At 38.4% G+C, this 57,671-nt stretch carries 55 protein-coding genes and 1 riboswitch (1 of these 56 cut by a window edge); of the genes, 19 read left to right on the forward strand and 36 right to left on the reverse strand.

The features are described from left to right. Window positions 1-2,409, forward strand: partial view of a two-component sensor histidine kinase BarA gene (gene barA, locus BW142_RS00715; protein WP_076923563.1) — the 3' portion only. 366 nt of this gene lie to the left of the window's left edge; 2,409 of the gene's 2,775 nt are visible here — the last part of the coding sequence; its start codon lies beyond the left edge, outside the window; its stop codon occupies window positions 2,407-2,409. A gap of 79 nt (window positions 2,410-2,488) precedes the next feature. On the opposite strand, the gene pdxJ is transcribed toward barA, so the two are convergent. The 10 genes from pdxJ to rpoE all read right to left on the reverse strand — a co-directional run bounded on the left by pdxJ (window position 2,489) and on the right by rpoE (window position 11,197). Beyond that, window positions 2,489-3,220, reverse strand: coding sequence for a pyridoxine 5'-phosphate synthase (gene pdxJ / locus BW142_RS00720; RefSeq protein ID WP_076923564.1), 732 nt, complete (start codon window positions 3,218-3,220; stop codon window positions 2,489-2,491). A 22-nt stretch (window positions 3,221-3,242) separates the two neighbouring features. Continuing rightward, a complete protein-coding gene (recO, locus tag BW142_RS00725; protein ID WP_024598750.1) occupies window positions 3,243-3,935 on the reverse strand; it encodes a DNA repair protein RecO in 693 nt (230 codons plus the stop codon). 20 nt (window positions 3,936-3,955) lie between these two features. After that, a complete protein-coding gene (era, locus tag BW142_RS00730; RefSeq protein ID WP_024598751.1) occupies window positions 3,956-4,888 on the reverse strand; it encodes a GTPase Era in 933 nt (310 codons plus the stop codon). Next, window positions 4,878-5,555: a ribonuclease III gene (gene rnc, locus BW142_RS00735; RefSeq protein ID WP_024598752.1), complete on the reverse strand. Its 678-nt coding sequence runs from the start codon at window positions 5,553-5,555 to the stop codon at window positions 4,878-4,880. Before rnc ends, era begins: the two co-directional genes overlap by 11 nt. A gap of 2 nt (window positions 5,556-5,557) precedes the next feature. Next, on the reverse strand, window positions 5,558-6,493 hold the full coding sequence (lepB, locus tag BW142_RS00740) for a signal peptidase I (protein WP_007581726.1): 936 nt from the start codon (window positions 6,491-6,493) through the stop codon (window positions 5,558-5,560). Window positions 6,494-6,509: 16 nt separating this feature from the next. Beyond that, window positions 6,510-8,297, reverse strand: a complete 1,788-nt coding sequence (gene lepA, locus BW142_RS00745; RefSeq protein WP_076923565.1) for a translation elongation factor 4 — start codon at window positions 8,295-8,297, stop codon at window positions 6,510-6,512. 275 nt (window positions 8,298-8,572) lie between these two features. Continuing rightward, window positions 8,573-9,022: a SoxR reducing system RseC family protein gene (locus BW142_RS00750; protein WP_024598754.1), complete on the reverse strand. Its 450-nt coding sequence runs from the start codon at window positions 9,020-9,022 to the stop codon at window positions 8,573-8,575. 19 nt (window positions 9,023-9,041) lie between these two features. Next, window positions 9,042-9,992, reverse strand: a complete 951-nt coding sequence (locus BW142_RS00755; RefSeq protein ID WP_024598755.1) for a MucB/RseB C-terminal domain-containing protein — start codon at window positions 9,990-9,992, stop codon at window positions 9,042-9,044. A 4-nt stretch (window positions 9,993-9,996) separates the two neighbouring features. Next, window positions 9,997-10,614, reverse strand: coding sequence for an RseA family anti-sigma factor (locus tag BW142_RS00760; protein WP_007581717.1), 618 nt, complete (start codon window positions 10,612-10,614; stop codon window positions 9,997-9,999). Window position 10,615: 1 nt separating this feature from the next. Next, window positions 10,616-11,197 (reverse strand): RNA polymerase sigma factor RpoE, encoded by a 582-nt coding sequence (gene rpoE, locus BW142_RS00765; RefSeq protein ID WP_002958721.1) that lies wholly within the window; start codon window positions 11,195-11,197, stop codon window positions 10,616-10,618. 246 nt (window positions 11,198-11,443) lie between these two features. Here rpoE and nadB point away from each other — a divergent pair, with 246 nt between their 5' ends. Beyond that, the gene (gene nadB / locus BW142_RS00770; protein ID WP_076923566.1) at window positions 11,444-13,054 is read left to right on the forward strand and encodes an L-aspartate oxidase; all 1,611 of its coding nucleotides are present in this window, start codon (window positions 11,444-11,446) and stop codon (window positions 13,052-13,054) included. On the opposite strand, the gene BW142_RS00775 is transcribed toward nadB, so the two are convergent. Continuing rightward, a complete protein-coding gene (locus BW142_RS00775) occupies window positions 13,029-13,385 on the reverse strand; it encodes a hypothetical protein (protein WP_076923774.1) in 357 nt (118 codons plus the stop codon). The two genes, nadB and BW142_RS00775, sit on opposite strands and share 26 nt — an antisense overlap. A 55-nt stretch (window positions 13,386-13,440) precedes the next feature. Continuing rightward, entirely contained in the window at window positions 13,441-13,692 is a 252-nt protein-coding gene (locus tag BW142_RS00780; protein ID WP_024598759.1) for a succinate dehydrogenase assembly factor 2, read from the reverse strand. 164 nt (window positions 13,693-13,856) lie between these two features. Here BW142_RS00780 and BW142_RS00785 point away from each other — a divergent pair, with 164 nt between their 5' ends. Continuing rightward, window positions 13,857-14,768, forward strand: coding sequence for a folate-binding protein YgfZ (locus BW142_RS00785; RefSeq protein ID WP_024598760.1), 912 nt, complete (start codon window positions 13,857-13,859; stop codon window positions 14,766-14,768). A 12-nt stretch (window positions 14,769-14,780) separates the two neighbouring features. Continuing rightward, entirely contained in the window at window positions 14,781-15,266 is a 486-nt protein-coding gene (locus BW142_RS00790) for a peptidylprolyl isomerase (RefSeq protein ID WP_007581704.1), read from the forward strand. Between the two features lie 43 nt (window positions 15,267-15,309). Here BW142_RS00790 and BW142_RS00795 read toward each other — a convergent pair whose 3' ends face one another. Genes BW142_RS00795 through BW142_RS00805 form a run of 3 tightly spaced genes read right to left on the reverse strand, consistent with a single transcriptional unit; the run spans window position 15,310 to window position 16,993 of the window. After that, window positions 15,310-15,792, reverse strand: coding sequence for a hypothetical protein (locus tag BW142_RS00795; protein WP_076923567.1), 483 nt, complete (start codon window positions 15,790-15,792; stop codon window positions 15,310-15,312). Between the two features lie 25 nt (window positions 15,793-15,817). Continuing rightward, complete coding sequence (locus BW142_RS00800) at window positions 15,818-16,630, reverse strand: DUF481 domain-containing protein (protein WP_024598762.1); 813 nt, start codon at window positions 16,628-16,630, stop codon at window positions 15,818-15,820. A 42-nt stretch (window positions 16,631-16,672) separates the two neighbouring features. After that, window positions 16,673-16,993 carry an HI1450 family dsDNA-mimic protein gene (locus BW142_RS00805; RefSeq protein ID WP_007581697.1) on the reverse strand — a complete coding sequence of 107 codons (321 nt, stop codon included), beginning with the start codon at window positions 16,991-16,993 and terminating at the stop codon, window positions 16,673-16,675. A gap of 368 nt (window positions 16,994-17,361) precedes the next feature. Between BW142_RS00805 and BW142_RS00810 the strand changes: the two genes are divergently transcribed. From BW142_RS00810 to BW142_RS00840, 7 genes are all read left to right on the forward strand, one after another. After that, a complete protein-coding gene (locus BW142_RS00810; RefSeq protein WP_076923568.1) occupies window positions 17,362-18,153 on the forward strand; it encodes a crotonase/enoyl-CoA hydratase family protein in 792 nt (263 codons plus the stop codon). Window positions 18,154-18,216: 63 nt separating this feature from the next. Continuing rightward, window positions 18,217-18,570 (forward strand): CidA/LrgA family protein, encoded by a 354-nt coding sequence (locus tag BW142_RS00815; protein ID WP_076923569.1) that lies wholly within the window; start codon window positions 18,217-18,219, stop codon window positions 18,568-18,570. Then, on the forward strand, window positions 18,563-19,306 hold the full coding sequence (locus BW142_RS00820; RefSeq protein ID WP_076923570.1) for an LrgB family protein: 744 nt from the start codon (window positions 18,563-18,565) through the stop codon (window positions 19,304-19,306). The genes BW142_RS00815 and BW142_RS00820 overlap by 8 nt, the downstream gene beginning before the upstream one ends. Window positions 19,307-19,344: 38 nt before the next feature. Continuing rightward, entirely contained in the window at window positions 19,345-20,181 is an 837-nt protein-coding gene (locus BW142_RS00825) for a mechanosensitive ion channel family protein (RefSeq protein WP_024598766.1), read from the forward strand. 162 nt (window positions 20,182-20,343) lie between these two features. Then, window positions 20,344-23,598: a winged helix-turn-helix domain-containing protein gene (locus BW142_RS00830; RefSeq protein WP_076923571.1), complete on the forward strand. Its 3,255-nt coding sequence runs from the start codon at window positions 20,344-20,346 to the stop codon at window positions 23,596-23,598. A 16-nt stretch (window positions 23,599-23,614) separates the two neighbouring features. Beyond that, window positions 23,615-23,992, forward strand: a complete 378-nt coding sequence (locus tag BW142_RS00835; RefSeq protein ID WP_024590008.1) for a DP-EP family protein — start codon at window positions 23,615-23,617, stop codon at window positions 23,990-23,992. 205 nt (window positions 23,993-24,197) lie between these two features. Continuing rightward, window positions 24,198-25,187: a sensor domain-containing diguanylate cyclase gene (locus tag BW142_RS00840; protein ID WP_076923572.1), complete on the forward strand. Its 990-nt coding sequence runs from the start codon at window positions 24,198-24,200 to the stop codon at window positions 25,185-25,187. A gap of 78 nt (window positions 25,188-25,265) precedes the next feature. Here the strand turns inward: BW142_RS00840 and BW142_RS00845 are convergent, their stop codons facing one another. Further along, window positions 25,266-25,748: a winged helix-turn-helix transcriptional regulator gene (locus BW142_RS00845; protein WP_024598591.1), complete on the reverse strand. Its 483-nt coding sequence runs from the start codon at window positions 25,746-25,748 to the stop codon at window positions 25,266-25,268. A gap of 169 nt (window positions 25,749-25,917) precedes the next feature. On the opposite strand from BW142_RS00845, the gene putA reads away from it, so the two are divergent. Then, window positions 25,918-29,721 (forward strand): bifunctional proline dehydrogenase/L-glutamate gamma-semialdehyde dehydrogenase PutA, encoded by a 3,804-nt coding sequence (gene putA, locus BW142_RS00850; protein WP_024598592.1) that lies wholly within the window; start codon window positions 25,918-25,920, stop codon window positions 29,719-29,721. A gap of 118 nt (window positions 29,722-29,839) precedes the next feature. Further along, complete coding sequence (locus BW142_RS00855) at window positions 29,840-31,033, forward strand: HD-GYP domain-containing protein (RefSeq protein ID WP_076923573.1); 1,194 nt, start codon at window positions 29,840-29,842, stop codon at window positions 31,031-31,033. Window positions 31,034-31,086: 53 nt separating this feature from the next. Here the strand turns inward: BW142_RS00855 and BW142_RS00860 are convergent, their stop codons facing one another. The 6 genes from BW142_RS00860 to BW142_RS00885 all read right to left on the reverse strand — a co-directional run bounded on the left by BW142_RS00860 (window position 31,087) and on the right by BW142_RS00885 (window position 36,525). Beyond that, window positions 31,087-32,124 (reverse strand): general secretion pathway protein GspB, encoded by a 1,038-nt coding sequence (locus tag BW142_RS00860; RefSeq protein WP_076923574.1) that lies wholly within the window; start codon window positions 32,122-32,124, stop codon window positions 31,087-31,089. An 11-nt stretch (window positions 32,125-32,135) separates the two neighbouring features. After that, complete coding sequence (locus BW142_RS00865) at window positions 32,136-33,053, reverse strand: AAA family ATPase (RefSeq protein WP_024598595.1); 918 nt, start codon at window positions 33,051-33,053, stop codon at window positions 32,136-32,138. Between the two features lie 165 nt (window positions 33,054-33,218). Continuing rightward, window positions 33,219-33,737, reverse strand: a complete 519-nt coding sequence (locus BW142_RS00870) for a DUF1566 domain-containing protein (protein ID WP_076923575.1) — start codon at window positions 33,735-33,737, stop codon at window positions 33,219-33,221. Between the two features lie 9 nt (window positions 33,738-33,746). After that, the gene (locus BW142_RS00875) at window positions 33,747-35,396 is read right to left on the reverse strand and encodes a DUF1566 domain-containing protein (RefSeq protein WP_076923576.1); all 1,650 of its coding nucleotides are present in this window, start codon (window positions 35,394-35,396) and stop codon (window positions 33,747-33,749) included. A gap of 69 nt (window positions 35,397-35,465) precedes the next feature. Further along, window positions 35,466-35,798 (reverse strand): hypothetical protein, encoded by a 333-nt coding sequence (locus tag BW142_RS00880; protein ID WP_024598598.1) that lies wholly within the window; start codon window positions 35,796-35,798, stop codon window positions 35,466-35,468. A 22-nt stretch (window positions 35,799-35,820) separates the two neighbouring features. Next, complete coding sequence (locus tag BW142_RS00885; protein WP_076923577.1) at window positions 35,821-36,525, reverse strand: DUF2982 domain-containing protein; 705 nt, start codon at window positions 36,523-36,525, stop codon at window positions 35,821-35,823. Between the two features lie 246 nt (window positions 36,526-36,771). Between BW142_RS00885 and BW142_RS00890 the strand changes: the two genes are divergently transcribed. The 3 genes from BW142_RS00890 to msrA all read left to right on the forward strand — a co-directional run bounded on the left by BW142_RS00890 (window position 36,772) and on the right by msrA (window position 41,548). Beyond that, a complete protein-coding gene (locus BW142_RS00890) occupies window positions 36,772-37,824 on the forward strand; it encodes an efflux RND transporter periplasmic adaptor subunit (RefSeq protein WP_076923578.1) in 1,053 nt (350 codons plus the stop codon). A gap of 3 nt (window positions 37,825-37,827) precedes the next feature. Then, window positions 37,828-40,926: an efflux RND transporter permease subunit gene (locus BW142_RS00895; RefSeq protein ID WP_076923579.1), complete on the forward strand. Its 3,099-nt coding sequence runs from the start codon at window positions 37,828-37,830 to the stop codon at window positions 40,924-40,926. 85 nt (window positions 40,927-41,011) lie between these two features. Continuing rightward, the gene (gene msrA, locus BW142_RS00900; RefSeq protein ID WP_076923580.1) at window positions 41,012-41,548 is read left to right on the forward strand and encodes a peptide-methionine (S)-S-oxide reductase MsrA; all 537 of its coding nucleotides are present in this window, start codon (window positions 41,012-41,014) and stop codon (window positions 41,546-41,548) included. 77 nt (window positions 41,549-41,625) lie between these two features. Here the strand turns inward: msrA and BW142_RS00905 are convergent, their stop codons facing one another. From BW142_RS00905 to BW142_RS00915, 3 genes are all read right to left on the reverse strand, one after another. Beyond that, window positions 41,626-43,452: a TonB-dependent receptor gene (locus BW142_RS00905; RefSeq protein WP_076923581.1), complete on the reverse strand. Its 1,827-nt coding sequence runs from the start codon at window positions 43,450-43,452 to the stop codon at window positions 41,626-41,628. Window positions 43,453-43,488: 36 nt separating this feature from the next. Beyond that, window positions 43,489-43,653, reverse strand: a riboswitch (cobalamin riboswitch). A 98-nt stretch (window positions 43,654-43,751) separates the two neighbouring features. Further along, window positions 43,752-44,537, reverse strand: coding sequence for an ABC transporter substrate-binding protein (locus BW142_RS00910; RefSeq protein WP_076923582.1), 786 nt, complete (start codon window positions 44,535-44,537; stop codon window positions 43,752-43,754). A gap of 159 nt (window positions 44,538-44,696) precedes the next feature. Then, window positions 44,697-45,179, reverse strand: coding sequence for a YajQ family cyclic di-GMP-binding protein (locus BW142_RS00915; RefSeq protein ID WP_024598605.1), 483 nt, complete (start codon window positions 45,177-45,179; stop codon window positions 44,697-44,699). 152 nt (window positions 45,180-45,331) lie between these two features. On the opposite strand from BW142_RS00915, the gene BW142_RS00920 reads away from it, so the two are divergent. After that, window positions 45,332-45,685 (forward strand): VanZ family protein, encoded by a 354-nt coding sequence (locus BW142_RS00920; protein WP_076923583.1) that lies wholly within the window; start codon window positions 45,332-45,334, stop codon window positions 45,683-45,685. Beyond that, entirely contained in the window at window positions 45,678-46,580 is a 903-nt protein-coding gene (locus BW142_RS00925) for a 2-dehydropantoate 2-reductase (protein WP_076923584.1), read from the forward strand. The genes BW142_RS00920 and BW142_RS00925 overlap by 8 nt, the downstream gene beginning before the upstream one ends. 25 nt (window positions 46,581-46,605) lie before the next feature. Here the strand turns inward: BW142_RS00925 and thiI are convergent, their stop codons facing one another. Both thiI and BW142_RS00935 read right to left on the reverse strand, forming a co-directional pair. Beyond that, complete coding sequence (thiI, locus tag BW142_RS00930; RefSeq protein WP_024598607.1) at window positions 46,606-48,063, reverse strand: tRNA uracil 4-sulfurtransferase ThiI; 1,458 nt, start codon at window positions 48,061-48,063, stop codon at window positions 46,606-46,608. Window positions 48,064-48,159: 96 nt separating this feature from the next. Continuing rightward, entirely contained in the window at window positions 48,160-48,813 is a 654-nt protein-coding gene (locus tag BW142_RS00935; RefSeq protein ID WP_007581663.1) for a TetR/AcrR family transcriptional regulator, read from the reverse strand. A 198-nt stretch (window positions 48,814-49,011) separates the two neighbouring features. Here BW142_RS00935 and coaD point away from each other — a divergent pair, with 198 nt between their 5' ends. Then, entirely contained in the window at window positions 49,012-49,503 is a 492-nt protein-coding gene (coaD, locus tag BW142_RS00940) for a pantetheine-phosphate adenylyltransferase (RefSeq protein WP_076923585.1), read from the forward strand. Between the two features lie 542 nt (window positions 49,504-50,045). Here coaD and BW142_RS00950 read toward each other — a convergent pair. From BW142_RS00950 to BW142_RS00995, 9 genes are all read right to left on the reverse strand, one after another. Then, window positions 50,046-50,573, reverse strand: coding sequence for a hypothetical protein (locus BW142_RS00950; protein ID WP_076923586.1), 528 nt, complete (start codon window positions 50,571-50,573; stop codon window positions 50,046-50,048). After that, window positions 50,566-51,084: a hypothetical protein gene (locus BW142_RS00955; protein ID WP_076923587.1), complete on the reverse strand. Its 519-nt coding sequence runs from the start codon at window positions 51,082-51,084 to the stop codon at window positions 50,566-50,568. The genes BW142_RS00950 and BW142_RS00955 overlap by 8 nt, the downstream gene beginning before the upstream one ends. Then, window positions 51,077-51,601 (reverse strand): hypothetical protein, encoded by a 525-nt coding sequence (locus BW142_RS00960; protein WP_076923588.1) that lies wholly within the window; start codon window positions 51,599-51,601, stop codon window positions 51,077-51,079. The genes BW142_RS00955 and BW142_RS00960 overlap by 8 nt, the downstream gene beginning before the upstream one ends. A gap of 529 nt (window positions 51,602-52,130) precedes the next feature. Beyond that, entirely contained in the window at window positions 52,131-52,577 is a 447-nt protein-coding gene (locus tag BW142_RS00970; RefSeq protein WP_083707535.1) for a hypothetical protein, read from the reverse strand. 27 nt (window positions 52,578-52,604) lie between these two features. Beyond that, on the reverse strand, window positions 52,605-53,138 hold the full coding sequence (locus BW142_RS20675) for a hypothetical protein (protein WP_076923591.1): 534 nt from the start codon (window positions 53,136-53,138) through the stop codon (window positions 52,605-52,607). 16 nt (window positions 53,139-53,154) lie between these two features. Beyond that, a complete protein-coding gene (locus BW142_RS00980) occupies window positions 53,155-53,352 on the reverse strand; it encodes a hypothetical protein (protein WP_076923592.1) in 198 nt (65 codons plus the stop codon). Window positions 53,353-53,617: 265 nt separating this feature from the next. Then, complete coding sequence (gene argH / locus BW142_RS00985; protein WP_076923593.1) at window positions 53,618-55,483, reverse strand: argininosuccinate lyase; 1,866 nt, start codon at window positions 55,481-55,483, stop codon at window positions 53,618-53,620. 51 nt (window positions 55,484-55,534) lie between these two features. Continuing rightward, window positions 55,535-56,737, reverse strand: a complete 1,203-nt coding sequence (locus tag BW142_RS00990) for an argininosuccinate synthase (protein WP_076923594.1) — start codon at window positions 56,735-56,737, stop codon at window positions 55,535-55,537. Continuing rightward, window positions 56,734-57,666 (reverse strand): ornithine carbamoyltransferase, encoded by a 933-nt coding sequence (locus tag BW142_RS00995; RefSeq protein WP_024598615.1) that lies wholly within the window; start codon window positions 57,664-57,666, stop codon window positions 56,734-56,736. The genes BW142_RS00990 and BW142_RS00995 overlap by 4 nt, the downstream gene beginning before the upstream one ends. Between the last annotated feature and the right edge of the window lie 5 nt (window positions 57,667-57,671).

The raw sequence follows: 57,671 nt of genomic DNA on the forward strand, positions 1-57,671 counted from the left end.
CAAAAGTCAGATGAGCTTGTTACATTCTTCACGCCCATTATTAACCATACAAGTCACGACTCTAAATGGGATCCATCGGCTTTTCAGTCATCTCTGGGCACCGTTATTATACAGCTAAACAAAGACCAAGCAGTTATAGGGCAGCAACGTGCTTTATTAATTAGCGGTATTGTAATTATTTTATCATTGGTATTTGCAGCAATTTTAGCTTTAAGGTTAAGCCGCATGTTTATGACGCCGCTTAATAAGTTAGTACTTGCAACCGACAAGTTAGTCGAAGGTAAAAGAAGTACTGGCCTTAACGACAACATGATAGGTGAATTTGAGCTATTGCGAGAAGGCTTAAACACCATTGCTCACACTATGGTGATGCAAAAAGATGAAATGCAAAAAAATATTGATCAAGCAACTAGCGACTACCGCGAAACACTAGAGCAATACGAAACTTCAAATATAGAGCTCTCGTTTGCAAAAAAAGAAGCTCAAGATGCTAACCGCGTAAAATCAGACTTTTTAGCTAAAATGAGCCACGAACTTCGTACTCCGTTAAATGGTGTTATTGGATTTACACGCCAGCTTTATAAAACACCACTAAACAAGCATCAAAAAGATTATCTCGACACTATTATGCTATCAGCAAATAGTTTAATGACTATTATTAGCGACATTCTAGACTTCTCCAAACTAGAAGCGGGTGCAATGGAACTTGAGTCGATTCAGTTTCAACTTCGTGATGCAGTAAATGAAGTGATGACGCTACTAGCTCCTAGCGCACACGATAAGCAATTAGAGCTATCCATTTACATTAACCAACAAGTACCGGATGACTTAACGGGCGATCCCACTCGCTTTAAACAAGTGCTGATAAACCTATTAAGTAATGCGATTAAATTTACTGAAAAAGGCTCTATTAAGGTCGATATAAGCCATCGGTTACTCGACGACGAACGCACTTCTTTACTTGTGTCAGTAACAGATACTGGCGTGGGTATACCTATGGATAAGCAAGACTCTTTATTTACTCCATTTGGGCAAGCAGACTCAAGCATTACACGTAAGTTTGGTGGTACAGGTCTTGGTCTTATTATTACCAAACATATTGTTGAAGCGATGAGTGGCCGCATAACACTAAATTCTGCGCCAGGTAACGGTACCTGTTTTACATTTAATAGTGTGTTTAGTTTGCCAAATCATGTATTTACTAACGACTTACCGACTAAATCGCTCATTGGTAAACGTATTTTGTATTTAGAGCCACACGAGCATACACATCACGCTGTACTTTCGTTATTAACTCAGTGGGAATCAAGCGTGACGGCATGTTTTAACGAGACTAGCTTTTTAGACGCTATAAAAAATACTGAACATAAATATGATGTTTGCTTAATTGGCCACATGGCATCAGTTGATGATATGCAGCAACTAAAAAGCTATGTAAAAGCCGTGCGTGAATCTACTGATTACTTATATTTAATGCTTAATACTGTATCGCACAATATGCGAGAAGCCTTTATAGGTAGCGGTGCTGATGCGTGTTTAAGTAAACCACTTAATCACCGTAAGTTATGTGAAGTACTTGCCGCACCTTACAGGCTTGACCACCCTACTCATAATATTGAACAAAACGATCAAGCTTTGCTGCCGTTAAAGGTATTGGTTGTTGATGATAACGATGCCAACTTAAAACTTCTCCATACTTTATTAAGTGAACAAATTGAAGTAATAGAAACGGCTCATAATGGTTCACAAGCATACAGCTTAAGTAAAAGTCATAAATACGACATAATTTTTATGGATATACAAATGCCAATTATGGACGGTATAACCGCATGCAAGCTTATTCGCGAATCATCACTTAATGAAGATACACCAATTATAGCTGTAACGGCACATGCCCTTCAAAGCGAAAAAGAGCAACTACTAAAAGATGGCTTTAAAGGCTATTTAACTAAGCCGATTGATGAAGATATGCTTAAACAAATTATTAGCGACCATAGTCCACAGACCCCGGTTAATCGTGATAAAGCAAAAACAGATACACCGCAAAGCCCTGCACCATTTCAAAGTAGTCGAATTGATTGGGCACAAGCCCTGCAGCGTGCTGGCGGAAAGAACGAGTTAGCGCTAGAGATGCTTAATATGCTACTTCTAAGCGTCCCTGAAACTCTTACATTGCTTGCTAAAGCGATAGAGGGTAACGATTGTCAGCAAGTCTTAAGTATTGTCCACAAGTTTCATGGCGCATGTTGCTACACTGGTGTACCAAAACTTAAATCACTCGCAGAAACAATTGAAACATCACTTAAAAATAAATGCTTGTTAGAGAATATTGAACCTGAATTATTTGAGTTACAGGACGAGCTTGAAAACCTACTTGCAGATGCAAGTGTGACCGAACTACAAAGGTAAGGTTTTATTTTAGATACAAAAAAACGCGGTATTTACCGCGTTTTTAATTAAGCTATTTAAATACTTATCTAAGTTCGTATTACATTCTTGCTTCAATCATTAAGCGTTTCATGTCGCGTACGGCTTTATCGAGTCCATCTATTGCTGCACGAGCAATAATAGCGTGGCCAATATTTAGCTCGTAAATCTCAGACATTGCGGCAATGGGTTTAACGTTATGATAATGAAGGCCATGGCCAGCGTTAACAATCAAGCCTAAGCTTGCTGCGTATTTAACACCTTCACGAATATGCTCTAACTCTTTGTGTAAATCAGTATCATTTGTTGCATCAGCGTACGCGCCTGTGTGTATTTCTACATAAGGAGCACCACATTCTTTAGCTGCATCTAATTGGGCTTTATCTGCATCAATAAATAGCGATACTTTAATACCTGCATCGGTAAGCGTTTTTGTTGCGGCTTTAATTTTATCTATATTACCCGCTACATCTAAGCCGCCCTCGGTGGTTAACTCTTCGCGCTTTTCAGGTACTAAACACACGTACTCAGGTTTTACTTCAAGTGCTATTTTTATCATTTCATCGGTAACAGCGGTTTCAAGATTCATGCGAGTTTGGATAGTTTTAGCCATCACATAAACGTCGCGATCTTGAATATGGCGTCTGTCTTCACGTAAGTGAATCGTAATACCGTCTGCGCCTGCATGCTCTGCTACACTGGCTGCATGGGCTGGATCTGGGTAACTTGTTCCACGCGCTTGGCGAAGTGTTGCAATATGATCTACGTTTACACCCAAAAGAATATCTTTCATTTTCTTACCTGTAAAATTACGTTTATTGAGAGGCCATAAATAGCTCACGGCTTTTTAATGGTTTACTACCTAATAAGGGTTTTAATAAATAGCGGCTTAATTGCTTTGCCATATATAGCACATCACTTTGGCTAAAGTCATGATTTGCTATGGCGTTGAGTTGTTTGCCACTAAATCCAGAACGCGTATCTTCTTGTACTAAAAAACCAAGTTCGGGGAAATAACTATACGTCTGCTTTTCATCAATTGGTTCACCATTGGCATCAAAACTAAAATCCACACCATAACCGAGTAATTCCAATAATTGAAATTCGTACGAGCGAAGTACTTCTTGTAAATTAGCTCCGCTGTTTAGGTTTCCTAGGTGGGATTTATATAGCTCAAATACTTGTTCAATTGGCTCATTAACAGGAACGATGCGGTTAGTCAGCTCATTTAAATAAAAACCACAATAAAGCTCATCACCTTTTAAAAAGTGCGAATTACCATGCAGTTCAAACTTATTGATGTATTTTAAATCGTACTTGCCACTGTAATTAACAAGGAGTGCCTGAAACGGCTGAAGTTGTGCTTTATGCTTAGTGGCCTGGCGACCACTAATTCGGGCCAGCATTCTTAACTGACCAACGCCTTCTACAAGCATATCTAACATTACTTGGGAGTCACTATAAGGACGCCGATGTAATAAATACGCGGTGTAGAAGTCGCTATCCATTCACTAAGCTACTGCTTGGTTTAGTCTTCACTGTAACCTAAGCTTCTTAGTGCACGTTCATCATCAGCCCAACCCGACTTAACTTTAACCCAAAGTTCTAAAAACACTTTGTTATCAAGCATTTCTTCTATGTCTTTACGGGCTTCACGGCCAATGGTTTTTAGCTTTTCGCCTTTATTACCAATAACCATGCGTTTTTGTGTTTCGCGCTCAACAAGAATTAACCCATTTATGTGCCAAATACCGTTGTCTTGCCATTTAAACTGCTCAATTTCAACAGTCACAGAATACGGTAGTTCTTCACCCATAAAACGCATTAGCTTTTCACGGATGACTTCAGCTGCCATAAAGCGCATCGAACGGTCAGTTACGTAATCTTCAGGGAAGTAAAATTCGCAAGGAGGTAAGCGCTTAGTTACTTCTTCTTTAATTAAATCAACGTTTTTACCTTGCGTTGCCGATACTGGCATAATTCCAACAAAATCAAACTTGTCACTTAACCACTTCATATGAGGCAATACAAGATCACGGTCTTTAACTTGGTCAATTTTATTAATAACTAATAATACCGGCTTACCACTTTGCGATACTTTATTAAGTACCATATCGTCATCAGCATTCCAATGAGTGCCTTCAACAACAAAAATAATAAGCTCCACATCGCCAATAGAACTAGACGCTGCTCGGTTCATTAGACGGTTAATAGCACGCTTTTCTTCAACGTGTAGACCCGGTGTATCTATGTATACCGCTTGGTGTTTATCTACAGTATGAATACCCATAATACGGTGACGTGTAGTTTGTGGTTTACGTGAGGTAATACTCACTTTTTGCTCAATGATTTCATTAAGCAAAGTCGATTTACCTACGTTTGGTCGACCGACAATCGCAACCATTCCACAAAATGTATCTACATCACGTTCATGAGGTTGTATTAAGGTATCAAGGTTCATTTTTAAGTATCTTCAATGCTTTTTCGGCAGCTTTTTGTTCGGCCTTACGGCGCGAGCTACCAACAGAAATTATGCTATCCATTCCATCAACAATACATTCGACCGTGAATGTTTGATTGTGTGCTTGGCCTTTAGTATCAACAACCGTGTAGCCCGGTAACGATAATTTACGAGCTTGCAAATACTCTTGCAGCAGGGTTTTAGGATCTTTCTGGTTAAGCCCTGGTGAAATAGCATCCAAACGTGATTGGTACCACGCCAATATAAGATCGCCACAACTGTCGATACCTGAATCTAAAAATGCAGCGCCTATAATAGCTTCTACTGCATCAGCAAGCGTTGACTCGCGACGGAATCCGCCACTTTTAAGCTCACCCGGCCCTAGGCGTAAATAATCGCCTAGACCAAATTCAAGACCAAACTCGGCAAGTGTTTGACCACGCACAAGTGTTGAACGCATGCGGCTTAAATCGCCTTCACGCGCTTTAGGAAATTTGGCATAAAGTGCATTGGCAATCACAAAGCTTAAAATTGAGTCGCCTAAAAATTCTAGTCGCTCATTATGTTGGCCTTTGTGGCTGCGGTGCGTCATTGCTTGCTCAAGTAAACCTTGATCAGCGAATTCATAGCCAATTTTTTTATATAATTCTGTTACATTTTTTTTCATCGTTACTGAATATTACCTAGGCGTTCAAAGCGAACACCAGTTGGAACCCATCCTGGTAAAATATCATCAGGGCCATTCTCAAATTCAAAACTCATCCATATAAAGACAGCTTTACCCACCAAGTTTTCTTTTGGTACAAAGCCCCAAAAGCGACCATCTTGGCTGTTGTCGCGGTTATCACCCATCATAAAATAATGATCAGCAGGAACAGTCCATTCATCAGAAGGTGTGCCCGGTTGCTGATAGTAACGCCCTTTTCTCTCAGGCGCTTGTGGGTTGATTAATATATCATGCGTAACTGTTGTTAAATTTTCATTCACACGAGCTAGAGGCATTGGGCCTTGTTTAAATTCGTTATCATTAATTAGTTTAAAATCAATTTTATTGAATTCATTACATAAAAGCTCACCCTGTTGGGTTTCGCCTTCTTTACAGTTTGGTTGAATATATAAACGTTTATCACGATAAACAATTTTATCGCCAGGTAAACCAATCGTACGTTTAATATAGTCAACACTTTCATCTAAAGGGTATTTAAAAACAACAATATCACCACGTTCAGGTTCACCAATATCAACTAATTGAGTACGCCAAACTGGGTCTTTTATTCCATATGAATACTTTTGTACTAAAATAAAGTCACCTACTAACAGTGTAGGCATCATTGAACCAGATGGAATTTGAAACGGTTCAAAAATAAATGATCTAAAAATAGTAATTGCTGCAATCATCGGAAAAATCGACTTTGCTGTTTCTGTTAGTACTGGTTCTGGTGCAATTAATGCCGCAGTTTCTTCATCTAACGGAGCTCCAGCAGACGTTTGCGCTATCGCTAAACGCTCCTGTCTTTTAGGTGCATACATTAAGTGATCTATTAACCATATTAAGCCTGAGCCTAAGGTTAATAGCACCAATAAAACTGAAAAATAACCAGCCATTTATAATCCTTTGTTTTTATTTACCAACTTTTAAAATAGCTAAAAACGCTTCTTGAGGCACTTCAACATTACCTACTTGCTTCATACGTTTTTTACCATCTTTTTGCTTTTTAAGTAGCTTTTTCTTACGACTCACATCGCCACCATAACACTTAGCAATTACGTTTTTACGTAACTGTTTTACCGTAGTACGTGCAATAACGTGTTGTCCAATCGCTGCTTGAATCGCAATATCAAACATTTGACGTGGAATAAGCTCTTTTAATGCATCAGCTAACTGGCGACCACGAGACTGCGCACCATCTCTATGAACAATAATCGCAAGTGCATCAACACGCTCACTATTGATTAAAATATCAACACGCACCATATCTGATGTTTGAAAGTGTTTAAAGTTATAATCAAGCGATGCAAAACCACGGCTTGTTGATTTTAATTTATCAAAAAAGTCCATTACCACTTCAGCCATAGGTAGCTCGTACGTAACAGCTACTTGCTTTCCGTGATAGGTCATTTTTGTTTGGCTACCGCGTTTTTCAATACACAAAGTAATAACATTACCTAAGTATTCTTGTGGTACCAAAATATTAGCTTCAACAATCGGCTCACGAATTTCTACAATATCGTTTACTGCAGGTAAATCAGACGGGTTATCAATCTGGAATGTACCTTCTTTAGTAACTATCTCATAGATTACCGTAGGTGCGGTTGTAATTAAATCAATATCGTATTCACGCTCTAAACGCTCTTGGATGATTTCCATGTGTAGCATACCTAAAAAGCCACAGCGGAAACCAAAACCTAGTGCAGTTGAATTCTCTGGTTCAAAGAATAACGACGCATCGTTTAAGCTTAATTTATTAAGTGCATCACGGAACGATTCATACTCATCTGATGCAATTGGAAACATACCTGCATAAACCTGTGGCTTAATTTTTTGAAAACCAGGTAAACGAAGTGGAGCAGCATTTTTTTGATGAGTAATAGTATCGCCAACTGGCGCACCATGTATCTCTTTAATGCCAGCAATAACAAACCCTACTTCACCTGTTCTTAAAATACCGGTGTTGGTTTGTTTAGGCGTAAATACACCTACTTGGTCAGCAGTATGTATATGCTCGTTCGACATTATTTTTATTTTGTCGCCTGTGCGTAATTCACCGTGCTTAATACGCACAAGTGATACAACACCTTGGTATGGGTCAAACCAAGAATCGATAATAAGCGCTTGTAGAGGTGCGTCTTTGTCGCCTACTGGCGACGGAACATCTCTAACAATCATTTCGAGTACTTCGGCAATACCTACACCCGTTTTAGCGCTACATTGCACTGCATCAAGGGCATCAATACCAATAATTTCTTCAATTTCTTCTGCAACGCGCAAAGGATCTGCTTGCGGTAAATCGATTTTGTTAAGTACTGGAATTACTTCTAATTCCATTTCAATAGCGGTGTAACAGTTAGCTAATGTTTGTGCTTCAACGCCTTGGCCTGCATCAACAACGAGTAGCGCACCTTCACATGCGGCTAAAGAACGCGATACTTCATACGTAAAATCAACGTGCCCTGGAGTATCGATGAAATTAAGTTGATAAGTTTCGCCATCGTTCGCTTTGTAATTCAACGTTACACTTTGCGCTTTAATGGTAATACCACGTTCGCGCTCAATATCCATTGAATCCAAAACTTGTTTTTGCATTTCACGGTCGGTTAAACCGCCACAAACTTGGATCAAACGATCTGAAAGGGTCGATTTACCATGGTCAATATGGGCGATGATCGAAAAATTACGGATATGCTTCATAAACTGGATTCTATACTTCTATTTTAATGGACTAAATATGAATACCTAAGTGACTTGAAAATACTTACTTTAGGATGCCATAAGCTCAGTTTGTAAGTTACAGACTTCACTCACGCTTTTTAAGATCGGTTACAATTATTTTATTTATTAAATAACAATAAGTTATGCTTTCTTAACTTAAATAACCCAACTAGATAAAATAATTTTAAAAACCACTATTCCCTGTATTTCCAAGTTACTTTGGTATAAAACGGCAATTTTACATTTAATTGGCGTCAATCACCATCTATTTGAGTTAAAGGGATACTAATTGGGTGAATTTTTATAACTTTTATATCGTGCTTTAGCGATCTCACGCGAGTTTTAGCTATAAAAAAGCCAGTAACACCACCTAAAGCTGCAGCTAAAATTTGCCAAGCTTCGGAAGCCATAAACAATTGCGCTGCAATCAGTGCAAAAACTAAACTTAGAAGGAGCGGAAGCATGTATACCGCAAATGCATGCTTAACGACGTGACTATCGTCAAGTGACAAGGTTACCTTTTGTCCTACTTCAACAGAGGATTCAAATTTATAAGGGAAGGTTTTTTTTGCAGTGCCAAACAGCTTACCAAACACTTGTGAGCCGCAACGACCATTGCAGCCTTCACATGCTTGTTTTTGTTGTGCTTCTAAATGAGCAATGTGGCCATCGAGGGCCACAACAGTGAGGGTTTGTTCAATCATAACAATCCTTACGAATCGTTTATAATGCGCGGGTAACTGACTCAGCAATCGCTTTTGCGGTCATACTCGGTACATTACCAACAACCGATACATCAAAATTACCGCCATTATGCACATATACTGTCGTTGCACCAGAGGTTAGTGCACCACTTAATCGCTTACCCGGCAATGGACGCTGAATAAATACCGAAATTTCAACAAAACCATCAGAGAACAAGTAATAATCTGTTAATTCGTTATTTAAATCGAGCTTATGTCTGTCTGATTTTAGTAATTCAAAGCCATCTGGTAACCAACTGATTTGCCAATTAGTAGCAGTACTATCTTCATTTACAAGTGCATCGTTTGGTAACGGCGTTGGAAAGTTTCGATTGAGCACTTCAAGTAACATACCTGCTGGCTGCTCTGTCACACTAATATGAGTAAGCTGTAACTGCTCTAAAGCTTCACCTTCGTGGTTAACGTAAGCGGCTTTTAGTAACAACGACGATTCCATATCCAGCCAAATCCAATAATTATATTTATACTCGTCTTTAGATTCTATGCGAACTAGTTGTGCAGCACGCCCTGCAATACGACCTTTACCACCTAGTACAAAATCATAGTGCGCGCTTAAGCGATCTATATCTTTAAAAAGTACTTCAGGGATTGGACCAGCTATTGAATCTGTTTTTAGGGAATATGGTTCTGACTGAGGTTCAAAATAAGTAACTTGGTTGTCAATACGGACCATTTCAAGCCCAGCACCGTTAAGTAAACTTAAATGCTCAAGTTCTGTGTCACCTTGTAAAGCATGCACCCATCGGTAGGGTTCCATTGTTTTACCTTTGACAACCACAAACGAAGCGTCAAAATTACGAGTGTGAACGGCATTAGCCATTTTTAGTAATAAATCTTTGGCAGGATTTGTGTCGTTGGCAAATGCATTAAAGCTTACTACCAACGACAGAACAAAAGTGATTACTTTCATTTAATTAGTTTTTTTCCTCAGACGCTTTGGTATTAGTTTGCGCTGTTTCTAAAGAATTCGCAACTCGTGCTTGGCGTTGATGCTCAAGAACTAATGCACCAATACGTTGTTGCTGTAATTCACGTAAACCTTGCTCTGCATTTTCAAGCGCAGGCTCAGATGAGTAACTTACTGGCGATGCCATACCTGTCAGCGGTGTGGTTTGTAGTAATGGAATTTCGCTTTGTTGCTCGTTGTTACTTTGAGGTAACGTATTAACGCCTACAATAGCAAACATTGCCACACTGGCTGCAATTGCTAGTTGAGCAACTGGCTTGCGCCAATTAAAAGCCACTACTTTATTATCTTGTACTGTTTCAGTGATTGCTTGAGGCTGTGTTTTTGACTGACTAAAGTCAGCATAAACAGGCTCGCTTTCTAGTGCTAATGCAACGCGATCGCTAATATCAATATGTATGTCGTTATTATTTTTTTGAGCACGCATCGCATCACCAATTAACGCATAACGGCCAAACGTAGTTACATCTTGCTCTGCAATTTTTGCATCAGTCAGATGTTGCTCGCCATCAAGTAATGCCGATAACGCTTCGTTATCTAACTTGTTAAGGTGTGCTTTTGTCATACTAAGACTCGCCTATTAATGGGTTTAATTTGTTATCTATTGCTTCACGGGCACGAAATATACGCGAACGCACAGTCCCGACCGGGCAATCCATTACCACTGCTATTTCTTCATAGCTCATCCCTTCAATTTCTCTAAGGGTGATTGCGGTTTTAAGATCTTCAGGCAAACTATCAATCGTATTAAAAATAACAGCGCGTACTTCTTCGCTTAAAAGTAGGTTTTCAGGAGATGCATTAGATCGCATTGAATCTGCACAATCATAAAACTCGGCATCTTCGGCGTCTATATCATTTGCTGGCGGCTTACGCCCCTGGGCTACTAAGTAATTTTTAGCACAATTAACGGCAATACGGTATAACCACGTGTAAAAGGCGCTGTCACCTCTAAAGTTAGGAAGTGCACGGTAAGCTTTAATAAAAGCCTCTTGTGCTACATCAGCAATATCGCCTTGGTTTGATACATAACGTGAGATCAAACCTGCAATTTTGTTTTGATACTTCTTTACTAATAGGTTGAAGGCGTTTTTATCTCCTTGCTGGACCCTTTTTACTAGCACTAAATCTAATTCCTGCTCGCTCATTCGAGCCGGTACTCCTATGTCTGATTTTTGCTTGTTATTCATATTGTCGTCATTGTTCACAAATACTCTGACCTCTTTATGAATAAAAAGTTCTGCTTAATATTATTTTTTTATAAAATAGATGATAAATAACGGCGCTAAGCCTTTAAAATCACTACGTAGTAGTATGACAAATATGGTACAACTACAGATATTAAAAACAAATATTGCTCTATATGGGCATTGTAACCGCAAAGTACCTCTGACATGAACCAAAATAAACATCACATTGCAGATGTCGCTATTATAGGTAGCGGCGCAGCAGGCTTATCACTTGCATTATCTCTCGCTAATTATTGTAACGTTACCGTGATCAGTAAAGGAGCGCTTACAGAAGGTTCTACTTTATATGCTCAAGGTGGTATAGCTGCTGTATTTGATAAACAAAACGACAGCATAGAATCTCATGTTGAAGATACACTCGATGCGGGCGGCGGTTTATGCGACAGAGACGCTGTTCATTATACTGCCAGCAATGCTCACGATTGCCTACAGTGGTTAATCGATCAAGGTGTTCCCTTTGATATGGAGTTTGATAGCAAAGGAAAAGAGCGTTTTCATTTAACACGTGAAGGCGGTCACAGCCATCGTCGTATTTTGCATGCAGCCGATGCTACTGGTAAAGCGGTGCAAACCACACTTATTAGCCAAGTTAAAATTCATAAGAACATAACGCTCCTAGAGCAATACAATGCCATTGATTTAATTACAGATAAAAGCGCCGGAAAAACAGGCTCACACATTGAAGGTATGTATGTGTGGAACAAAAAAGCTAAAAAGGTAGAAACCATTTCAGCTAAATTTGTTGCCCTTGCCACTGGTGGCGCAAGCAAAGTGTATTTGTATACATCTAACCCGGATGTATCAAGTGGTGATGGCATTGCAATGGCATGGCGCGCGGGCTGTAAAGTTGCCAATATGGAGTTTAATCAATTTCATCCAACAAGCCTTTATCATCCAGAGCTACAAAACTTTTTAATTACAGAAGCTATGCGCGGTGAAGGGGCTTATTTAAAACGACCTGATGGTACTCGTTTTATGAAAGACTTTGACAGCCGTGAAGAACTCGCTCCACGCGATATAGTGGCACGCGCAATCGATTTTGAAATGAAGCGTTTAGGTGCTAATTGTGTTTATTTAGATATTAGCCACAAAGATAAAGACTTTATTATTGAGCACTTTCCTACTATTTACGCAAAATGCCTAAGTGTAGGGCTTGATATAACAAAAGAAGCAATCCCAGTTGTACCTGCTGCACATTACACTTGTGGTGGCGTAATGACCGACTTTAACGGTAAAACAGATCTCGATAACTTATATGCAGTTGGCGAAGTCGCTTACACAGGCCTACATGGTGCAAACCGTATGGCAAGTAATTCTCTATTAGAATGTATTGTGTTTGCCCATGCCGCAGCTAAAGATATTTTAAGTAAAATTGAACAAGCACCAGAGCCAATGACTCTACCTCATTGGGATGAAAGCCGTGTTAGTAACTCTGATGAAGAAATAGTTATTACCCATAACTGGCATGAACTACGTTTATTTATGTGGGATTATGTAGGTATTGTACGCTCTACTAAACGCTTAGAACGTGCACTGCATAGAGTTGAGTTGCTACAGCAAGAAATACACGATTATTATGCAAACTTTAGAGTAAGTAATAACTTGCTTGAGCTTCGTAACTTAGTACAAGTGTCAGAACTCATTATCAGAAGTGCAATGGAGCGAAAAGAAAGCAGAGGCCTACATTATACTATTGATTACCCAGAACAAAATGAAAACCCAACACCGACTATTTTGACTCCTCAGCGCAACTAATCGCGCTTAAAGTAGCACGTTTTAAACGCGCATAGCTTTGTTTGTTAACACCATTGGCTGAAATTATTAGCCAATGGTTGTTACTAAAACCCTTAATATGCAGCCAAATGCTATTGCCATAAAAGCGGCTTTTTTTACTAATCTCACCCTGGACTTTTAAGCTCCCGCCCTCAAACCTAAATAGCTTAGGCTCTAATATTATAACGCCATCGGTTGGATGAATCGCTAACACTTTTTGCCAAACTACAAAACCAGCGGTCACATTCATTACTAAGCAAAAAATAATGGCTAATACTGAACTTAAAAATAGGCATAATATTAAACCGAGTATACAAAAAAAGACCACAATAGGTTTGTGGTCAGCTTTATTATTTGTAACCGTAAACCTATACACGAACTCGGTCTAAGATAAGCTGAACCATGCTATTTAGTTGCTCATCTTTACATTCTTGATGGCCCATAAACCATGCAAATAAATCAGGATCTTCTTCTGTGAGCAAACGCTGAAAGATAGCTTGCTGCTCTGCGTTTAAAGAGTCGTATGCTTCTTCTACAAACGGCATAAACAAAACATCTAGCTCTAACATGCCACGACGACAGGCCCAACGAATACGTGCTTTACTATGAATTTCAACCATTTTAAACCTCATACTTAATTGACTTAAGTTTAACAAACACAAGCCTATTTAGCAGCTATTAATCTCTTATTAAACAATAAACCCGCACCAATAAGCGCTTGTCTGTACCATACGTAACAACTGCGTTATTATGTCACTTCATTTATATTGCAAAGAAGGTTTTTATGTCGAGCGTTTATGCATGTCCGTTATCTCATCAACTTATTAGCCTCTCAGGCGCTGATAAATTATCTTATTTACACGGGCAAATCACTCAAGATCTAAATAAATTAACCAGCAGTAATTATTTGTGGGCTGGCCATTGCAGCGCTAAAGGTAAACTTTGGGGCGTATTTAAATTATTTTCTTATCAAGACAGCTACTACCTTACAGGCAGCGAAAACGAAGTAGAAAAATCGTTAGCTGAGCTAAAAAAGTATGCCGTATTTGCAAAAGTTGACATTAGTGCATGCACAAAGCGATTAATTGGTCTCATTGGTGATGATTTATCGGATGTACTCGCACAACTTGATATTAACTTTGAAGGTGATGCGAGCGCGTGTGACTTTGAAAACGGGAAAGCACTAAAATTAGCTGATAACCGTGTTTTATTAATGGTTGATAGTCAGTTTAGTATGCCTGATGACGTATCTACACTTGATAACGAAGCTCCTTGGCAACAAGCATCTATGCTTGCAGGTGAACCTCAGTTAAGTGCAGATGCAATTGGCGAGTATGTTCCTCAAATGGTAAACCTACATGCTATTGGCGGTATAAGCTTTAAAAAAGGGTGTTATACCGGTCAAGAAACTGTGGCTCGCATGAAGTACCTAGGTAAAAATAAGCGTGCAATGTATATAGTCTCAGGTCAAAGCGAAGGGATACTTTCAGAGCCTGATTTGGAAACCCAATTAGGCGAAAACTGGCGCCGTGCGGGTAAACTTATTGCACAAAGCTTTAATGAACAAACAAAAAAATTAACCGGCCTTGTTGTGTTGCCAAACGATACTGATGTAACTCAGGTACTTCGTGCAAAACACACACCTCAGGTGGAGCTAAGCATTCTGCCTCTACCCTACTCTCTTGAAGATGAATAAATAGGAATGACTATGATCGTTGCGGCAAACAAAGTGGTAAAAATGCATTATTCGGTAATGGATAATGATGGCAATAGCATTGATAATTCGTTCGGTGGTGAGCCACTACACTTTATCATTGGCACAGGCTACTTAATTTCAGGCCTAGAAAATGCTTTGCAAGGCAAACAACCAGGCGACACACTTAGCGTAAAAGTTGAACCTGATGAAGGTTATGGCGAACGCCACGATAACCTAATGCAAGCTGTACCTAAGTCGATGTTTGAAGGTATGGAAATTGAAGTCGGCATGCAATTTCGTGCATCAACAGACGATGGTGACCAATCAGTAATGATCATCGATATCCAAGATGAAGAAGTTATTGTAGATGGTAATAACCCACTTGCAGGCATAACACTTAACTTTGATGTGGAAATACTAGAAGTACGTGATGCAACCGAAGAAGAACTTACTCATGGTCATGTACATGGTGAAGGTGGGTGTGGTCACGACCACTAATACACTGTTATACCAATTAAAAAAAGCGCCTAAGGCGCTTTTTTTATATCATATTGTTGCGCTTAACTGTTTCAGTTTTTGCCTTACTAGGCAGCGCGATTGATACATTCTTTTCTTTTAAAGCGGCTAGTAAACCTTTTTGATCGTTTGTGCCAACTCGATACAAAGTGCCATCTTTAAGCGTTAGCTGTATTGCACTAAAGCCAGATACTGTATACACCCAACCATCGTGAGTAATTCGCATACCAATACCGTGTCTGTAAGAGTTTTGAACTGCCTTAGCTTCTACTACTTCGCCAAGCTCAATGCTTTGCCCTGCAACGCCTGGACCAAACGCCCAGCTAATTTTTTTATCATCTACTTTTACTGTTAGACCATGGAACAAAAAGCCCACCAGCACTAAAATCCCAGTAAATATCATTAAAGGTCCATCAGCGCCTAACAAGTTCCATGCAAGCGCTACAAAACCGCCTATCCACGCTAATACAAAAAAGATAAACACCGCATACTGTTTATGCTGATACATAATATTCTCTAAATTAAATAAATACTTAAAAGCTGTACACCAATGTAGCACTCAGCTCTGAGTCAAACTTGAGTTTATCATCTTCGGGTTTTGAATTATAACGATACATATAGGTAAATTTGAGTGATACCGCGCCAATCACTTGGCTTATCAGTGCGGTTTCCGATTTTAAGCGAGAATTAAGACCTGAAAGCGACTGCTCTATACTCACATCTTGATTAAAACGAGTACGCTTAGAAACCAAACGTTCCCACTGCATTGCAACACGTACTAAATAACCGGTTTTATTGATTTCATCTTCGCTCACATCCGAATCTTCATCAGCTACTGAACGATATAAACCAGGTCCTATATCAATATCTACTTTGTTTTTAGAGCCTTGATATACACGCGCACCGTAGCCTGTCGCCACCGTACTTTTAAAATCAAGTCCACTAAACTCATCTTCTTCGTAATCGCCGTAAATAAAAAATGAAGAGTTTTTAACACCTACTTTATAGTTACCTTGCGCTGATACAAAAATACGATTAGCTGTCACATCAGTGCCACCGCTTTCGTCGTTCTCATCGCGCTTATAAAGAGAGTCTATTTTGAATTGGTTACGCCACTTTTCAAAGTCTTGATATAAATTACCTTTGAGCTTAAAACTGGTCGAATTGGTGTTACCTTTGCTTAGAATAAAGCCAAATTCGGTATCGCCGTAAAACATTTCACCTTTGTGTAACTCATGAATTTCTTCATCAGAGAGCTTGCCATATTCATGAAAATCTTCAAATGGATCAACGGCCCAACTTGGGCAGCTAATTATTAAAAAAATTAAAAATAAATACTTACGCACAACACTCTCTCTGCACACAATTATAAAAATAAGCAGTATTGCTTATTCAGTTTCTTTCCATAAAATATGACAAAACGGAGCATCTTTATCACGACTAATCAAAATTTTAGCAAACAAAACATCATCATTTTCAAATTCTAAACCAACCAACACCTGAATAAAGTGCTCTGGCTCTATTTCAAGGGCTACAAAGTCTTGCCACTGATCATCTGGCTCGTCTTCTTCAATGAAGCCTAGGTCTTCTCTAAACTCATTAAAGTCTTCAACATCTTTTTCACTCAAGTTATTTGGCGCTAACTCTAAAAAAATATCATAAGCTTGGTGAGTAGCTTCTTCTACCGTATATAAACGTGGACCCGACATATGTGCTTAACCTTAAGCTTTTAAGTTGGACTATATTATCAAATCTCATCATCATTTTGATAAAAAAAAGCCTAAAACACTGACTTTTTTGTAACCGAGTCATGCTTTATTTAGCATACAACTAAAACAACAAACAAAAATTCACCTAACCCATTGAATATAAAGGTTACTTTTTATAATTTAAGCTTAAAATAACAACGTGAAGAATTTTATTATCTCAAGTTCTAATTATTTAGCTTTTTCTCATCTAAAACCAATTTATTAAGACTACAGCTTTAGAAATAAATTCCATTTATTTAAGAAATACCGTCACTTTACTTAATTCCTATAACAACATAAGCTCAAGCAACAGGTCAGAGGAGTGTGTAATGATAAAACTAGAAAAACAAAATGGCATTGCAACTGTCACGCTTAGCAGAGCAAAAAAACAAAATGCATTAAGCTTTGAAATGTTTGTAGAGCTAAACAAAGCCATTAAAAATATAAAAAGAGATCGCAGTATTCGTGCTGTGGTAATAAAAGGCGATGGCGAGCATTTTTGTGCAGGCCTTGATATATCTGCAGTAATGGCTACACCAATGAACATAGTGAAATTATTGCTTAAATGGTTACCTGGCAATCAAAATTTAGCGCAAAAAGTAGTATTAGGCTGGCAGTCACTGAGTGTGCCCGTTATTGCACAAATTGATGGCAACTGTTTAGGAGGGGGCTTACAAATAGCACTAGGTGCCGATTACAGAATTGTTCATGTTGACGCCAAGCTTGCCATTATGGAAGCACGCTGGGGGCTGTGCCCCGATATGGGCGCAAATGTAATGATGAGCGGTTTAGTTAAACGCGACCAAGCACTTTGGCTTGCAAGCCACGCAAACCCAATCACAGCACAACAAGCAAATGAGCTAGGTTTGGTTACTCAGCTTACCGATGATACTCAACAAGCCACGCAAAACATGCTCAATACATTACTCGAGCGCTCACCCGATACGCTTGCTGCTATTAAACGTGTTACACAACTTAGCTATAAACCAAACCAACGAAAAATACTCGCTAAAGAAACCTTCAGCCAAATTCGCTTATTGCTAAACCCAAACACTAAAAAAGCAATTGCTAAAGCAAAAGGAAAAGCGGACATAACCTACGCAGATACAAAGCACTGGTAGACAATGCATAAAAGAGTTTGATTTGTTAAAGTTAAGCTCTTATCTTTTCTGTGAGCCACTTTGATGAAATATCTGCTCAGTAGCGCTATTATTTTACTATGTTTAGCCTGCGCTAAACTCATTATGCACTTTATTGGTGGAAGCTTTCCTGCACCGTTACTCGCTATGGTTATTTTATTAGTTTTACTCTTATCGGGTATTGTAAAAGAGCAACATGTAAAACCATGCGCTTCCCCTATTTTAAATATTATGCCTATATTTTTCATTCCTGCGGGTGTGGGATTTATTGAACATCTCGGCCTTATAAAATCGCACTGGGCATTTTTAGCATCAGTTGTGTTGCTAGTTCCTATAACTACCTTATTGCTTGTTAGCAGTGTAATTGCGTACTTTAAGGGGAGAGAAAATAATGACTGATTTTACTTTTTCCGCTATTTCAGAGCTACAGCCTACTTTATGGTGGCTAAGTATTCCTTTTATAATTGCATTGTTTTTAGCACTAAGGGCCGTAAACCAAAGTATAAAAAACAGCGTATTAAAATCGCTCACCAACCCCGTATTTTTAAGTATTAGTATTATCGCTTTATTCCTCGTTAATCTAAATTTGCCTTATACGCAATTTGCCACGCACAGCAAATTACTAAGCTGGTTATTAGAGCCCGCAATTGTGGCTTTAGCACTTCCGCTATATCAACAGTTTACACACGTACGAAAAAATCTATTACTTATAGTCGCAACATGTAGCTTAGGTATTGTTAACGCAACCATTGTGGCATTTTTGCTAAGCATATTATTTAATGCGCCAGCGCAGCTAAGTGCATCTGTTGCCGCACTCAGTGTCACTACACCTATATCTTTAATCGTCACTGATTCATTGGGTGGAATCAGTTCACTTGCTGCAGCTTTAGTTATTTTTATTGGTTTACTAGGGGCTTTATTTGGTTTTATGCTTTTTAAACTCGTTAATATTTTTAATCACGAATCTCAAGGCGTTGCCATGGGCACAGCTTGTCATGCAATTGGGACTGCCGCTGCTATTGCCGAGCATCCAAAAGTTGGCGCTTACTCATCGGTTGCAATGGCGCTAAGCGCTTTACTAACAGCGATTATAGTACCGCTGTTATATCCATTTTTAGTCAACATTTTGCTATAGTTGGAAAAATACAACATAGCCCTAACATAGAGCGCTTTATGATCAGTTCTGAAATCGAACAGTTTGAAAAATATTACACCATGCTTACTGAGTATATGGTTACCTACAGTATGCAAATTGTCGGTGCTATTTTTATCGTCCTCATTGGTTTGTGGATAGCGCAAAAGCTTGCCAAATTTGTAGCTGCGTTAATGACCCGCCATAATGTTGACATTACGCTCACTAACTTTGTCAGTAGCGTAGTAAAAGTACTGCTAATTGTAATGGTTATAATTATTGCACTTGGCAAAATAGGTATCAGCGTTACGCCATTTGTAGCAGCTATTGGTGCAGCATCTTTAGGTGCAGGTTTAGCACTGCAAGGCATGCTTTCTAACTATGGTGCGGGTCTAGCCATTATAGCCACTCGACCTTTTGTTGTTGGTGATACTATTGAAGTTAAAAATGTAAGCGGCCAAGTTAAAACAATTGAGCTTGGCTACACTATTTTAATCAATGAAGAAAAAGTAGAAATTACTATTCCTAATAAGCACATAGTGGGTGAAATACTTCATAACTCATTTAGTTACTCATTGGTCAAAGGTGAAATAGATATAGCTTATAGTGCATGCTCTGATAACGCGATTAGCCTTATTGAAGACGTACTTAAAGCCCATGAATTAGTCGCGCAAAATCCATTATCACAAGTAGGTATTGAGCGTTTTGCTGATAGCGGCGTAACTATTAGTTATAGGTATTGGGTACCTACAACTAAAATTATCGAAACTAAGCTGGCTATTAACGGTGGTGTTTATAAAGCAATTAATAATGCGGATATTGAAATCCCATTCCCTCAACGCGTAGTTACCATAAATAAAAGCGATATAGAGTCATAAAACTCGGTGGGTAACTCAATATTGAATTGCCCACATCAATAAACCACTTTTACTGCGTAAAAACTCCTTATCTGTTTGTTATTTTATCTGTAATATAAAGACTTAGTTAAAAAAGTCGGCAAATCACTCGCTTTAATTACATAATAACAATAATGAGCCATTATGAATCGCAGCCCTTTTTATTTAGGTGATTGGCAAGTCAATCCCCAGTCAAATACTCTTCAGCGTGCAGAAAAAACTAAACAGTTAGAACCAAAAGCCATGGATGTATTAGTCCATCTGTGCTTACAAAAAGGCGAAATTGTTACGAGTGACGAGCTATTAGATCAATGCTGGAAAAATGTTGAGGTGGGCGATAACCCGCTGCATAAAACAATTACGCAGTTACGAAAAGCCCTTGGTGATAAAGCAAGTGAGCCTACCTACATAGAAACTATTCGAAAGCGTGGTTACCGCGTTATTGCAAAACTTGAGTTTCCTCTAGCTGAAGACATAAAAACAACTGAAAACACATGGCAAGGTGGCTCTCCTTTTTTAGGATTAAGCGCCTACAACCCAAGCGATACACACCTATTTTTTGGCCGTAATCAATCTATAGAAACGTTACTCAATAGAATATCGAGCCAAGTTAAATTTGGTCGTGCATTTTGCTTAATACTTGGCCCTAGCGGTACGGGTAAATCTTCGCTTGTTAATGCTGGGATTTTACCAAAACTGCTAGATGAGCGAGGCTATAACGGCATTGGGGTTATTTCTTATAGCCAACTCGACTTTGCAGATGTTCATAAAAATAGACTTTTTTTAGATTTAGCTTCCGCACTGCTTGATTGGGATATAAACAACATACCTGTGTTTGAAGGATTAAGCGCGCAAACACTTGCAGAACAACTAGAATTGGCAATAGATGACGTAATTAACGCCATACAAGCTGCACTTGGCAAAACCTCTACACAACTTAAAACACCGCAGTTATTTTTATTTATTGACCGCTTAGAAGTACTACTCTCCTCGCCTTTATTTAGTAGCGAAACACGCAGCCATTTTTTATCGGTTATTGAGCGCTTAGCAACCTCTAAAACAGTGATTGTATTTAGTGCGTGTCGTAACGACTTTTATCCTTTAGTGGTTGAACAACCCAGCCTAATGGCAGGTAAAGCTCATGGCGCACACTACGATTTAACACCACCAAACAGGCACGACCTACAACAAATTATTCGCCTGCCAACGTTAACCGCTAATTTAACATTCTCGAATGACCCAGAAACCCAAACGCCACTGGATGAAATACTTTGCGCCGATACAGCCAATAATCCCGACGCACTACCCATGCTGCAATACACACTGCAAGAGCTGTATTTGCAACGCAGTGATAATAACGAGCTACTACACAGTGTTTATACAAAACTAGGTGGTATTGAGGGTGCAATCGGTAAAAAAGCAGAAGATGTATTTATCAGCCTAAACAGCGAGCAACAGCAACAACTTAATAGCGTGTTATCGCAATTAGTGACCCTAAATCCTGATGGTAAAACTATTACTAGCCGAGCAGCACGTTGGCAAACATTAAATAATAAAAGCCAAAAAGAATTTGTGCAGGCCATGGTAGAAAGCCGTTTATTTGTATCACACTTACAAAACGAAGAAGCCTGCTTTAGCCTTGCTCACGAGGCATTATTACGTCAATGGCCGCGCGCAAAACAATGGATTAATGACCATAAAGATGCCTTAGCAATAAAAAGCCGCTTACAACACCAAGCGCAAAATTGGATAGATGAAGGTAAAAGTAGTGCCTACCTCCTAGCGCCAGGTAAACCGCTACAAGAAGCGCAGCTATTACTTAACGACAAACTGTTTAGATTAGATGATAACGAGCACGCTCTTATCAAAAGCTCTATTAAAAAAACAAAAGCAAAAATAAGAGTAAAACGAGTGACCGTTGCTTTATTGTGCTTACTTACATTCACCGCGTTATTAATGAGCTTTACTAGTTTTAAGGCCCAGCAACATGCGCAAAAAAAACAGCTTGAGGCCGAAAGCTTACTAGGGTTTATGGTGGGTGACTTTGCCGACAAACTGCGTAGCGTAAAGCGTATGGACTTACTTGATGGTATTAGTAATAAAGCACTTGAATATTTTACAAATCAAACAGACGAATCAGGTTCACTCTTCGGCTTTAGCGATAATAAAGCACAATTTAACAACCGTTTCCAGTACGCACAAACCCTCGAAGCAATGGGTGAAGTAGCTTATTCACGGGGTAAAACCGATGAAGCCTTTACCGCCTTTGAAAACGCCCGCACCCGCCTTGAGGCATTATTAAAAATACAGCCTAACAATATAGAATTACTAACGCTTGCGGGTGCCAATGCCTTTTGGTTAGGCCAGCTTCATTATGATAAAAGTGATTACGCTGCCACTGAGCCATTATTTAAAAAGTACCATATGTATAGCGAAACCATGTATTCATTAGCAGCGAATGATTTTAATTCCATTATGGAGTTGTCGTATTCACATAATTCGCTGGGATCTTTGTATTTAAAACAATTTAATTATAAAGCGGCAAAACAGAGCTTTACCGAATCACTTACTCTTAAAAACGAAGCGCTTGTGCTAAAGCCCAACAATAAAAATTTATTGCGTGATAAAGCAGATACCCTTAGTTGGCTTGCAAAAACTGAAGGTATGCTTGGTAACTTCAACACTGCAGTGTATATATTGGACAATGCAGTTGCTGTGGTCAAAAAGGTGGCTAATCACTACCCTGATGACGCGAGTCTTTTTTATATGTCAGCAAATATATATATGCAACAAGGCTATTTACTAAGCTATTTACCTGATAAAAAAATGGCCTATTTAAAAGCTCGCTTTGCGAATGAAAATATAAATGAGGCTTTAAAGCAAGATCCAGAAAATAATGAATTTCAACATATGTATTATCGCTCTTTAGCGCAATTAATAATGTTGTCTTATGACAAAAAAGTAGATTCAAGAATAGGAAAAATTATTAGCTTCTTAAAATCACAAGGTTTTAATAGTATCAATTCTATTAATACACAAATTAGTCTGGCTCGCTATTTTATTGACAGAAACTTCCCTCTTAAAGCGAAAGAGTTATTAACAACCCTTGAGAATGATGGCGAATATAAACGTTACATAACCAATAAAATGAAGAATAGAGATAACTTAGCTCCCATAAATATAAACCTGCTCAAAGCTAAATTAGCTTCGACCAGCGAACAGCGAGAGCAATTTTGCGTAAATGCGCTTAAAGCTATTACTCAAACAGTAAAAATAAACCAAAGTATTCACGTAAAGTACCCGCAGGTACAAGCATATACCTGCTTAAACCGAGCAAACGAAATACCAGCAATAACAGCAAGCCTGATAAAACTAGGCATTACTGACTTTAAACTATAAATACAAAGGAAATAACATGAATACCACCTTAGAAAAAGTCGATTTTCAAGTACATATTGAGTTTAACGATAAAAAAGAGGCCGTTTTTAGCTATACAGAAAATGGTAAAGCCGTTGACGGCGGCGGTACAGTAAGAGCCGAAACTGCAGGTACTTACACTTTAACTCCTGTAACAGTTGGGCTAGGCTTTTTTTTCACGGGGGCTACAATTACTAATAAAATCGGAACATGTGCCCAAGATTTCAGTTATGAACTTAGTGATAACCGCCAAGCAATCACCGTCACCGATACAGCAAAAAACTCAGGCACTGCATGTTTAATATTTAACGTTGAGTGTAATGATAAACCTTATTCAAGCCCTGACCCACAAGTTATAAATAAAGACAAAAATTAATTATTGATTTTAAATTGCACAAGCATAATTTCCCCTGTGCAATTTATTTATAACCTAACTACCTTTTAGCTAAGCACTGACACACTTCAATAAAAATAAATAAAATCAACAAATTAAAAAAGAAGGTTACCGAAAGGTTTAAAACCCATAAATTAAATAAACTGCTAGACATAAAGTTTCATTAACAATAAAAATGAGCAACACCATGTCTAACAATAATGAAAATAGCAGAGCAAACAACACCGACAACGCTGTATCTGCATTAATCAGCAGCATTTCTAATACCGTTAACAATGAAAAAATAAGCGCAATTATTAATGTCACTAATGTCATGGCCGATGCTATTTTTATTGTTAATGCAGATGGAGTGTTTGAATCAGTAAATCCCGTTGCAGCTCGTTTTTTTAATGTTACGTCTGATTCATTAATAGGTAAAAAATGGCAAGATTGTTTACAAGAACAGTATCGCGATGACTATCAATACATGTTTGAAAGTTGGAAAAACAACTATCAAACACCACTCAATCATGGCCCCAAAGAAGTTAAAATAATAAAAAACAATGGTAACTGTTTAGATATAGAGCTCTCAATTTCTTGTATACCCGCATCAACCACAAACAATACTCCTCTATTTATTTGTATTATGCATGATATTTCTAGGCATGTTAAAAAGTATAAAGTACTCGAAAACATAGCCAAAATAGATCACCTTACAGGTATCGCTAATCGCTGCACTTTAGAGAAGGCGATTATTAAAAATTGGCAAGAATGCATAGTAGACAAACAGCCTTTGAGTTTTATCTTGATCGATATTGATTTTTTTAAACTGTTTAACGATAATTTTGGTCATGTAAAGGGTGATAAATGTTTGCAAAAAGTAGCGCAAACAATTGAAGACTGCCTCCCCTCAAAAGATAGTTTAGTAGCACGCTATGGTGGTGAGGAGTTTGCTGTTGTATTACCTCGCTCACATGTCTCAAATGCAGAAATGATCGCAAAACGTATTCAAGAAAAAATACTCAACATTAGTTTTAGAGATATTGGTTTGCCAGCGAATGTAAAGATAAGTGTAAGCCAGGGTTTAGCCTGCGAATACGATAATCAATACAGAACATCTGAGGCATTAATATGCGCGGCTGATACGGCTTTATATAGAGCGAAGTCGGAAGGTCGAAATAAATTATGTATAAGGTGATGTACTCACTATTTGGTATAGCCTTTATATACTGAAATAAAAACCGCACTTGGCGGTTTTTTATTACTTGAGAAAAGTTTAAACGTCGATTAGCAGCCCTTCGTCTTTTTTAATCTTTTCGATCACCATATATGTATGATGAGTGCCCACGCCTGGAATATCGACTAAGTCGCCAAGAACTTGTCTATATTCTTCCATATTAGAAACGCGGATTTTTAATAAATAATCATAACCGCCTGCCACCATGTCACATTCAACGACTTGTTGTATTCTTAGTATATGCTCTCTAAATACCTTAAATACTGCTGTATTTGAAGCAACAAGCGACACTTGAACGTGCGCTACTAAGCTCTGATTAAGTTTAGCTTCGCTAAGCTTAGCGTAATAGCCTTCGATATAGCCTTCTTGCTCTAATCGTTTTACACGATCAAGACACGGGCTTGCACTCAAATTAACCTGTTTTGCGAGGTTAACATTTGAAATTCTGCCGTTCTTTTGTAGAACGTCTAGTATGGCTAAATCAATACGATCTAGCATGCGTAATCTATTTGGAATTGTCATAACAGAATTTTATGCGGATAAGTTAAATTTATGCCCTGTAAATTATCGTAAAACGCGAAATTTAACCAGCATATTCTGCTGAAATTTAATTAGAATGCACTCACAATATCACTGGTAATTTATTGGTAATTAATTTTACTTTAATTCTTAACACTCCTGAGGGTTGCTTATGTTATTCAACGGCGATTTAACAACGATTTGTCCTATTAGACAAAGAATCCGTGACTTCTACCGCATAGATGAAAATGCGGTTATTGATCATATTTTACCGCTTGCAGAAGTAGGCGTAAAAGCACGAAGTCGTGCCTGGGAAAGAGCCCGCCAGATTGTTTTAAACATTCGTAAAGAGCAAGATGGGCAAGGCGGTGTTGATGCGCTTTTAAATGAATTTTCACTTTCAAGTGAAGAAGGCGTTGTATTAATGTGTTTGGCCGAAGCACTGCTTCGTGTACCAGACAAAGCAACTCAAGATGTACTGATTCGCGACAAGTTAGCGAAAGGTGATTGGAGCTCTCATTTAGGAAGTAGCGATTCTTTATTTGTAAACGCGTCTTCTTGGGGATTATTAGTTACCGGTAAAATGGTTAACTACACTGACAAAACGAAAGAACAACAGTTCGGTATGCTTAAAAAGACCATTGGTCGTTTAGGTGAGCCAGTTATTCGTAAGTCTGTAAATTTTGCTATGAAAATTATGGGTAAGCAATTCGTTATGGGTCGTACCATTGACGAAGCAATTGAACGTGCTGCCGATACAGAGCAAAAAGGTTATGTATATTCTTACGATATGCTAGGTGAAGGCGCGCGCACAATGAAAGATGCGAAGCGTTACTTTGACAGCTACATGAACGCTATACACTCTATTGGTAAAGCGGCCAATGGTCGTGGTCCAATTAAGAGCCCTGGCATTTCAGTTAAGCTTTCTGCTATTCATCCACGTTATGAGTTCACTCATAAAGACCGTGTGATGGAAGAAATTGTACCAAAGTTAAAAGAGCTTGCGCTTGCCGCTAAGAAATACGATATCGGCTTTACTGTTGATGCTGAAGAAGCTGACCGTTTAGATATTTCTCTAGATGTAATTGAAGCGGTATTTAGTGATGAAGATCTTGGTGATTGGCAAGGATTTGGCTTAGCGGTTCAAGCGTATCAAAAACGCGCTATTTTTGTAATTGAATGGCTAACAGACCTTGCAACCCGTGTTGGTCGTAAGATGATGGTACGTTTAGTTAAAGGCGCATACTGGGATACAGAAATCAAAACCACACAACAAGATGGTTTAGAGCATTTCCCTGTATTTACTCGTAAAGCAACAACCGATGTTTCTTACAAAGCATGTGCAATTAAAATGCTTGAAGCGCGCGACGTGCTTTATCCGCAATTTGCTACACATAACGCTTACACTGCTGCGACTATTTTAGAAGTAGCGAAAGGCGACAACACAGGTTTTGAATTTCAACGTTTGCACGGTATGGGTGAATCATTATTCGACCAAATCGTTAACGAAGAAAAAATTCAATGTCGTGTATATGCACCCGTTGGTCAACACGAAGACCTACTTGCTTACCTTGTTCGTCGTTTGTTAGAAAATGGTGCTAACTCATCATTTGTAAACGCCATTGTGGATACAACAAAACCTGTTGAATCATTACTACCAGACCCTGTAGAAACACTGCAAGGCTTGCGTAATAAGTACAATACGCAAATCAGAATGCCGATTGATTTATACGGTGAAGAACGTGCTAATTCTAAAGGCATGGATTTAACCGATATTAACGTTATTACCCCTTTCAAAGAGAATCTTGAAACATGGTTTAACGAACACTTAATTGAGCAAAGCCAAGTACCAGAAGGCTCATTGGCTGTTAAAAACCCAGCAAATCACAAAGAAATCATCGGCCACGTTAAATTGCAAACTGGCGAAGAGATGAAAGTATTACTGGCGAATGCTGAAGCTGCACTTGAATCATGGTCACAAACACCTGTAAAAGACCGTGCTAATTTACTGCGCCGCGTTGCTGATATTTTAGAGCGCCATCATGATGAACTAGTCGCTATCTGTATTAAAGAAGCGGGTAAAGTAGCGCAAGATGGTATTGATGAAGTACGTGAAGCGGTTGATTTTTGTCGTTACTACGCAGCGCGCGCTGAAGAGTTATCTAAAGATGAGCGTTTTGAAGCCCGTGGCGTTATTTTATGTATTAGCCCGTGGAACTTCCCGCTTGCAATATTCTTAGGTCAAGTTGCTGCTGCGATTGTTACAGGTAACACTGTAATTGCTAAGCCTGCTGAGCAAACAAGTTTAATCGCCCTTCGTGCTATTGAACTAATGCTGTCTGTTGGTTTACCTGAGCATGTTGTTCAACCGGTTATTGCTCGTGGTTCTGAAGTAGGTAAAACAATCGTTCCTGATGAGCGCATTCAAGCGGTTATGTTTACAGGTTCTACTGAAACAGGCACATTAATTTCTCAAACACTTGCTGCACGTAACGATATACAAGTACCGTTAATTGCAGAAACAGGTGGCCAAAACTGTATGATTGTTGACTCAACGGCCCTTCCTGAGCAAGTAGTTGACGATGTGATCAGTTCTGGTTTTCAAAGTGCTGGCCAACGTTGTTCTGCCCTTCGTGTTTTATTCATTCAAGATGACGTAGCTGATGGCATTATTGAAATGCTCAAAGGTGCTCTAGCTGAGTTACACATTGGCGACCCAGCGTTACTATCAACTGATGTTGGTCCTGTAATTGATGAAAAAGCACTTAAAAACTTAAATGAACACGTTGAGTACTTAAAAGGTAATTCTATACTTCATTACGAGTGTAAAATCCCTGATAACACTCAAAATGGCGCATACTTTTTTGCCCCTCGCTTATACGAAATCGAAGACTTATCAGTACTCAAACGTGAAGTGTTTGGCCCATGTGTACATATTGTTCGCTTTAAGTCGAATGAACTTGATGATGTGATGGATCAAATAAATAACACGGGCTATGGTCTGACAATGGGTGTTCATTCACGTATTGAAGAGCGTTGTGAGTACCTTGCTAAAATGTCACGTGCAGGTAATGTTTACATTAACCGCAACATGATTGGTGCAATTGTTGGTGTGCAACCGTTTGGTGGCCGTGGTTTATCAGGTACTGGCCCTAAAGCCGGTGGCCCTAACTACCTACAACGTTTAGTAAAAGAAAAAGCATCACCAGATAACGTACAAATGACTAACCTGACGCCAGATGAGCTTGATTTACACCACTACAGCGGTGCGAATGAACAAGTTCAAAAGCTAATGACGAACTCAATGCGCGATGAAAAAATCTGGCGCGCAACACCACTAAACGACCGTGTTTCGGCTGTACGTCAGTTGCTTGCTAAAATCGCGACGGTAGAAATTATCGACGATTTAGCAGACGATTTAGCATTAACACTATCAGAAGCACGTGCACAGCTTAACCGCCTTGAAAAGCACATGCGTAAGTTTACTACCCTGCCTGGGCCAACGGGTGAGTCTAATACACTTCATCTAGAAGCACGTGGTTGTGTAGTGTGTTATGCAGATAAGAGTACATCATTTAACTTCTGGGCATTGTCTATCATTACTGCTATTGCCGCTGGTAATACGGTAATTACAGTAGCGTCTGAGCTGTTTTATGATGAAGCCGTTGCCTTTAAAGATAAATTTATCTCTACAGGTGTTGCTGAAGGTGTTTTCCAAGTAGCTAAACCTAACCAGCTACAAGCTATTTTGGCCCACCCTCACTTAGCCGGTGCGGTAGTTGCTGCTCGCTCGTCTCGCTTAGGCTACTTTAGCCAACAGCTTGCACAGCGTAAAGGCGCAATTTTACCAGTAATTAGTTCTGAGTATTACGATACACTGATTAAACGTCTTATTACTGAAAAAACAATCAGTATTGATACAACAGCATCAGGTGGTAACACATCACTAATGACGCTTGTTGAAGATGATGAATAATTAAGCTAATGTATTTTAAATAAAAAATAAAAAAAGGCACTGAAAAGTGCCTTTTTTATTAGGTAGTAACGTATGTTTTTGTTAAGTTAGTTAAAGATTAGTAACAGAAGCAGTAAATTTGAAAATAATTCCCGTTAGTCAGCTACTCCCAGGTATGTTTGTACAAAGTGTTACCAAGCAAACTGGTAGTATCAAAATTAAAAATCAAGGCTGGGTTAAAACTCAGGCAGGTATTAACAACCTGATAAAAGCAGGCATTCTAGAAATAGAAATCGACCCTGATAAAACCCTCATTGATACAGTCCCCGAAAAAGATCCAATTGCGACACCTACAACAAAAATAAAGCGCGACCCTTGGCAAAAAACACACAGTGCCGAACAAGAAATGGGAAAGGCAAAAAAGCTGTATGACGAAGCTAAAACGCTACAAATAAAAGCATTTAAAGATATAAAAGCAGGCCGCGATATAGATATTGCGCCATTTAAAGAGCTGGCAAGTGGCTTTATGGACTCTGTTTTTAGAAACCAAGATGCCCTAGCCTGCCTTACTCAAATGCGCCAAAAAGATGCCTACCTACTTGAGCACTCTATTAATGTATCGATACTAATGGGGATCTTCGCTAAGCATTTAAGTGTAGAAAAAAACATTATCATTGAGCTGACTACAGGCGCACTTTTACATGACATTGGAAAAATAAAAATTCCAGATGAAATACTGAATAAACCTGGTCGCTTTACTGATGAAGAATTTAAAATAATGAAATTGCACTCGCTTTTCAGTAAAGAAATTTTAGAAGAGTCCGGCTTAACAGGTATCGCTGTTGATATTGCTGGTATGCATCATGAAAGGCTTGATGGTAAAGGCTACCCATTTGGTAAAAAGGGCGACGAAATAAGCCAATACGTACGTATGGCGTCAATTGTAGATGTGTATGATGCACTCACTGCAGAGCGTGTTTACAAGGCAGGCATGGAGCCAATAAAAGCGTTTAAAATACTAAAAGATGGGTGCCCAGATAGCTTCGATCCTGTGCTGCTTAATAAGTTTATTCAATGTATTGGTATTCACCCAGTAGGAACGCTTGTTAGGTTATCGAGTCAAAAAGTTGGCTTAGTGACCGAGAGTAACCCAAGTACACCACTAAAGCCTATTGTTAAAACATTTTACAGCGCCAAACATAGTCGCTATACAGAGATAAAAGATATCGATTTATCTAATAAAAAAACCCTAGATACCCTTGAATCAGCGGTGAAACCTAAAGAGTATAATATTGATTTAGAACGTTTTTATAAAAACTCAATATTATCCTAAGCAATATTGAGAGCCCAACATTCTACCGAGCTCTCAATTAAATAGCTAAGTGCTTACTCTGGCCAATCTTGCAAAGCTTTTAAGCTAAACTCATAACCATCAAAATCAAGTACACTTTGTTCAGGTGTAATCTCTCTTACAGTTAAAGCGCCAATGCTCTCACCTTCATGTAGCTCTCGGCCATTTAGCTTGATCCAACGCTTATCAGCACTCGATGAATATATATGTGCTTGATATTTAATACTAGGCAACATTGATTGCAAACCATCAGGTAGCAATTCTACAGGCTCAACACGTGATGACGTTTTTGATGCTTGTGTAACTTCATAATCTTGATTCTTTTCGACGTCTTGTATAGCTTGAGCAAACGCATTTTTAAGTGTTGTAGGCACCTCATCAAGTTCAGGATCGCTCATCAATTGAGATTGGTTGCTACCATTAATTGGCTTACCCAGGACTTTATATTTACTCATATCTAGTTGAGCTGATGCTGTATTTTGACTTTGCCCAAATACCGAAGCGTTCTGCATATTATTTGGATTGTAATTACTTTGTGGATTAAATACTGGCTGATTATAATTTTGAACTGGCATTACTTGCTGCACGCTCTGCTGATTATAGCCTGCTGCATTCCCGCCCTGACTTGATGGCATAGGAATATATTGCCCATTAGGCGTTAATAACATTTGCTGTACACCATTAGGTGTTTGCACATGTACAAGTTGTCCTTCAATCGTTGCTATATTTGTTGGAGCTACTTTAGCAGGCTCTAACTTAGCTATTTGCTGTTTTTCAACTTCAACATCTACCTCTTTAACTTCTTCTTTAGGTGACGATTTTTCACTTTCAACCACCTTAATTACAGCGGGCTCCGATATGTTTAATAAAGTAGTACCTTGAAACCACTTACCCGTAGTAAACCCACCAGCTACCGCAATAAAAGCAGCTAAGCTTGTACCAAATACTAGCGCTAATCGTCTATAACGCTTAAGTGCTTGCTGTTGCTTTAACTGCTCTGATTGTAAGTCGTATTGCTCAGCACTCATATCTGATTGCTGTGACTGCTTTAGCGCATCTAATAAATAAGACATAACTTACCTAACTATAAAATAAATGAAAGCCCAATGCCTACGGCAAATAAAGCAGCGAATGCAAGGCTATATGGTACTAGTGACGTTGCTTTGTTAGCCTCATTAACGGGCGCTACAAAATCCATGGGTAATGACTCATGTGCTGATTTTTTTATTATATCGCTATCAACTATCAACTGCTGCTTTGCAAAAGTGCCTACCAAAGCTCGCTCACAGACCAAGTTCATTAATCGTGGCACACCACCGGTTAATTGATGAACAGCTTGCATAGCATCCATCGAAAAAATTCCTTTATCACATCCTGCAACATGTAAACGGTGCTTTATGTAAGCTACTGTTTGGCCTTGCGTAAGTGGTAATAAATGGTAACGAGCTGTTATTCTCTGGGCGAGTTGCCTTAATTCATTGCGCTTTAAAAGCTCTTGTAGCTCAGGTTGCCCAACCAATACTATTTGTAATAATTTTTTATGATCGGTTTCTATATTTGTCAACAAGCGTAATTGTTCAAGCACATTAGGGGCAAGTAACTGCGCTTCATCAATTATAAGAATGGTATGCCCACCCGATTTATTATTGGTCTCTAAATGCTTTTTTATAATATCGGTAAGACTTTTAAGCGTTGCATTATTAGCATCATAACTAATGTTGAGCTCATCACAAATACTGGCTAATAACTCTAGCTCTGAAAGTGCTGGGTTATGGATCATAGCTACTTGCGTGTTTTCAGGTAACTGCTCTAACATACTGCGGGTAATTGTAGTTTTACCTGTACCCACTTCGCCTGTTAATAATACAAAACCACCGTCTTCACCTAATCCATAGGTAAGGTGTGCTAAGGCTTCTTTATGTCGTTCACTTAAAAATAAGTAATGAGGGTTGGGCGAAATTGAAAAAGGTTTTTCATTCAGGCCAAAATAGCTTAAATACACCGTGATGTTCCTTCGTAATTAAATCACGGCCTATAATGGCAAAAAAACGCGCTAAGTGACAACGTTGTAAGCGCTTTATTATTGAAATAACGTAAATTTATGTAAAACAAAAAAATGCAGCGGTTTTAAGGCTGCACTTTTGTCTGTCTAATCTTAGTATGCATTTTACTCTTCGTAGCGCACTAACCGTAAATACACATTACTGGTTTTGGCATGTAAGCTATTAAGCCCACTATCAAATTGATAAACCCACGCTGAGCTCATCGTGCTAACACCCGATGTATTTGACCAATAGTTTTGAAGCTTAGTACCAAAAAACACCTCTTCATTAATGCTCGGCTCGGTACAACTGTGCTCTAAAATACTCGCAAGCTCTTTAATGTTAGGCATTTGCCAATCATCGTAATCTGCGGTTGTATCATTATTAGCACCGCGTAGTGCTTCTTGCCAAGTAAGAGAAGGTGTAGAGCCTTCACAAAGCTGGGTCTCTGTATTATAAGTTTGCCCATAACTACAGCGTTGCCACATAAGGCCTGTTTCGGTATCAGACACTGTGCCATCTGTATTTATAGTAAATCTATCTGTCGGTGTTGTGGTATCTGCACCGTCGTAGCACGTTTGCGCCGCTGCAATATTAAAGCTCAAGCTTATAGTTGCTAGTGCATAGAGTAATTTTAATCTCATTATTTTCTCCTAACGGCTTCTAACTAAACGAACATACGCGGTATTTTCTTTTGGATAAGCAAGATCGTTACCATCACTCATGTCAATGATATACGCTTGCGATAAACTGGTACCATCGGCTGCGGTTTGTGAGGTCCAGTAACGTAAATGGCTTAATGCACTTTCACTGGGCATATTAGGAAAAAATGCCTCATCAATTAATATGCTTTGCCCTTGTTTACCGTAATCAATTAAACCTAAAAGCTCTGTATAAGTAGGTAACCGCCAGTTTGTACCACCACAAAAATCTAAGTTATTCACTTCGTTTATATAACTTTGTACTCCACAACTCGTATCATCCGGACAAGTTGAATTGGCTGTACTGATATCGGTAAAAGTAGTATTCCCTACATCCCAAAAGTAATGATTTTGCCCCTCACGCAAACTTGTATTTGGTAATACTCCTGAGGATTCACTTTTTACTTCCCATACAAGTCCAGTAACATTATCGCGTATACAGGTAAAGTCACTACTATCATTACCAACTTCATCAGCAAACTGATTAAGTTTAGTGTAGTCAAACGCTAAATTGCCTTTGCCAACCTTATCTAAGCGGTTTGCATAGCTATCGCGTCCAAGCTCAGCATCTTGCGCTGGAAAGTCATCGCTTTCACAGTTAATTCGTTGGGTGTTGTTATAACACTCACCTATACCGCTGTCGTTTATAAGCCCTAACGCCTTGGGTGTAACATCAACAAATAAAGAATCTGTATCGGTGCGTCCTTTTGAGTCGGTTACCGTTACTTCAAAGCTCAACGTGGATTCAGTATCTACATCAGAGGCAAAAAATGTCGTTGTACATTGGTCGCTATTACTTAATGTTTCGCTATTACCGGTAAGTTGTTGCCATTTACACTGATACGTATCGGTGACAGTTTCGCTATTCGTTGCATCAAGCGTTACTTCTTCAAACTCTTCGACATTTTGATCAGCGCCTGCATTTGCATCCACTAGTTCATTTGTTTTATTAAGTGTCATTGAATATTGAGTACTCGCCTCACCGCCTTCATCATCAGTGACTGTTAGCTGCCAAGATAAATTTACGTTACTTTCTAGTAATGGATGAGAAAAGCTAAGAGTTGACTCGTTAAAGCTCGCAATATCTAAATCAGGACCTGATAGCAGTTGCCACAAATAACTATCAATTTGGCCATTATCATCAGGATCGCTCGACTCAAGGGCGCTCAAAGTCACTGTATCATTGTAAACAGAAGGGAGTGTTTCTGGTAAGGTTTGGGTAACAACGGCTAAAGGAAGCTGATTATTAGAGCTAACCGAAATTGTAATATCATCACTAACAGCACTGCTACCCGTACTTTCGTAGCTCACTCTTAAGATAATTTCGCTGTCAGCTTTTACGTCAGGGGCTGTAAGTGTTTGCTCTGCGCCATCAAGCGGAAAACCTTCTAAGCTTGGGCCGCTAACCTGTTGCCATGAAAACGTACCATCCGCAGGGGAACCTTGTGCTGTGATGGTAAATTCAGTTTTTTCGATAATTTGTAAATCGGTTCCAGCATTAACAGACGTTTCTACAACTGTATTATCGCTATCACCGCCACCGCCTCCACACGCACTCAGCAAACCACAAGAAATGAGGGGGATTAAAGCAAACGCTTTCATACGCAGCACCTTATTATGTCAAATAATTACTATAGTGTAATCATAAGCAATAAAGATGCCATTAAAGTACTACATATATGTATCTTGATGAATGCGTACAAACAACTTTGTACCTATTTTACTGTAATCTACTTTGTATTCACGCCCATCTAAAGCTTGAATAAACAGTAATTGTTTTTCTTCGCCGAATACATCAGCGCTACTCACATAAACCATCTCTAAATAACGTTCTTTTGCGTCACGGCGGTTTTTAGGTAACTCTTCTTTAAATGGCTCTAAGCCATGCTGAGTCACTTTAATTTTGGGATGAATTTCAGAGTTTACAATTACTAAATCGTGCTTTTTATCTTTATGTATTATGGTGTTTCGACCACTTTTTAAAAAGGCTCTGTCTTGGCTCATTTTTCTTTCCTACAGTCGCAGCTTAATTATTAATTTGCGACGCTATAAACTGACTAGGCTCGCGCTTCCATTTATTTAAGTTAGCACTAAATGTCCAGATATCTCTATCCAACACACTGGCTGGCAATAATAAATCGTAACCGGTTAACAGTCGAAGGTGCTTAGTCCTGTTAGCAAACATAGCTATAAGACCAGTATAGCTTATCCCTTTATGGGATGTGTAATGTGTATCTTCTATTAGCCATTCTGATGGGCAATTGCCATTTTTGCAATGTTTTTGAACAACTTGCATGAATAAGTTACGCTGCTCTATTAATAATTTTCCTGCAATTCTAGGCGCTATGCTTGTTAAAAACTCGTCTATGTCGTTTACCTTAACACCAACTGCATTTAATTCTAAATAATCAAAGCCATCTTCTACTTTGGGTATACCACTGTGATGAAAGTTACTATTCGGCATACACCAAGCCCCGTACTTATGGCAATAAACAAGCTCCGACTCACTTAAAATAAGACTATGATATGGCTCTTGGGTTTTCAAAAAGCCAATAAAAATAGCAGCAAGGCACAAACTAACTAAAAACACTTCAAGGATGCTAATTTCACCTGGCCTTAGTATATTGAATAACATAATAAAAGCTAAGCCTATAGCACCTACAGCGAGCACCTCAATTGCGTTTCGCGCACCTTGTGCTCGAAACTTAATGACATTGTTAGATTTATCCATATTGGTAAAACACCATATAAAAAACAAACATAATAATGGCCCAAATTATGACCTTTCTTGTTGTTATACATAAGTTACAGGTAGTTTTAAATTTCATACATTACCGCTTTTACCTCAACAAAATAGGAACAATGAATAAATCTTATTTACTTTTACGCTTAACGCACAAATTTATGAGACACATAACCGTCTTTTCCCGGTCTTATTTCGTACAATACTTACAATTCATTTTCAGGTATGAAATCAATGTACTCAAGACAATCAGGTAAAGCACTTTTTCCATTTATTATTACGTTACTTCTAATATTTAGCGTTTATTTATATCTACCCGCTAGCCACGGCGAACAGGCCGATTCATCACAAATGTCTACTCAGGTAACTGCTCATACTGTTACTTCACAGGAAAATGCTGTGATGATAGAAGCTATCGGTAGCGCGCGTGCAAACCAAGCTATCTATATAAAAAGTGCGCAAAACGATTATGTCACAGATATATATTTTAAAGACGGCGACTTAGTCAGTAAAGGACAAAAACTAGTACAGCTACAAAGCCAACAAGAAGAAATTGCGGTTAAAGAGCTTGGCATTAACTTACGTGAAGAAAAGCGCCAGTTAGATCGCCTAACCGAACTTTCTCGCTCCCAATCAACGGCAAAATCGTTACTTGAAGAGCAATTATCTCGGGTTGATGCAACAGAGGCTCAACTAGAAAGCGCTAAAACTAAATTAAACGAGATGACTATTAGTGCTCCGTTTTCAGGCCTGTTAGGTAAGCGTGAAATATCAATAGGTGCCTACGTAAGTAATACAACAATAATCACAACACTTGATGATATTAGTATTATTAAAGTTGACTTTAAAGTACCTGAAAAATATTTAGCACAATTAAGTATGGGCATGAAAGTACTTACCCAAAACGATGCCTACCCAGAACAAACATTTAACGGCAAGGTAACGCATATTAGCTCGCGTATTGATTCGGTTACACGCAGTGTTGAAGTAACAGCAAGTTTTGCTAATAAATCAGGATTACTTCGCCCTGGTATGTTATTAAATACAGCACTTGAGCTAAGCAGCAACCAAGCTTTAATGGTGCCAGAAAAAGCAGTTATACCTTTGCAGGACAAACACTTTGTTTTTCAAATTCAAGATGGAATAGCCAATAGAATTGAAGTGCATGTTGCTGGCAGGAATAATGGTTGGGTTGCTATAGACGAAGGCTTAACCGATGGCGAGCAAGTTGTTACTGAAGGGCTAATAAAAATTCGCTCTGGAAGTAAAGTAAGCGTAAAGGGGTAATACGTGAAAATTACAGATACTAGCGTCAAGCGCCCCGTTTTTGCCATTGTAATTAATTTACTTCTTCTTACTTTTGGATTGGTGGCATTTACAATGTTGCCACTTCGTGAATATCCTGATATTGAAACGCCCATTGTAAATATCAGCACTGAATACACAGGTGCTTCAGCCGAAATTATAGAAACCAAAATTACGCAAATAATAGAAAATCGAATTTCGGGTATTGAGGGTATTAAAAGTATTAATTCATCGAGCCAAAATGGTCGTTCTAATATTACTATCGAGTTTGATATTAACCGTGACATAGATGCGGCATCTAACGATGTACGCGAACGTGTAGCGCGCGCACTAGACAGTTTACCAGACCAGGTACGTCCACCAGAAGTGTCTAAATCGAATAGTGATGAAAGCCCAATCGTATGGTTTGTATTAAACAGCGATAAAATGGACTCATTGCAACTATCTGACTATGCCCAACGTTTTATAGTAGACCGCTTAGCGGTTGTTGATGGCGTATCTAACGTACGTATTGGTGGCGAGCGTAAATACGCCATGAAAATTTGGCTAAACCGCCAAGCAATGGCTGCACGAGGTATTACCTCAAGCGATATAGAAAACACATTACGTACTGAAAACGTTGAGTTACCAGCCGGCCAAATAGAATCTATCGACCGTGACTTTACAGTACGTACAGCGCGTAGTTACAAAGATCAGCGCGACTTTAATAACCTTGTAATAAAACGAGGTGAAGAAGGTTATTTAGTGCGTCTAGGGGAAGTTGCCGATGTACGCCTAGAAGCTGAAGATGACGAAAGTTTATTTCGTGGCAATGGTCGTAATATGATTGGTTTAGGCATTGTAAAACAAGCCAAAGCTAACACGTTAACCGTAGTAGATAACGCACGTAGTGAACTTGAAAAAATAAAGCGCAACTTGCCAGAAGGGACAACTATTCAAGATAGTTACGACTCATCTGTATTTATTAAGGAGTCGATAAGTGAAGTATATAGCACCCTCGCTGTTTCGATGGGGTTAGTTGTTTTAGTTATATTTTTGTTTTTAGGTAATATACGCGCCACGCTCATTCCTGCGGTAACTGTACCTGTAGCGTTAGTTAGTAGCTTTATGTTTTTACTAGCAATGGGCTACTCAATTAACTTACTAACTTTACTTGCCTTGGTGCTTGCCATTGGTTTAGTTGTTGATGATGCCATCGTAATGCTTGAAAACATTCACCGCCGTATCGAATTAGGCGAACCACCACTACTGGCTGCATACCGAGGTGCACGTGAAGTTGGTTTTGCTATTGTAGCAACTACCCTTGTACTTATATCTGTGTTTGTACCATTAGTATTTATGGATGGCCGTATAGGTGCATTATTTACTGAATTTGCAATGGCAGTAAGTGCAGCTGTATTTTTCTCAAGCGTTACTGCATTGACACTTGCACCTGCACTTTGTTCTAAAGTACTTAAAGTATCTGACAAGCCAAATAAATTTAGCCAATGGATGGACCGTCAATTTACAAAAATAGAATCGAGTTACCGTAATTCATTAACGACTAACATGACCCGAAAATGGGGTTTAATGGTGAGCTTGTTGCTTGCAGGTTTTGTTAGTTACTCACTCTTTTTACAAGTGCCGTCTGAGCTTACACCTAAAGAAGACCGCGGTACTTTCTTTATACTTATGAATGGACCTGAAGGCGCTAGTTACGAAAATAATGCAGCCAATATGGCTAAAATTGAAGAACGCCTTATCCCCTACTCTGAAGCTGGCGAATTAAGTCGTGTACTTGTGCGAGTGCCTGGTTTTGGTAGCAGCGGTGGTGTAGCAATTGTTGGGATGGCTGATTGGGATAAACGCAAGCGTTCAACATGGGAAGTAATGGGCGAGATAAGCGGTAAAATGCAGGAAGTTACTGACGTACGCGCATTTGCCATTATGCGACGAGGCATTGGCGGTAGAGGTATATCTCAACCTCTTGAGTTTGTACTGCAAGGTAACGACTATGAGCAACTTGCTGATTGGCGCGACCGTATTATTAAACGCGCAGAAGAAAATCCAGGGTTGTTAAAACTGGATCACGATTACAAAGAAACCTTCCCGCAGTTTTTAGTCAGTATTGATAAAAACAAAGCGGCTGATTTAGGTGTATCAGTATCTGATGTTGGTACCACTCTTGAAACAATGTTGGGTCAACGCCGTGTTACTACTTTTATTGATCGTGGTGAAGAGTACGATGTAATTTTAAAGGGTACAAAAGAAGACTTTACGAACCCTACAGACATCTCAAATATCTATCTTAAATCGCGTAGTGGCGAACTAGTGCCGCTTGATAGCCTTATTAGTTTAAAAGAAGAAGCAACTGCATCTCGCTTGAACCGATATAACCGTATGCGTGCAATTACGCTTAGTGCTAATTTAGCTGAAGGGTATACATTAGAACAAGCACTTAACTTTTTAAATGAAGTAGCAGCTGAAGAAAACGATATAGATGGCGCAATAGATTACAAAGGTGAATCGCAGTTATATTACGAAGGTGCTTCAGCAATGACCTACGTATTTATACTTGCACTCACGGTTACCTTTTTGGTACTTGCCGCGCAGTTTGAAAGCTTTATGCATCCATTTGTAATTATGCTTACAGTACCACTTGGTTTAATGGGTGCTATGTTCGGGCTTTGGGCTACAGGGCTTACCTTAAATATTTACAGCCAAATAGGTATTGTCATGCTCATAGGGTTAAGTGCTAAAAACGGTATACTCATCGTCGAATTTACTAACCAATTACGCGATAAAGGCATTGAGTTTAGCGAAGCGATATTGCAAGCAGCGACTCAACGCTTACGTCCAATTATTATGACTTCACTCACAACTGTTATGAGTTCAGTACCATTGGTACTCGCCTCTGGGCCTGGTGCAGAAAGTCGTATGGTAATTGGTGTTGTAATATTCACAGGGGTAATAGTATCAACTTTATTAACTCTTTTTGTAGTACCAGCGGCTTATTATGCATTAGCACGTAATACGCAGTCTCCTGAGTTTTTACAGCAAAAACTAGATAAACAAGCCACAGAAAAGCCTTTAGAAGAGATCTAATCTCTTTATTGCGCCGTAACCTTGTTGTTGCGGCGCATACAATTTATGCTCGCCTTTAAACTCCATATACATTTTAGGAATACTTATGAGCTCAACAACGCAAGTAGCAACATTTGGTGGCGGCTGTTTTTGGTGTATAGATGCTGCATTTAGACGTGTAAATGGCGTATTAGATGTGAGTTCTGGCTATACAGGCGGCGAAACCGACGCCCCAACCTATAATTCTGTATGCTCTGGCACAACAGGGCACGCTGAGGTTGTTAAGATTGAATTTGACGCAACTGTCGTTAGCTTTGAAACACTGCTGGCAATGTTTTTCACTTTGCATGATGCAACACAGCTGAATCGACAAGGTAACGACATAGGCACACAGTATAGAAGCGTTGTTTACTATCACGATGAAGCTCAGCTAAAGCAAACCAATGAAATGATAGCTCAACTGCAAAGCCATGTGAGTGAGCCAATTGTGACAGAAGTCAGCCCTGCTACTACATACTATCCAGCAGAGCATTACCATCAAGATTACTATAACGAAAACCCACAGCAGGGTTACTGCAGTATTTTAATCGCACCTAAATTACATAAGTTTGAAACCGTATTTAAAGAGTTTTTAACTGAGTAACTAAGTTTAGTCGCATAGTAAAAAGCCCGATTTAAATCGGGCTTTTGTCTTTTTTACTCTTTAACTATTGAAAGCGATTAAAACTGGTAACTTGCGCCTGCAAAAAAGCGGCGCTCTGGTGTGTTGTAGTAATACACTTGACCCGTTGTAAAATCAGCGTTTGAGTCAACCGCGTTATACTCTTTATCAAATAAGTTTTCTACACGAAGCGAAATCTCAATGTGTTCATTTACTTGGTAATTACCCGCTAAATTCCACAGCGTGTAAGAGCCTAAACGCGTTACTGCACCTTCTCGGTCGCTACGGTATTGCATGTCTAACCTTGCATCAAAAGCACCAAACTGTTTTGCAAGTTCCCAGTTAAATGTGCGTTTAGCAACATTACGTAACTCTGCGCCCGTTTCTTCGTCTTCTGCACTTAAATAAGCAAAGTTAAGGTTGCTATCAAAACCAAAAAACTGCTGAGATAAGCTAAATTCAACCCCTTCATAACGTGCTTCATCGATATTAGCTAATGCAAAGTTTGCATCGTAATCAATTTTATCTTCAATATCGTTTCTAAATATTGCAACATCAACTTGCGCAATATCAAAGTCCACACTCAAACCTAACTCACGGTTTACTGATTTTTCAGGCTGTAAATCAGGGTTACCATAAAGTGGGAAATATAAATCGTTAAATGTAGGGGCTTTAAAGCCAGTACTTTGGCTTATACGAAATGTTGCATCTTCAGATAAATGGTAACCTGCAGCAGCTGTATACGTTGTTTCGTCGCCAAATTGCTCGTCATCATCTTGGCGAACAGTTAAATTAGCCAATACTTTATCTGCATCGTAGTAAGCACCTACAAACACAGCAAGTACATCTCGGCTGTCTTCAACAAATAGTTGCGAACTATGAGATACATCATCGTTGTACCAGTTAACACCACCACTAATGTTAAGCTCATCAGATAGTAGGTATTGGCCGTTATAATCAACCTGTGTGCGTTTAGTTATAAAAGTACTTGTTGTTGGTCCAACTGAAAAATCGACATATGTATTGTCTGAATCATCCGTTGCTAGCGCTAAATCAATACTGTGCGTTTGATTAGTGTAGTTTTTACTCCAACCTGCAGAAAGCTGGTAGTTTTTAAAATCATCTCGTTCAATCGTACTGTCGGCTGGACTAAAGCGACTGTCGTAATCTGCGAAACCTTCACTGTATTGACCTAATAACTTAAAGTCGCCGTAGTGTGCATCAGAATAATTTACTTTAAAACCAAGATTTTTATTTTCATAGCCATCTTCATCGGGTGCTACGCCTTGCAGTACATCAAAGTTATCTGTTTTTTCAAATCCTGCATTAAATGCTGTTGTTATATCGCCTGATTTTACAGAGCCTGCCACTTGATAATTTTGATAAGAATCAGAACCAAACGTAGCACTCAAAGATAAGTTATCTGATTCACGCGTTATAATGTTGATTACGCCAGCAAGTGCATCAGAGCCGTAAACAGCCGCGCGAGAGCCCTTAATAATTTCGATGCGTTCGATACTATTTAGAGGAACATTATTTAATGCTTTTTGACCAAGTGTTGCAGAACCCGTACGTACACCGTCAATCAAAATTAGCGTATCGCCAGAGCCAGTACCACGAAGTGACACACCTGTATTTTGGCCAAAACCACCGTTTGGATTAACCTGAAAACCAACTCGCGTGCTTAATAAGGTTGGTAAATCGCGTACGTTGCTTGCTTCTATTTCAGCGCGTTCAATAACACTTACACTCGCTAAAACGTCATTGATTGATTGCTCAAATTTATTAGCAGTAACGGTTATTTTTTCAATTGAATTATCTGCAGCAGACACAGAAAATGAAAGCGCAGCAGAAATAGCAACGCCTAGAGTTGTTTTGTTTAACATGATGTCCCCTACCTTTGCCCACCGCAAAGATTTAAGTAAGTAAGATTGCATCAAGGCCGGTCTCCGGACTCAGTAAGCACATAAAAATATGCAATACTTTACCGTTGCGGGGGCAGTGTTGGGCTTGTAGTCATCATGAAAACTCACCAACTTCCCGATTATCTTGCTGTTAGTTTCAATACCTTAAAACCAATGCATAAGCATTAAGCAAGCACCTCAAAAATATGCGGCTATTGTGAGCATTTTGTTTACAAATGTCAACGGACGTCTATACAGCTAAAACAATTTAACTATAAGTATTACTCAATATTAAAACTTGAAGAAACACCGTATTTATTTAGCAGGCTTTTGATCTGGAACTTAATAGCTGAAGAATTAAGAATAGCATCAATTTTAGACGCTGATATTTTGCTTTGCTGAGTATTAACTAAAAAGTGAGTATCGAAAACGGCATCGGGGATTTCACTTTTGTATAGCAAACTCATATCGAAAGCTTTTTGGTCTTTAAAATACTGGTACGCAATGCTATTTAGTACGCCAATGTTGGCACGCTTTAGTAACAACATTTTTACCACGTTGTATTCGTCTATAGTAAGGCTAACACTGTGCTCCTCACTTAAGTAATATGCATCAGTATTGTAGCCAGCAAAGTGATACGAATAGCCTAAAACCCCTACTTTTGTTAGTGCTCGTAAATCATTAAAATAAGCTTGATTTATTGCATTTTCTTTAAGCGCATATAACTCATTTTTTGTAATCATATAAAAACTACTTTGCATCACATTCGAGCGCATAGATTGCGGGATCCATTGCAATGCCATTAAGAATAGAACATCAAAATGCCCCTGTTCAACAGACTTAGATAGCCTTTTAACAGGTAAGGAATTGAGTATAAAGTTAAATTCGCTCTGTGAGTCATTCAATATTTTTATAAACTCAGGTGCAAGCCCCCGTTGTGTTTGTGCATCAATAACAATCGGGAAATAGCCATCTTCAACCAATATATTAATATCAATTGCTTTTGATAAACTAGGCTGCGTAAATAGAGCTAACAGAAATAGCAAAAATAATTGATAGGCTTTCATTTAATACCTTGTATAAAAATCACATGTAATAAATATAGTAGCTTAAATACTAAAAAGCGGATCAATCGAAGAAAGGTCTTTAGAAGGGAATATATAAAGCGGCTTTAATCAAAAGTAAAAAATCAAAGCGCGCTTTATTACAAAGCTTATAAAGCTTTATTAATCGCGGAAATTTTTAAACTGAAAAGGCTGACCTAGTTCAGCGCTGCGTACTACTTGCATAGCCTCTTGAAGATCGTCACGTTTTTTACCCGTTACACGTACTTCTTCGCCTTGAATAGCAGCTTGAACTTTAACTTTAGAGTCTTTAATGGCTTTAACTACTTTTTTAGCCATATCTTTTTCGATGCCCTGTTTTAAGCCCACATTACGAAAAACATTTTTACCTGCACGGCTAATATCTTGAAGTTCCAAGCTTGATACATCCATACCACGCTTAGATATCTTGCTTGCTAAAATATCAAATAATTGCATAACCTGAGAGTCTGCTTCAGCTTTAAGCTTAATTGTTTTATCATTTAGCTCAATAGATGCATCAACCCCTCTAAAGTCAAAGCGGGTCTCTAGCTCACGATTTGCATTATCAACTGCGTTTTTAGCTTCGTTCATTTCTACTTCAGATACAATATCAAATGAAGGCATTGGTTTGCTCCTAACTATTTAATCTTAATTTTATGTCGCAATTATAACGCTAAAATTATAAATATTTACATTTTTCTGCATCTTGTTCAGGTGCGATACTAATTTAGTTTGATATAATCCAGTTTCTTTTTTAAGCGATTTTAGGATTTGTCGTGACAAGGCGTGTTTATCAAGCAATTTTTTTAATCAGCATAGTAGCTTTTACCTTTTTATTTGCCAAAGAAGTAAAAGGTGGCGTTGTAAATTTATTTCCTCATGTTGATAAAGTCGCCCATTTTGGGATTTTTTTTATACTAGCCATAATAATGGATAAAGCGTTTAAGCTTCCTCTATATGCGCAAATACTTTTATTGGCTGGTTATGGCGCTTCTATAGAAATAATGCAAGATGCACTTCCATATAGGCAAGCATCACTCGGTGATTTTTTTGCTGATTTTGCAGGTGCTGCAAGCTACTTTTTACTTAGAGTAATTTTTACACCTCGAAAAAAGAATCCATATGGCTAATATTTTAATTGTTGGCGATGGTGCTATTGGCTTGTTACTTAGCCATTTTCTAAGCGCGTCGCATAATGTCAGTGTTTTAACTCGCAAGAGCCCAACAAATACCCGCTTTTATAGTCGAGGTAAAAGCGCATCTAAAAAAATTGACGCACAATTTATTTCATTAAATCAGCTAAATAAAGCAGCTGAATTTGATGTTGTTTTATTTACCGTTAAAGCCTTTCAAGTACTTGATGCATTTTCACAAATAAAGCCGCTTTTACCAAATCATTGCTCTGTTGTACTTTCGCATAATGGAATGGGTAATGTTGATGAGGTAAATAGCCAACTAAGCACTCACCAAGCGCTCTACTTTTTAACTACAAGCATAGCGGGCTTTAAATCAAACCAATACATTGTGCAGCACACTGGTGAAGGGCAAAGCGTTATTGGTGATTGTAATGAATTAGCTTTTCAAAATAGTGCGCCAATAGCTGATATTTTTAAAGTAATACCCAACCTAAAGTTTACTAATAACATTCAGCAGCTTCGCTTTGAAAAACTACTCGTAAATATTGCTATTAACCCATTAAGCGCCTTAAATAATGTAAAAAATGGTGATTTACGCGCACCTAAGTACAACGCTATAATTTTTAATGCACTCACTGAAGCATGCAATATAGCAAAGGTACAAGGGCTTAATATCCCATTGATTAAAGCACTTAATACCGCTTATAAAATAATGGAATTAACGTCTGACAATTACTCTTCAATGCAGCAAGACGTAGCGCATAGCAGAGAAACTGAAATATCAGCTATATGTGGCTATATTAGCCAACAAGGTAAACTCCACGGTATTCCAACACCTTACAATGATGAGTTACTTGCTAAAATTCAGGCAAAAAAAAGCGTGGTATAAACCACGCTTATATAAGTTTTTTACTTTACGGACGATAAACTTTTACAGTTTCAAAGCCCTGTTCGTGCAGCATAAGTGCCTGTAGTTGGCTCATTACACCTCTATCACAATATAAATAATAGTCAGTGTCTTTTGGTAAATCACCAAACTTAGTCGCCAGACGGAAAAACGGTAAATGCACCACTTCAATACCATCAATTTCTAAGGGCGCAGCTTCTTCTTCCTCAGGAGAGCGAATATCAACTACTACAGAGCCTATAGGTAAATCAGCAACCGACTCAGCTTCTTTAAGTTCTTGCTTAGCTTCTACATCAATATCACGCACGTCCATTATACGTGCATTATTTACAACAGTATCAAGCACATCAAAGTCGAATTTTTCTTCCTCACCAAGAATAACGTCTATTTTGGCTTTAACGGTTGGCTTTTTGGAAATAACACCACAGTATTCAGGCATTGTTTCTGCCATTTCGGCTGTACCAATTTGGCGAGCAATATTAATAATTTCTTGCTTGTCGTGTTGAATAAGCGGACGTAAAATAAGTGTTTCAGTAACACGGTCAATCACACTTAAATTCGCTAATGTTTGACTAGATACTTGGCCAATACTTTCACCAGTGACAAGTGCCTGAATGTTTAACTTTTCGGCAACTACACTACCCGCGCGCATCATCATACGTTTAAGTACAACACCCATTTGGCTGTTTTCAACGTTTTCTAATATTTCAGCAACAACAGGTTCAAAATCAACCGTTACAAATTTAACTTTATGCGTAGAGCTGTATTTTTTCCATAAGTAGTAACTTGCTTGCTTAACGCCAATTTCGTGCGCTGCGCCACCTAGATTAAAGAATAAAAAGTGTGTGCGCGCGCCTTTACGAATCATTTGGTAACTTGCTACGCCAGAGTCAAAACCACCCGACATAAGCGAAAGCACATCTTCTTGCGTTGGCAGCGGAAAACCAGCCATACCAAAATGGGTTTGCGAAACAATGTAAGCTTTATCATCTTTGACTTCTAAGCGTATTGTTACTTCTGGGCGGCTAAGCTTTACGCTTGCGCCTTCGATATGTTGATTTAATCCACCACCAACATAACGCTCTAAATCAGTTGAGGTAAAGTCGTGTTGACCTATACGCTTTGCACGAACACAAAAGGTTTTACCTACAATTGTATGACCAACTAACGCTATTGTTTTTTGGTAGATATCATCAAGAGTTTCGAATTGTGTTTCGGTTACTTCAATAAATTGAACAATGCCAGGGATGCGTTTAAGGCTATCGATAAAATCAAGACGAACTTGCGCGTCTTCAAGTTTCGTAACAACTGAAATGTTATCCCAGTTATTTCTTACTTGTACTTTTTCGTCAACACGTCGCAATACAATTTTAATGTTATTTTCTAACACTTTAGTAAAGCGTTTACGGACCGAACGGCTTTTAATGGCTATTTCAGGATGTAGTTTGACGATAAATTTAAGCATAGTTCACTCTTAGACTGCGGGAATTCGCGCTCCCAGGCATTTGGCGCGGGATTATAGCAAAAAATTCAGCGCCTAGGAAACAACCAAGAGCAAAGGCTAAACAACAGTTGGGGCTTGTTGTGCTAATTCAGTATATTTTTCGCGTAGCAGGTTCATTTTATCAATGCTCTTATCGGTACTGTACGCTCTAAATAATGTAAGTACTTTTAAAATACCATGATATATATCTTGCTCAGCAAGCGTACCACTTGGCCTACGGGCTTTAATATAAGGCGTCCAAAAACTAACCGTTAACTTTAGTGTATGTGCTAAATCAATGACATCCTGCTCATCAATAGCAATCATTTCACTGTCGCGAAGTCCTAAAATAATTTTACGAACTTGCTCTAGTAATTCTAGTTGAAAATCAATATAAGCTTGTTTTAAATCAGCATCTCTAGAGAGAATATCACCGAGATTGTCGTAAAAAAAATGATAGCGCCACATCAGCTCAAATAGCGAATCTAGGTAAGCCGTTAAATGATTAAATGCATCATCATCTTTATTTATTGGTTTAAAGTGAGTATTTAAATGATCGCGATATAAAGCAAAAATATGACGGATAATGTCTTCTTTATTTTTAAAATGATAATAAAGATTACCCGGGCTCATCCCTAAGTTTGATGCAATATGATTTGTCGTTATTGCACGCTCACCATTTTCGTTAAACAACAAAATACTGGTGTGTATTATTTTATCCTTGGTATTCATATGCTAATACTCAAATTATCTATAGGCTACATTACACTCAAAAGAGGTAAACAGTATAAACAAATATGAATCATTAAAACACTCCCACCATGGACTGACCTGTTTATTAAAAGTAAGTGTTTATATGGTTTTTTAGCTAGGCTGCTTTGTGGCATAAACACTGTTAAACTAGCGCTAAAATAATAAACAGTGAATATTATGAAAGTTATTGCAATTTACCCAGGCACCTTTGATCCACTAACTAACGGGCACACAGACCTTATTCAACGTGCGGCTAAAATGTTTGATACCGTATTAGTTGCTGTTGCTAATAATCCAAGTAAAAAGCCCTGCTTTAGCCTTGAAGAACGTGTTGAGCTTGCAAACACTATTTTAAACCACTTAGATAATGTTAAGGTCATTGGTTTTTCTGGTTTATTGGCTGACCTTGCGCGCGATCACAATGCTAATGTGCTTATTCGCGGTATTAGAGCAGTCTCTGATTTTGACTATGAATTTCAATTAGCGAATATGAACCGCCGCCTAAACCCTGATTTAGAAAGCGTATTTTTAACACCCGCAGAGCGAAATTCATTTATTTCATCAACGCTTGTCAAAGAAGTAGCACGTCACAATGGTGATGTAAGCGAGTTTGTAGACCCTGTAATTGTCAAAGCGCTAAAAACTAAACTGGGCTGTGGTGCCCAATAACACTTCCCGAATTAGCACATAACTTGTATGCGCTAATTCGGCTTTTGTGTAGATGATGATTTTAATTTTTCAATTAACCAAACAAGTTTTAGCAAATCTTTATTAATAATTAGTATTAGCGCCATAGTGATATCAATAACAGGCATAAGAAAACCATACAGCATCCACAACCACCAAAAATCCCAATTGCCATAAAGCGTATTATCAACATACATACCCATAAACAGTGAGGCATTGATAGCAAGCCCTACAATAAGATAATAAAATCCGTACGGTATTTTACGACCTAAAAAAATACGCTAAATAAAAATAACGGCAATTGTTAGTACATCAAATATAAATAACTTTAAATGCGGAGCCGCAGTAGTTATGTCCATAAATAAACTAAATGTATACGAAGCCATCATAATAAAAGAAAGGTGAACTCGGCCTTTATCTTGCTTGTTAATAGCAGCTGATAGAGTGAACAAAAAAGCAAAAACAAAAAGCCATGTAATAAATATTCGTTAACTGAATTTAATTGCCAAAATAGCTCCTCCATTTTATTCAACCTTTTGATGAATGTTTTTTATACGATTAAGTAAATACCGTTTTAATGCAACCAAACCTAAAAAGTCTTTATTAATTAGGAGAACTAAAAGCATCATTAGATCAGAAATTATTTGCCCTATTGCATATAAGGCCCAAAACCACCAGTAATCTAAATTCCCTAAAACAATACTGTCGTAGTGCATTCCAAAAAAAACAAATGCGTTAAAGCTAAGTCCAACTAAAAGATAATAAAAGGCTACAGGGAGGTTTTTACCAAAATAGATCCGCCATAAAACCAGAAAAAATATAGTTATAATATCAAATATAAAAAGGGTCAAATGGGGTGTATTGCTCAAGGGATCCATAAAAATACTTGAGGTGTAAGATACCATCATAATGAATGCAAGCTGTGTGCAGCTATTGTCAGACTTGTTAATGCTTGCAGACAAATTATATAAAAAAGCGAGTACAAAAGACCATGTAATAAAAATAGTTATATAGTCGTATAAACTAGCCAGCTGCCATAAAAAATCAAGCATTGCGTGACCTTTTAAATTGTTCAGTTAAAAATTTAGTAAGCTTAACTAGACCTAAAAAATCTTTGTTAAAGATAAGCGCTAATGGCATTATCAAATCTGTAAAGTACATACCAAATACATAAACGTTCCAAAACCACCAATAATATAGAGTACCTAAAATCTCTATATCGTAATGCATAGCTAAAAATAAAGATGCATTAATACTCAGACCAAGCACAAGATAATAAAATGCGTTAGGAATTGGGCCTCGACTGTAGTACCTAAACGTAAAAATAATAATTAGAGTTGCAATATCGAAGTAAAAATAGTTTAAGTGAGACACTATAACCATATCGAACAGTGTACTTAAGGTGTACGAAATCATCATAATACCAGAAAGGTACATTGTATTTTTATAGGGACTGTTTATGCTTGCTGATAAATTATAAAGAAATGCAATTACAAAGAACCATGTAATAAAAATACCTACATAATCTCTAATCGCTACCAGATCCCACAGTATGTCAGCCATCATGCCCCTTTATGAATTTATTATTTCGCAACCACCCTTTTAGTTTATACAAACCTAAAATATCCTTGTTTATGATCAACACCAATGCCATTGTAAAGTCGACAAAATACATTCCAAAAATATAAACAGTCCAAAACCACCAATAGTAAAGAGTGCCTGCAATTTCAATATCGTAGTGCATACCTAAAAATAAACATGCATTAATAAAAAGACCTACAATTAAATAGGAGAAAGCAATTGGTACTAATTTTTTATATATAAATCGCCAAAGTATCAGGGCGCTAATAGTAGCAAGATCATAATAGAAGTAATTTAGATGAGGATTTTCAATAAGTGGATCCATAAAAAGACTAGATATATATGAGACCATCATTATAAATGAAAGATGCGTTCTACTTTTATCATTTTTATTAATACTCGCTGATAGATTATATAAAAATGCGATTAGGAAGAACCATGTAAATAGTATTGCTACGTTATACCCTAAATCTACCAGAGCCCAAAGTATGTCAGCCACTACTATTATTCCTTTTCATAATACTATTGTGGGACCATGTTTTAATTGCAGCTAAAGCTAAAAAATCTTTGTTTATAAAAAATATAGCTACCATTATAAAATCAACAGCGTTGACCCCTATCGCGTAAGCATTCCAAAGCCACCAGTAGCTTGTATTATTTGATATATAGATGTCGTAATGCATGAGAAAATGTAGAGTTGAGTTTATAGCTAAACCAGTAATAATATATAGATAGGTAATACCATCATGCCAGAGCCGCCTAAGGGAAATAATAACTAGGAGAGTTAAAATATCGGAAAACAAAAAATCTAGATAAGTTACCGTATCCATATTTGTAAATATACTAAATGAATATGAAACACTCATAACCAAAGACAAACACACTCTTTCTTTATTAGGCTTATTAATCGAATGAGCAAGGGAGTACAAAAAAGCCATAAGAAATCCCCATTGTACAAATGCACCTATGTACAAAGAAACTGTTGGGCTAATTAAAAGTTCATTCAATATTTTTCAACTTTTTAAAGTTCAATGTAACACCTCTTTTAAAATGGTGTTTTTATTGAATACTAGTGAAAGAACCATTAAAACATCGAACATATTAACGCCAACAGAATAAACACTCCAATACCACCAAGGCTCATAGTTATATAAGACGTATAAATCGTAATGCAATATTAAGGTGAGCACAGCATTTATTATTAACGCAAAGATGATGAAGTGAAAAGCTGCAGAACGTTGGAGCACTTTGAAGTACTGTAAAGTTAACAGAGCTAAAATTGTAATGAAATCATAAAGCGCCCAGCTTAAATATAAATTTTCTAATAAGTTTATATAACCACTGGAAATATATGAGCAGAGCATAAGCGCAGATAAATAAACAGGAGACTTATTTTCTTTATTTATACTGGAGGCTAAACAGTATAAGAAGGCCATTAGAAAGCCCCATTGAGAGAAAGCTTCTACATAATCCATTAGGGCTTCAGTAACGTACATTTTAAACTAGGTTACTTTGTGGGTATCGTTTGATTTGAAATATTTAAGGGATTTGTTCTTTAGTTTATGAAGACCAAGTAAATCTCGGTCTAAAATTAATACCACAATCATAACTAAATCTATAAAGTTCACTGTATACGTATAAGCATCCCAGAAAAACCATGGTTCTTGATTCTCAAAAATGTAAATATCGAGATACATACCAAAGAAAAAAATCGAATTTATAGACAATCCAATAATTAGATATAAAAAAGAAGGAGTTGTTTTATTTATTATTTTATAAATACACATGAGTGCAGCTATAGTAACAATATCGTACAAAGCCCATTCAATATATACTGAATCCCTCACAGATAACCATGTATAAAAGTAATCAGACAACGTATAAGATATCATCATAATAAATGAACTGAGCAAAAGGGTTGTACCTCTTTTTACATCTAATGAGTATACAAACACATTGAAAAAGAATACCATCAAAAAAGCCCACATCGTAAAAGCAGATAGTGAGAACAACCCAAAAAACTCAGTTAAAATCATTTAAAGCCTTAAAATATTACTTTGGTCTGGTAGGTACTACAGTACCACCGGCACGCTGTAAATCAGCACTCGCAGCACTCATCGCCTCTTGAGAGAAGCTTACTATATCAGATTGCAGGGTTTTAGGGCTAGCCGTTTGTTCTGTTGCAGGCTGTAATTGTTGTGTTTTATTGTATGCTTGCATTTGTACTTGGCTATTAGCTGAAACTTGCATGTGATTGATCCTTGTAAAAGTTTTAATTATATTTGGTGTAACTTTTAACCACATTATTATGTAGATAAATGCATCACCTGTTTAAAGTAGTGATAGCTATTTTGCTATCTACCTTATACGAAGCAACCAATGTGCCAACTTTTTTTGACACCTTAAAACTCACTCAAAATATACTTATATAATCAAACCAAACAACTCCGACCAGTTTACTGTAAACATAAAAAAACGCACAGGGATAACCGTACGTTTTTTGTATCCAGGGAGTTTAAGCTACGTATTTACACGGGATCTCCGCACGTGTACTTAGCTTCAAAATATATTCCATTGCTACTTCGTCACAATTTTCTTTACGAAGGCAAAGTTCACAATCTTTCATTACTTTTTCAGGCAAAGAGTCTTTGCTACAAAAAGTAAAACGTTGCTGCTCAAAAAAGTCTGGTACACGCGTTAATACAATAACGCGGTTAAGTGCCAATTTTTTGGCTTTAGTAAGTAGGTGCTCTACAAGCTGTCTTCCCTGTCCCGACACTTTACTTTGTGGGTTTATGCCGAGTGAGCGTATTTCCGCAAGGCCGGTATCGTAAATGTATAACGACGCACAGCCCGACACTTTTCCATTTATTTCTGTTACTGCAAACTCGTTAATAGAGTGCACCATATCGCTTTTTGCACGCGGCAGGTTTTCACCTACCGTTGCCCAATGCTGTATAAGTGTGGCAATTGCTTCTACATCATCTAAATTTGCATCACGTACCGTTATTTGCTGTTTTTTTTTGGCTTCTTTAACAGCATTAGTTACTTGTTCAATAGACGTCCCACCAAGGGCCTTACGTGCTTTTATACACGCATCAATTTCAAGTACTGGATAAACATCGTCTTCAAATACAGTGTTTACTGACTTGTACTGTTCAAGTGATAGCTCTTCAAGCGTTTTACCTTCGCTAATCGCAAGCTGTACAAGTACACCTACAATGTGATGCCCTTCTCTAAATGGCACTCCTTTAGCAACTAAGTAATCAGCAAGCTCGGTGGCATTTGCATGCCCTCCTTTTGCTGCTGCAAGAGTCTTATCACCGTTTACTTTAACGCCTTTAATACATGCTTGCGCCATATGAATACATGCAAGCCATGTTGGCATAGCGTCGAATAAGCCTTCTTTGTCTTCTTGCATATCTTTATTGTATGCAAGTGGCAGCGCTTTTAACGTCATCATCATAGCGCTAAATGCACCAAATACACGCCCGGTTTTACCGCGAATAAGCTCGAGTGCATCTGGATTTTTTTTCTGAGGCATGAGCGATGAGCCTGATGTTACGTTATCAGCAAGCTCTATAAATCCGGCTTCACCCGAATTATAAAAAATCAGATCCTCTGACATACGAGATAAGTGAATCATCGAAATAGACGCACAACTTAAAAGATCTAAAACAAAGTCACGATCAGATACGCCATCAAGGCTGTTTTTTGTAGCCGCTGTAAAACCTAATCCGTGTGCTAATGCTTGGCGATCAATCGGATAAGCTGTGCCGGCTAATGCACCACTGCCTAATGGGCAAAAATTCATGCGCGCTTTAGCATCTTGCAAACGGCTTTCATCACGCTCTAGCATTTCTACATATGCCATACACCAGTGGCTGAATAGTACTGGTTGTGCGCGTTGCAAGTGCGTGTAACCTGGTAATATTGTACCAAGCTCTCGCTCTGCAAGCGCTACAAACTCGCCTTTAAGCTGTGCAATAGCATCTAGTAAATGGTCAGCCGTATCACGGCACCACAATCTAAAGTCGGTGGCAACTTGGTCATTACGGCTTCGGCCTGTATGTAATTTTTTAGCTAAATCACCTACTTTTTCAATTAGAGCTGCTTCAACATGTGAATGAATATCCTCTGCACCTGAAGTAGCTACCGCTTGTGGATCTGCTTTAACTTCTTCAAGCAGCTCATTTAATGCAGCAACTAATTTTGTGTGCTCATCACTTGAAAGTACATTTACCTGCTCAAGTGCGCCAGCCCATGCGACAGAGCCAATAATATCTTGCTCTGCTAACTGGTAGTCAAAGGGAAGAGAGTCGTTAAATTGCTTAAACGCCTCATCTGGACCCGTAGAAAAACGTCCGCCCCATAATGCCATGAAATCTCTCCAAACCCTGTAGTGCCCCTTTTATAAGGGGCTATAAATAATTTACTTTTTAGCCAATGCTGAAATTCTGCTTGAAAGCGAAAATAAACGAATAAAGCCTTCAGCGTGTGACTGGTCGTACACATCATCTTCGCCAAATGTAGCAAATGCTTCGCTGTATAAGCTATTTGGTGACTGCTTTTGAACTGCAGTTACTTGGCCTTTGTATAGCTTAAGTACAACTTCACCTGTTGCCACTTTAGAAAGTGCTTCTGCACCGGCTAAAATAGAATCTTTAAGAGGTGTAAACCAACGGCCGTCGTATACTAAATGCGAAAACTCACCACCGAGTACTTCTTTCCACTTACGGCTTGCTTTATCAAGCACTAGCTCGTCAATGGCTTGAAGCGCTGCCATAATGACTGTGCCGCCTGGGGTTTCGTAACAACCGCGTGACTTCATGCCAACTAAACGGTTTTCTACAATATCAACACGTCCAACACCATGAGGCGATGCAATATCGTTTAATTTAACTAAACAATCGTAAGGTTTAAGTTCTACGTCATTTACAGCAACCACTTCGCCTTCAACAACTTTTAATGTTACTAGTTCTGATTTATCTGGTGCTTGCTCTGGAGAGTTAGTCCAAGTCCATACTTGTTCAGTTGGTTGACACCATGGGTCTTCAAGCTCACCACCTTCGTGCGAAATATGCCATGCGTTAGCGTCACGGCTATAAATTTTTGTAGCAGATGCTGAACACGGAATGTCACGCTCTGCTAAGTAATCAAGTAATGATTCACGGCTCGATAAGTCCCACTCACGCCATGGCGCAATTACTTTTAAATCAGGGGCAAGGGCCGCAAAACATGATTCAAAACGAACTTGGTCATTACCTTTACCAGTACAACCATGAGAAAGTGCATCAGCACCTACTTTACGCGCAATTTCAACTTGTGCTTTAGCAATAATTGGGCGCGCCATAGACGTACCTAATAAATAAGTGCCTTCGTAAATTGAGCCTGTTTTAAGCGTTGGGTAAATGTAATCACTTACCATTTCATCTTTTAAGTCAACTACGTAACATTCAGATGCACCAGAGGCAATTGCTTTAGCTTCTACGCCTTCAAGTTCTTCAGCGCCTTGACCTACATCAGCAACAAACGCGATTACTTCACAGCCATAGTTTTCTTTTAACCATGGAACGATAGCCGACGTATCAAGACCACCAGAATAGGCTAAAACGACTTTTTTAATTGAACTCATAGGTGTTCCTTAACAAAATTTGGATTTAGTAATGTAACTAGCAGAGCATTTTGCGCATGCATGCGATTCTCTGCTTGTTGAATAATTTTAGATGCTGGACCATCCATTACCTCAGAGGTAATTTCAAATTCACGGTGTGCCGGTTGGCAATGTAATACCGTAGTCGCACCAGTTTGATCTAGCAATGCCTGATTTAATTGATAAGGCATGTATTTTTCTTTTACTTGCTCAAGCGGCGTTGTATCACCCATTGATACCCATGTATCTGCGTATACGACATTTGCACCAACCGCAGCTTCAACTCTATCGCTCACCATAACTGATGCGCCATTCATTGCTGCAATTTGCTCAGCTTTCTTAAGTATTTGCGAATCTGGTGAACATCCTTTTGGGGTTACAGCAACAAAGTCAGTACCTAGCGTTGCAGCAAGTAACATCAATGAATGAGTCACGTTATTGCCCTCTCCTAAGTAAGCTACTTTAAGCTCACTTACATCACCATGTACTTCTTGAAGTGTTAAAAAATCAGCAAGAGCTTGGCAAGGGTGGTACAAGTCACATAAGCTATTAACTACAGGTACTGATGCATATTCACCTAACGTAGTTAATGTACTGTGTTGATTAACACGCGCTACAATACCGTCGGCCCAAGTAGAAATATTAAGTGCAAAATCTTTAATTGATTCGCGTGCACCCATAGCACCATTTTGCTGATCTAAATAAACAGCATGGCCGCCAAGGCGATTAATGCCTATATCAAATGATAAACGTGTACGTAAACTTTGCTTTTCAAACAATGTTACGATTGATTTTCCTGATAATACTTGGCTGTATTTTTCTGGCTTTGCTTTAATATCGCGCGCTAACTTTAATAAATTAAGTGCGCCTTCTTTGTCTAACTCTAAACCCGTTAAAAAATTCTCAAACATAATAA

It is taken from the genome of Pseudoalteromonas sp. EB27 (genome assembly GCF_001974875.1).
In the GTDB taxonomy this organism is placed as follows: Bacteria; Pseudomonadota; Gammaproteobacteria; order Enterobacterales; family Alteromonadaceae; genus Pseudoalteromonas.

Excerpts from the sequence above, each read along its gene's own strand:
- BW142_RS00830 (WP_076923571.1), top strand. The coding sequence starts at position 20,344 with ATGAATCGCAGCCCTTTTTATTTAGGTGATTGGCAAGTCAATCCCCAG.
- BW142_RS00910 (WP_076923582.1), bottom strand. The coding sequence starts at position 44,537 with ATGAAAGCCTATCAATTATTTTTGCTATTTCTGTTAGCTCTATTTACG.
- BW142_RS00780 (WP_024598759.1), bottom strand. The coding sequence starts at position 13,692 with ATGGTTGAAATTCATAGTAAAGCACGTATTCGTTGGGCCTGTCGTCGT.
- thiI (WP_024598607.1), bottom strand. The coding sequence starts at position 48,063 with ATGCTTAAATTTATCGTCAAACTACATCCTGAAATAGCCATTAAAAGC.
- BW142_RS00885 (WP_076923577.1), bottom strand. The coding sequence starts at position 36,525 with ATGGATAAATCTAACAATGTCATTAAGTTTCGAGCACAAGGTGCGCGA.
- lepB (WP_007581726.1), bottom strand. The coding sequence starts at position 6,493 with ATGGCTGGTTATTTTTCAGTTTTATTGGTGCTATTAACCTTAGGCTCA.
- BW142_RS00905 (WP_076923581.1), bottom strand. The coding sequence starts at position 43,452 with ATGTTAAACAAAACAACTCTAGGCGTTGCTATTTCTGCTGCGCTTTCA.
- BW142_RS00785 (WP_024598760.1), top strand. The coding sequence starts at position 13,857 with ATGTCGAGCGTTTATGCATGTCCGTTATCTCATCAACTTATTAGCCTC.
- BW142_RS00860 (WP_076923574.1), bottom strand. The coding sequence starts at position 32,124 with ATGTCTTATTTATTAGATGCGCTAAAGCAGTCACAGCAATCAGATATG.
- BW142_RS00835 (WP_024590008.1), top strand. The coding sequence starts at position 23,615 with ATGAATACCACCTTAGAAAAAGTCGATTTTCAAGTACATATTGAGTTT.
- BW142_RS00825 (WP_024598766.1), top strand. The coding sequence starts at position 19,345 with ATGATCAGTTCTGAAATCGAACAGTTTGAAAAATATTACACCATGCTT.
- BW142_RS00805 (WP_007581697.1), bottom strand. The coding sequence starts at position 16,993 with ATGTCGGGTCCACGTTTATATACGGTAGAAGAAGCTACTCACCAAGCT.
- msrA (WP_076923580.1), top strand. The coding sequence starts at position 41,012 with ATGAGCTCAACAACGCAAGTAGCAACATTTGGTGGCGGCTGTTTTTGG.
- BW142_RS20675 (WP_076923591.1), bottom strand. The coding sequence starts at position 53,138 with ATGATTTTAACTGAGTTTTTTGGGTTGTTCTCACTATCTGCTTTTACG.
- BW142_RS00970 (WP_083707535.1), bottom strand. The coding sequence starts at position 52,577 with ATGGATTATGTAGAAGCTTTCTCTCAATGGGGCTTTCTAATGGCCTTC.
- BW142_RS00815 (WP_076923569.1), top strand. The coding sequence starts at position 18,217 with ATGAAATATCTGCTCAGTAGCGCTATTATTTTACTATGTTTAGCCTGC.
- BW142_RS00915 (WP_024598605.1), bottom strand. The coding sequence starts at position 45,179 with ATGCCTTCATTTGATATTGTATCTGAAGTAGAAATGAACGAAGCTAAA.
- BW142_RS00870 (WP_076923575.1), bottom strand. The coding sequence starts at position 33,737 with ATGAGATTAAAATTACTCTATGCACTAGCAACTATAAGCTTGAGCTTT.
- recO (WP_024598750.1), bottom strand. The coding sequence starts at position 3,935 with ATGGATAGCGACTTCTACACCGCGTATTTATTACATCGGCGTCCTTAT.
- BW142_RS00980 (WP_076923592.1), bottom strand. The coding sequence starts at position 53,352 with ATGCAAGTTTCAGCTAATAGCCAAGTACAAATGCAAGCATACAATAAA.
- BW142_RS00795 (WP_076923567.1), bottom strand. The coding sequence starts at position 15,792 with ATGTATCAGCATAAACAGTATGCGGTGTTTATCTTTTTTGTATTAGCG.
- BW142_RS00840 (WP_076923572.1), top strand. The coding sequence starts at position 24,198 with ATGTCTAACAATAATGAAAATAGCAGAGCAAACAACACCGACAACGCT.
- BW142_RS00755 (WP_024598755.1), bottom strand. The coding sequence starts at position 9,992 with ATGAAAGTAATCACTTTTGTTCTGTCGTTGGTAGTAAGCTTTAATGCA.
- argH (WP_076923593.1), bottom strand. The coding sequence starts at position 55,483 with ATGGCATTATGGGGCGGACGTTTTTCTACGGGTCCAGATGAGGCGTTT.
- BW142_RS00750 (WP_024598754.1), bottom strand. The coding sequence starts at position 9,022 with ATGATTGAACAAACCCTCACTGTTGTGGCCCTCGATGGCCACATTGCT.
- rnc (WP_024598752.1), bottom strand. The coding sequence starts at position 5,555 with ATGAAAAAAAATGTAACAGAATTATATAAAAAAATTGGCTATGAATTC.
- era (WP_024598751.1), bottom strand. The coding sequence starts at position 4,888 with ATGAACCTTGATACCTTAATACAACCTCATGAACGTGATGTAGATACA.
- BW142_RS00790 (WP_007581704.1), top strand. The coding sequence starts at position 14,781 with ATGATCGTTGCGGCAAACAAAGTGGTAAAAATGCATTATTCGGTAATG.
- BW142_RS00820 (WP_076923570.1), top strand. The coding sequence starts at position 18,563 with ATGACTGATTTTACTTTTTCCGCTATTTCAGAGCTACAGCCTACTTTA.
- BW142_RS00810 (WP_076923568.1), top strand. The coding sequence starts at position 17,362 with ATGATAAAACTAGAAAAACAAAATGGCATTGCAACTGTCACGCTTAGC.
- putA (WP_024598592.1), top strand. The coding sequence starts at position 25,918 with ATGTTATTCAACGGCGATTTAACAACGATTTGTCCTATTAGACAAAGA.
- BW142_RS00935 (WP_007581663.1), bottom strand. The coding sequence starts at position 48,813 with ATGAATACCAAGGATAAAATAATACACACCAGTATTTTGTTGTTTAAC.
- BW142_RS00890 (WP_076923578.1), top strand. The coding sequence starts at position 36,772 with ATGTACTCAAGACAATCAGGTAAAGCACTTTTTCCATTTATTATTACG.
- BW142_RS00955 (WP_076923587.1), bottom strand. The coding sequence starts at position 51,084 with ATGGCTGACATACTGTGGGATCTGGTAGCGATTAGAGATTATGTAGGT.
- BW142_RS00950 (WP_076923586.1), bottom strand. The coding sequence starts at position 50,573 with ATGCTTGATTTTTTATGGCAGCTGGCTAGTTTATACGACTATATAACT.
- coaD (WP_076923585.1), top strand. The coding sequence starts at position 49,012 with ATGAAAGTTATTGCAATTTACCCAGGCACCTTTGATCCACTAACTAAC.
- BW142_RS00990 (WP_076923594.1), bottom strand. The coding sequence starts at position 56,737 with ATGAGTTCAATTAAAAAAGTCGTTTTAGCCTATTCTGGTGGTCTTGAT.
- pdxJ (WP_076923564.1), bottom strand. The coding sequence starts at position 3,220 with ATGAAAGATATTCTTTTGGGTGTAAACGTAGATCATATTGCAACACTT.
- BW142_RS00995 (WP_024598615.1), bottom strand. The coding sequence starts at position 57,666 with ATGTTTGAGAATTTTTTAACGGGTTTAGAGTTAGACAAAGAAGGCGCA.
- rpoE (WP_002958721.1), bottom strand. The coding sequence starts at position 11,197 with ATGAGCGAGCAGGAATTAGATTTAGTGCTAGTAAAAAGGGTCCAGCAA.
- BW142_RS00845 (WP_024598591.1), bottom strand. The coding sequence starts at position 25,748 with ATGACAATTCCAAATAGATTACGCATGCTAGATCGTATTGATTTAGCC.
- BW142_RS00760 (WP_007581717.1), bottom strand. The coding sequence starts at position 10,614 with ATGACAAAAGCACACCTTAACAAGTTAGATAACGAAGCGTTATCGGCA.
- BW142_RS00875 (WP_076923576.1), bottom strand. The coding sequence starts at position 35,396 with ATGAAAGCGTTTGCTTTAATCCCCCTCATTTCTTGTGGTTTGCTGAGT.
- BW142_RS00925 (WP_076923584.1), top strand. The coding sequence starts at position 45,678 with ATGGCTAATATTTTAATTGTTGGCGATGGTGCTATTGGCTTGTTACTT.
- BW142_RS00880 (WP_024598598.1), bottom strand. The coding sequence starts at position 35,798 with ATGAGCCAAGACAGAGCCTTTTTAAAAAGTGGTCGAAACACCATAATA.
- nadB (WP_076923566.1), top strand. The coding sequence starts at position 11,444 with ATGAACCAAAATAAACATCACATTGCAGATGTCGCTATTATAGGTAGC.
- lepA (WP_076923565.1), bottom strand. The coding sequence starts at position 8,297 with ATGAAGCATATCCGTAATTTTTCGATCATCGCCCATATTGACCATGGT.